Source organism: Stenotrophomonas sp. YJH_SMC_105-26 (genome assembly GCF_059368915.1).
Map to the genome: position 1 here is coordinate 1 of NZ_JCAFSD010000001.1, position 56,861 is coordinate 56,861.

The 56,861-nt window shown below is 63.5% G+C and carries 52 protein-coding genes and 2 pseudogenes (1 of these 54 running past the window's edge); 19 read left to right on the forward strand and 35 right to left on the reverse strand.

Annotation, left to right across the window (positions count from 1 at the left end; genetic code table 11):
* The 13 genes from AC5P7F_RS00005 to AC5P7F_RS00065 all read right to left on the reverse strand — a co-directional run.
* The coding region (locus AC5P7F_RS00005) for a TrbL/VirB6 family protein (RefSeq protein ID WP_495204142.1) at positions 1-666 on the reverse strand (666 nt) is incomplete at its 3' end.
* Positions 667-749: 83 nt separating this feature from the next.
* Positions 750-1,565 (reverse strand): hypothetical protein, encoded by an 816-nt coding sequence (locus AC5P7F_RS00010; protein ID WP_053495377.1) that lies wholly within the window; start codon positions 1,563-1,565, stop codon positions 750-752.
* Between the two features lie 52 nt (positions 1,566-1,617).
* Positions 1,618-4,065: a VirB4 family type IV secretion/conjugal transfer ATPase gene (locus AC5P7F_RS00015; protein WP_164077063.1), complete on the reverse strand. Its 2,448-nt coding sequence runs from the start codon at positions 4,063-4,065 to the stop codon at positions 1,618-1,620.
* An 81-nt stretch (positions 4,066-4,146) separates the two neighbouring features.
* Positions 4,147-4,455, reverse strand: a complete 309-nt coding sequence (locus AC5P7F_RS00020) for a VirB3 family type IV secretion system protein (protein WP_019660289.1) — start codon at positions 4,453-4,455, stop codon at positions 4,147-4,149.
* Positions 4,448-4,855 carry a TrbC/VirB2 family protein gene (locus tag AC5P7F_RS00025; protein WP_046431329.1) on the reverse strand — a complete coding sequence of 136 codons (408 nt, stop codon included), beginning with the start codon at positions 4,853-4,855 and terminating at the stop codon, positions 4,448-4,450. Before AC5P7F_RS00025 ends, AC5P7F_RS00020 begins: the two co-directional genes overlap by 8 nt.
* Positions 4,856-4,928: 73 nt before the next feature.
* Positions 4,929-5,912 carry a lytic transglycosylase domain-containing protein gene (locus tag AC5P7F_RS00030; RefSeq protein WP_069118279.1) on the reverse strand — a complete coding sequence of 328 codons (984 nt, stop codon included), beginning with the start codon at positions 5,910-5,912 and terminating at the stop codon, positions 4,929-4,931.
* Positions 5,913-5,915: 3 nt separating this feature from the next.
* Positions 5,916-6,959, reverse strand: coding sequence for a P-type DNA transfer ATPase VirB11 (virB11, locus tag AC5P7F_RS00035; RefSeq protein WP_164077064.1), 1,044 nt, complete (start codon positions 6,957-6,959; stop codon positions 5,916-5,918).
* A 14-nt stretch (positions 6,960-6,973) separates the two neighbouring features.
* Positions 6,974-8,245: a TrbI/VirB10 family protein gene (locus AC5P7F_RS00040; RefSeq protein ID WP_049442499.1), complete on the reverse strand. Its 1,272-nt coding sequence runs from the start codon at positions 8,243-8,245 to the stop codon at positions 6,974-6,976.
* Positions 8,242-9,021, reverse strand: coding sequence for a TrbG/VirB9 family P-type conjugative transfer protein (locus tag AC5P7F_RS00045; RefSeq protein WP_014037652.1), 780 nt, complete (start codon positions 9,019-9,021; stop codon positions 8,242-8,244). The genes AC5P7F_RS00040 and AC5P7F_RS00045 overlap by 4 nt, the downstream gene beginning before the upstream one ends.
* The gene (locus AC5P7F_RS00050; RefSeq protein WP_049408147.1) at positions 9,018-10,073 is read right to left on the reverse strand and encodes a VirB8 family type IV secretion system protein; all 1,056 of its coding nucleotides are present in this window, start codon (positions 10,071-10,073) and stop codon (positions 9,018-9,020) included. The genes AC5P7F_RS00045 and AC5P7F_RS00050 overlap by 4 nt, the downstream gene beginning before the upstream one ends.
* 89 nt (positions 10,074-10,162) lie before the next feature.
* On the reverse strand, positions 10,163-10,609 hold the full coding sequence (locus AC5P7F_RS00055) for a hypothetical protein (RefSeq protein ID WP_032957008.1): 447 nt from the start codon (positions 10,607-10,609) through the stop codon (positions 10,163-10,165).
* A 424-nt stretch (positions 10,610-11,033) separates the two neighbouring features.
* A complete protein-coding gene (locus AC5P7F_RS00060; protein WP_164077065.1) occupies positions 11,034-12,713 on the reverse strand; it encodes a type IV secretory system conjugative DNA transfer family protein in 1,680 nt (559 codons plus the stop codon).
* 35 nt (positions 12,714-12,748) lie between these two features.
* The gene (locus tag AC5P7F_RS00065) at positions 12,749-13,006 is read right to left on the reverse strand and encodes a hypothetical protein (protein WP_014647581.1); all 258 of its coding nucleotides are present in this window, start codon (positions 13,004-13,006) and stop codon (positions 12,749-12,751) included.
* 64 nt (positions 13,007-13,070) lie between these two features.
* On the opposite strand from AC5P7F_RS00065, the gene AC5P7F_RS00070 reads away from it, so the two are divergent.
* Together AC5P7F_RS00070 and AC5P7F_RS00075 are read left to right on the forward strand one after the other, a co-directional pair.
* Positions 13,071-13,556, forward strand: coding sequence for a phosphohydrolase (locus AC5P7F_RS00070; protein ID WP_239510477.1), 486 nt, complete (start codon positions 13,071-13,073; stop codon positions 13,554-13,556).
* Between the two features lie 127 nt (positions 13,557-13,683).
* The gene (locus AC5P7F_RS00075) at positions 13,684-14,895 is read left to right on the forward strand and encodes an MFS transporter (protein ID WP_142234929.1); all 1,212 of its coding nucleotides are present in this window, start codon (positions 13,684-13,686) and stop codon (positions 14,893-14,895) included.
* A 16-nt stretch (positions 14,896-14,911) separates the two neighbouring features.
* Here AC5P7F_RS00075 and AC5P7F_RS00080 read toward each other — a convergent pair whose 3' ends face one another.
* Positions 14,912-15,391 carry a MerR family transcriptional regulator gene (locus tag AC5P7F_RS00080; RefSeq protein WP_481462421.1) on the reverse strand — a complete coding sequence of 160 codons (480 nt, stop codon included), beginning with the start codon at positions 15,389-15,391 and terminating at the stop codon, positions 14,912-14,914.
* A gap of 89 nt (positions 15,392-15,480) precedes the next feature.
* Here AC5P7F_RS00080 and AC5P7F_RS00085 point away from each other — a divergent pair, with 89 nt between their 5' ends.
* From AC5P7F_RS00085 to AC5P7F_RS00115, 7 genes are all read left to right on the forward strand, one after another.
* On the forward strand, positions 15,481-16,719 hold the full coding sequence (locus AC5P7F_RS00085; RefSeq protein WP_164077066.1) for an oxidoreductase: 1,239 nt from the start codon (positions 15,481-15,483) through the stop codon (positions 16,717-16,719).
* A gap of 92 nt (positions 16,720-16,811) precedes the next feature.
* On the forward strand, positions 16,812-17,288 hold the full coding sequence (locus AC5P7F_RS00090; RefSeq protein ID WP_014647586.1) for a hypothetical protein: 477 nt from the start codon (positions 16,812-16,814) through the stop codon (positions 17,286-17,288).
* A 103-nt stretch (positions 17,289-17,391) separates the two neighbouring features.
* Positions 17,392-17,661, forward strand: a complete 270-nt coding sequence (locus AC5P7F_RS00095) for a hypothetical protein (RefSeq protein ID WP_014647587.1) — start codon at positions 17,392-17,394, stop codon at positions 17,659-17,661.
* A gap of 126 nt (positions 17,662-17,787) precedes the next feature.
* Positions 17,788-18,033 (forward strand): hypothetical protein, encoded by a 246-nt coding sequence (locus tag AC5P7F_RS00100; protein WP_032957423.1) that lies wholly within the window; start codon positions 17,788-17,790, stop codon positions 18,031-18,033.
* A 114-nt stretch (positions 18,034-18,147) separates the two neighbouring features.
* Positions 18,148-18,396: a hypothetical protein gene (locus AC5P7F_RS00105; RefSeq protein WP_014647589.1), complete on the forward strand. Its 249-nt coding sequence runs from the start codon at positions 18,148-18,150 to the stop codon at positions 18,394-18,396.
* Between the two features lie 16 nt (positions 18,397-18,412).
* Positions 18,413-18,589 carry a hypothetical protein gene (locus AC5P7F_RS00110; protein WP_172980598.1) on the forward strand — a complete coding sequence of 59 codons (177 nt, stop codon included), beginning with the start codon at positions 18,413-18,415 and terminating at the stop codon, positions 18,587-18,589.
* A gap of 185 nt (positions 18,590-18,774) precedes the next feature.
* Positions 18,775-20,478 (forward strand): ATP-binding protein, encoded by a 1,704-nt coding sequence (locus AC5P7F_RS00115; RefSeq protein ID WP_041864224.1) that lies wholly within the window; start codon positions 18,775-18,777, stop codon positions 20,476-20,478.
* A gap of 7 nt (positions 20,479-20,485) precedes the next feature.
* On the opposite strand, the gene AC5P7F_RS00120 is transcribed toward AC5P7F_RS00115, so the two are convergent.
* A complete protein-coding gene (locus AC5P7F_RS00120; RefSeq protein WP_049408532.1) occupies positions 20,486-22,009 on the reverse strand; it encodes an FAD-dependent monooxygenase in 1,524 nt (507 codons plus the stop codon).
* Between the two features lie 82 nt (positions 22,010-22,091).
* On the opposite strand from AC5P7F_RS00120, the gene AC5P7F_RS00125 reads away from it, so the two are divergent.
* Together AC5P7F_RS00125 and AC5P7F_RS00130 are read left to right on the forward strand one after the other, a co-directional pair.
* Positions 22,092-22,736: a TetR/AcrR family transcriptional regulator gene (locus AC5P7F_RS00125; RefSeq protein WP_046431363.1), complete on the forward strand. Its 645-nt coding sequence runs from the start codon at positions 22,092-22,094 to the stop codon at positions 22,734-22,736.
* A 73-nt stretch (positions 22,737-22,809) separates the two neighbouring features.
* On the forward strand, positions 22,810-24,951 hold the full coding sequence (locus AC5P7F_RS00130; protein ID WP_164077067.1) for a TonB-dependent siderophore receptor: 2,142 nt from the start codon (positions 22,810-22,812) through the stop codon (positions 24,949-24,951).
* 49 nt (positions 24,952-25,000) lie between these two features.
* Here AC5P7F_RS00130 and AC5P7F_RS00135 read toward each other — a convergent pair.
* From AC5P7F_RS00135 to AC5P7F_RS00155, 5 genes and pseudogenes are all read right to left on the reverse strand, one after another.
* Positions 25,001-26,323: pseudogene (locus AC5P7F_RS00135) on the reverse strand (Smlt3024 family type IV secretion system effector).
* Between the two features lie 19 nt (positions 26,324-26,342).
* A complete protein-coding gene (locus tag AC5P7F_RS00140) occupies positions 26,343-27,209 on the reverse strand; it encodes a Smlt3025 familytype IV secretion system inhibitor (protein WP_126411108.1) in 867 nt (288 codons plus the stop codon).
* Positions 27,210-27,348: 139 nt separating this feature from the next.
* Positions 27,349-28,673: pseudogene (locus AC5P7F_RS00145) on the reverse strand (Smlt3024 family type IV secretion system effector).
* Between the two features lie 24 nt (positions 28,674-28,697).
* On the reverse strand, positions 28,698-29,561 hold the full coding sequence (locus tag AC5P7F_RS00150) for a Smlt3025 familytype IV secretion system inhibitor (protein ID WP_041863587.1): 864 nt from the start codon (positions 29,559-29,561) through the stop codon (positions 28,698-28,700).
* A 76-nt stretch (positions 29,562-29,637) separates the two neighbouring features.
* Positions 29,638-30,045, reverse strand: coding sequence for a hypothetical protein (locus tag AC5P7F_RS00155; RefSeq protein WP_014647606.1), 408 nt, complete (start codon positions 30,043-30,045; stop codon positions 29,638-29,640).
* Between the two features lie 632 nt (positions 30,046-30,677).
* On the opposite strand from AC5P7F_RS00155, the gene AC5P7F_RS00160 reads away from it, so the two are divergent.
* Positions 30,678-31,133, forward strand: a complete 456-nt coding sequence (locus AC5P7F_RS00160; protein WP_142234936.1) for a DUF3592 domain-containing protein — start codon at positions 30,678-30,680, stop codon at positions 31,131-31,133.
* A 54-nt stretch (positions 31,134-31,187) separates the two neighbouring features.
* Here the strand turns inward: AC5P7F_RS00160 and AC5P7F_RS00165 are convergent, their stop codons facing one another.
* Complete coding sequence (locus tag AC5P7F_RS00165) at positions 31,188-31,541, reverse strand: winged helix-turn-helix transcriptional regulator (RefSeq protein WP_049415019.1); 354 nt, start codon at positions 31,539-31,541, stop codon at positions 31,188-31,190.
* 102 nt (positions 31,542-31,643) lie between these two features.
* On the opposite strand from AC5P7F_RS00165, the gene acuI reads away from it, so the two are divergent.
* Together acuI and AC5P7F_RS00175 are read left to right on the forward strand one after the other, a co-directional pair.
* Entirely contained in the window at positions 31,644-32,633 is a 990-nt protein-coding gene (gene acuI, locus AC5P7F_RS00170; RefSeq protein ID WP_032957399.1) for an acrylyl-CoA reductase (NADPH), read from the forward strand.
* Between the two features lie 150 nt (positions 32,634-32,783).
* On the forward strand, positions 32,784-35,537 hold the full coding sequence (locus tag AC5P7F_RS00175) for a UvrD-helicase domain-containing protein (RefSeq protein WP_197641248.1): 2,754 nt from the start codon (positions 32,784-32,786) through the stop codon (positions 35,535-35,537).
* Between the two features lie 886 nt (positions 35,538-36,423).
* Here the strand turns inward: AC5P7F_RS00175 and AC5P7F_RS00180 are convergent.
* The gene (locus AC5P7F_RS00180; RefSeq protein WP_495204117.1) at positions 36,424-37,218 is read right to left on the reverse strand and encodes a M15 family metallopeptidase; all 795 of its coding nucleotides are present in this window, start codon (positions 37,216-37,218) and stop codon (positions 36,424-36,426) included.
* A 256-nt stretch (positions 37,219-37,474) separates the two neighbouring features.
* On the opposite strand from AC5P7F_RS00180, the gene AC5P7F_RS00185 reads away from it, so the two are divergent.
* Positions 37,475-39,235, forward strand: coding sequence for an adhesin (locus AC5P7F_RS00185; RefSeq protein WP_481462420.1), 1,761 nt, complete (start codon positions 37,475-37,477; stop codon positions 39,233-39,235).
* 176 nt (positions 39,236-39,411) lie between these two features.
* Positions 39,412-39,867 (forward strand): GIY-YIG nuclease family protein, encoded by a 456-nt coding sequence (locus AC5P7F_RS00190; protein WP_481462419.1) that lies wholly within the window; start codon positions 39,412-39,414, stop codon positions 39,865-39,867.
* Here AC5P7F_RS00190 and mobF read toward each other — a convergent pair.
* The 11 genes from mobF to AC5P7F_RS00245 all read right to left on the reverse strand — a co-directional run bounded on the left by mobF (position 39,857) and on the right by AC5P7F_RS00245 (position 52,519).
* Positions 39,857-42,691 (reverse strand): MobF family relaxase, encoded by a 2,835-nt coding sequence (gene mobF / locus AC5P7F_RS00195; RefSeq protein ID WP_481462418.1) that lies wholly within the window; start codon positions 42,689-42,691, stop codon positions 39,857-39,859. The two genes, AC5P7F_RS00190 and mobF, sit on opposite strands and share 11 nt — an antisense overlap.
* Positions 42,692-42,752: 61 nt before the next feature.
* Positions 42,753-44,624, reverse strand: coding sequence for a helicase HerA-like domain-containing protein (locus AC5P7F_RS00200; protein ID WP_481462417.1), 1,872 nt, complete (start codon positions 44,622-44,624; stop codon positions 42,753-42,755).
* Complete coding sequence (locus tag AC5P7F_RS00205; protein WP_481462416.1) at positions 44,602-45,048, reverse strand: ankyrin repeat domain-containing protein; 447 nt, start codon at positions 45,046-45,048, stop codon at positions 44,602-44,604. Before AC5P7F_RS00205 ends, AC5P7F_RS00200 begins: the two co-directional genes overlap by 23 nt.
* 416 nt (positions 45,049-45,464) lie before the next feature.
* Positions 45,465-45,692 carry a hypothetical protein gene (locus AC5P7F_RS00210; RefSeq protein WP_099475959.1) on the reverse strand — a complete coding sequence of 76 codons (228 nt, stop codon included), beginning with the start codon at positions 45,690-45,692 and terminating at the stop codon, positions 45,465-45,467.
* A 227-nt stretch (positions 45,693-45,919) separates the two neighbouring features.
* Entirely contained in the window at positions 45,920-46,123 is a 204-nt protein-coding gene (locus AC5P7F_RS00215; protein WP_012480686.1) for a hypothetical protein, read from the reverse strand.
* A gap of 137 nt (positions 46,124-46,260) precedes the next feature.
* Entirely contained in the window at positions 46,261-46,785 is a 525-nt protein-coding gene (locus AC5P7F_RS00220) for a hypothetical protein (protein ID WP_481462415.1), read from the reverse strand.
* 86 nt (positions 46,786-46,871) lie between these two features.
* Positions 46,872-49,916 (reverse strand): TraM recognition domain-containing protein, encoded by a 3,045-nt coding sequence (locus AC5P7F_RS00225; RefSeq protein WP_481462414.1) that lies wholly within the window; start codon positions 49,914-49,916, stop codon positions 46,872-46,874.
* Between the two features lie 23 nt (positions 49,917-49,939).
* Positions 49,940-50,272, reverse strand: coding sequence for a hypothetical protein (locus AC5P7F_RS00230; protein WP_006375352.1), 333 nt, complete (start codon positions 50,270-50,272; stop codon positions 49,940-49,942).
* Positions 50,273-50,336: 64 nt separating this feature from the next.
* Entirely contained in the window at positions 50,337-51,392 is a 1,056-nt protein-coding gene (locus tag AC5P7F_RS00235; protein WP_049430677.1) for a hypothetical protein, read from the reverse strand.
* 61 nt (positions 51,393-51,453) lie between these two features.
* Positions 51,454-52,089: a hypothetical protein gene (locus tag AC5P7F_RS00240; RefSeq protein WP_049430679.1), complete on the reverse strand. Its 636-nt coding sequence runs from the start codon at positions 52,087-52,089 to the stop codon at positions 51,454-51,456.
* A gap of 28 nt (positions 52,090-52,117) precedes the next feature.
* Entirely contained in the window at positions 52,118-52,519 is a 402-nt protein-coding gene (locus AC5P7F_RS00245; RefSeq protein WP_005410165.1) for a hypothetical protein, read from the reverse strand.
* Positions 52,520-53,284: 765 nt separating this feature from the next.
* On the opposite strand from AC5P7F_RS00245, the gene AC5P7F_RS00250 reads away from it, so the two are divergent.
* From AC5P7F_RS00250 to AC5P7F_RS00260, 3 genes are all read left to right on the forward strand, one after another.
* On the forward strand, positions 53,285-54,376 hold the full coding sequence (locus tag AC5P7F_RS00250) for a hypothetical protein (RefSeq protein ID WP_262098892.1): 1,092 nt from the start codon (positions 53,285-53,287) through the stop codon (positions 54,374-54,376).
* 5 nt (positions 54,377-54,381) lie between these two features.
* Positions 54,382-55,278, forward strand: coding sequence for an HNH endonuclease (locus AC5P7F_RS00255; protein ID WP_262098890.1), 897 nt, complete (start codon positions 54,382-54,384; stop codon positions 55,276-55,278).
* Between the two features lie 119 nt (positions 55,279-55,397).
* Positions 55,398-55,544, forward strand: a complete 147-nt coding sequence (locus AC5P7F_RS00260; protein ID WP_012480696.1) for a hypothetical protein — start codon at positions 55,398-55,400, stop codon at positions 55,542-55,544.
* A 37-nt stretch (positions 55,545-55,581) separates the two neighbouring features.
* Here the strand turns inward: AC5P7F_RS00260 and AC5P7F_RS00265 are convergent, their stop codons facing one another.
* Positions 55,582-56,622 (reverse strand): hypothetical protein, encoded by a 1,041-nt coding sequence (locus tag AC5P7F_RS00265; RefSeq protein ID WP_262098887.1) that lies wholly within the window; start codon positions 56,620-56,622, stop codon positions 55,582-55,584.
* A 71-nt stretch (positions 56,623-56,693) separates the two neighbouring features.
* Positions 56,694-56,861, reverse strand: the final stretch of a protein-coding gene (locus tag AC5P7F_RS00270) for a hypothetical protein (RefSeq protein ID WP_414616358.1). Its footprint extends 417 nt past the window's final position; the window shows 168 of its 585 coding nt (coding positions 418-585); its start codon lies beyond the right edge, outside the window; the stop codon is at positions 56,694-56,696.

Consider the following 56,861-nt stretch of genomic DNA (forward strand, 5'->3'; position numbering starts at 1 on the left):
CAGCTGCTTGGTCTGGTCGAACAGCAGACACAGAATGAACAAGGGACCCAGGCCGATGAACAGCGCCAGCGCGACCTCGTAGAGCAGCAACATCGCACCAGCGGTGACGGCCGGACCGCCCGTGCCCATGCCGATGAACCAAAGCGCCCGCGTCTTGTCCGCCTGCAACCCTGGATCATTCAGGATCTTGATGCCATCAATGCTCGACAGCGCCACCTGCATCCACGCCAGGCTCTTGTCGATCTGGTCTTCCGGCTGCTGGTCCTTGCCGGTCACCACGTGGGTGATCAGGCCTTTGACGTCCTCGTTGAGGAATTTCTGCAGGTTGCTGCCGAACATCGCCATGCTGGTGGCAACACTCACAATCAACGCCGCGCGCGCCATATTGGTCACCAGCACCATCATGGAGTCGCGACTGCGGCCGGTGACGATCCGGAAGCCCTGGATCAGTACCCACAGCGTCATCAGCACCAGGGCAATGCCACCGACCCAGGACATCATGCGCCCCATCAGGTCGATGCCGTAGTCACTGATCCTGTCGCGCAGGTAATCCATGATCAGCTTGAAGAAGACGAAATCGCCGATCGACTGGACACGCACAGCGTAGCCCAGCAGATCCTGCAATCCGCCTGAGAAATCAAAGTTGGCCAGCCACCTGATCGTCATTTCCACAATCCCTTGGTAATTCCGTTACTGCATGAAATGCCGCATTGCTTTGCAGCGCATGTCTACGTATTAGCGGCCTGCGATCACTTGACGCTGAGCGCGGCCTTCAGTGCGGTGGTCTTGACCATGTCGCTGATCAGCTGCTTGGTCGGGTCCCCCTTCAATGCGGCCTGCGCCACCACCTTCTGGTTGGCCTCCATGACCTCGATATAGGCATCATAGGATTTCATCCGTGCTTCCCAGCTCTGGGCAAGTGCGGCAATGTCATTGGCGGTGCGGAGCGATTCGCTGTCGGCACCCTGCACGGTGCCCTGATCGTTGTTGGTCAGGCGGATCTTGAGGATGCGGGTCAAGGAGTTGTTGATGCGCGGAACGGTCTGGGTCAGGAAATCGATCGCGTCGTTGTACTTGCGGTTCTGCATCATCCGGATGTTGACGCAGATCTGCATCTGCTGCTCCTTCACATCCGCCTGCGGATTGAACACGAACACCTTGAAGGCGGACTCCAGGCTGAAGTCCAGCGCCTTGCCGCAGGTTTCGGCAACCAGATAGTTCGGTGCCACCGGCACCAACGGCGCGCTGTCGGGCATGCCGAAGCTGTTCACCGCCGCCTGCACCTGGATCAGCGCCTGGCGATACTGCTCCAGCGTGCGGATCCAGCGGGTGTTCTGCTCGACGTACTCGGCCGCGTCCTGCGCTTTGGCCGCGTAGACGGTCGCCTCGGTCTTGTAGGTGTTGATCTGATTGAGCAGGTGCTGGATGAGGCTGGTACCGGTCTCCTGCACGGGAATCCAGGCGCTGACATTGCCGGTGCCGAGCGCCATCACGGCTGCCACGGTCATCGCTGCAAGACGGGGCGCGCGGCGGCGGGGCGAGGAAGCTTGCTTGGTATTGTTCATATCAGTCTCCATTGATCGGAACTCGTAGTCTTCGGGCAGGCCGTCTCGCGGATCAGGTAACAGTGTCGCGCGCTGCGGCAGCCGCCTTGCCCGAGCCCTTTCGATTCTTGTAGAAATCTTCAAGCCACTGTTCCGGCGTCAGCTCATCCACCGTCACCCGTGCGCGTACCGCAGCTGTCTGCAATACCCGATGCATGATGTCGATGTTGTCAGTGGACGCCGAGATCACCGACAGAATGTCATCCATGCCGCGCAGGTTGAGCTGGCACACACTGGACGCGTGACCCTGCTTGACCAGGAAGCAGCGCGAGCGCTCGTCCAGGGCAGTGACCACCTTGAACTCGGCCTCGGTCAGTTTCAGGCCGTCCATGTAGTCGCTCTTGCTGGCGTTCGGGTTCGGCAGCAGGATCAACGTGGCAGTCTGCTCGATCAGCGCTGCCGAGATGTCGCTCTTCAGCGCGTCCTCCGGGCTCTGCGTCGCGAAGATGCCCAGGCCATTCTGCTTACGAATGGTCTTCTGCTTGTTCTTCGCGAACTCCTTCAGGCCACCTTCGCCATCCAGGATCTTCCAGAATTCGTCCATCACGTAGATCAGAGGACGACCATCGATCAGCGACTCCAGGCGGTGCAGCAGGTAATTGATGACCGGCACGCGCACTTCGGGATTGTCGATGATGTCGGTGTAGTCGAAGCCGATGATATTGGCCTTGCTCAGATCAACGGTGTCGACCGGATTGTCGAATACCCAGCCCAGCGAATTGCCCGAGGTCCAGCGGCGCATGCGCGCGTAGAGCCCATCGTCGCCCATGTTGGGCAGGCTCTTCTGGAAGTTGGTCATGCTGCGCAGGTGCATCGGCGTATCGAGCATGCTTTCCACCGCGCGGTAGATGTCCTCTTCCTCGCGCGCACTGTACTCACGCTTGCCGGCCAGCACCTTGATCAGGTCGGCCAGGAACTGCACGTTGGCTTCGTTGTTCTCGCACTGGAACGGGTTGAAACCGGTCGGCGCGCCGTTCTCCAGGGCCAGATAGTTGCCACCGCAGGCGCGCACGAAGATCTCCGCACCACGATCCTTGTCGAAGAAGAAGATGGTCGGTGACGGCTCGTACTTCTGAACCTGGCTGAGCAGGAAGTTGATCAGCGCGGTCTTACCGGTACCGGACTTACCAATCACCATGGTATTGGCGATCGCCTTCTCCCCCAGCGAGTTTTCCGACGGATGGGTCGCGTGGAAATTGAAGTAGTACGGCTGGCCGTTGGTGGTCTGCAGCGTGGTGACGCAGTCGCCCCACGGGTTGTTGTGCTGCTTGCCGGTGGCGAAGTTGTGCAGCGGCGACAGGCCCAGGAAGTTCAGCGAGCTGACATTGGCCAGGCGGGTACGATAGCGCCAGTTGCCCGGCAGCTGCGAATAGAAGGACGAGGTGACCGCAAGGTCTTCCTTGGTCGACACGAAGCCGGCGTTGGACAGCTCGGCGCGGGTCGATGCGACGTTCTGCGACAGCTTGGCCTGGGTGTCACCGTAGACCGCCATGATGAAGTGGTATTCACCCAGCACGAAGTTGCCGGACGACAGCTGATCCATGGCCTGGTCGAGCTCGACGATCTGGCTGACCGCCTTGTCGCCGGAGGAGATCATCATGCCCTTGGTGCGATCAAGCACCTTCAGCGCGTCCTGCCGCCCCATCGGGCTGAACGAATGGGTGATGACGTACTCGTAGTCGAGGTACTTCAGGCCGTTGAGGATGCCCGGGTAAGTGCCCTCGGCATACTCCTTGATGTTCAGAATGGCGCCGAAGTGGTTGGCACCATTGGGGGTATTGATCGCGAAATCGCCGGTCTTGGCCGAGAACATATGGCGGCTGACAGGCAGGTAGTCCTTGATCGGTGCCGACAGCACCGGCACCGGCTCGTCGATGCGATTGATCAGGTAACCGAACAGCTCCAGCGTTTCCGAGAACACCACGCCGTTCTTGGCCTCGTACATTCCCAAGCGGTATGGCGCATAGTCCCGGATGACGGCCTCGACGTTGCCGGCCAGCTCCATCAGCTTTTCGACCGCCTGCTCCTGCTCGGCGCGCAGCTTGTCCACATTCGCCGACTTCTCTACGAAGCGCTTACCCGCCACCACGGGGCGGTAGATCATGGTCAGGTACAGCTCGTTCTGCATGATGCGCTGTGAGGACAACATGCCCATGTACTGATCGGACACATCCTGGTTGAAGCGCTGCTTGTAGTTGCTCTTGCCCTTCAGGGTGCGGCGACGACGGATGTCGTGCACCCAGAAGGCGACGTTGACGAAATCCGGCGCGCGCAGCGTCTGCAGCAGGCGGTTGAACGTGTTGTGGCGATGTTCGAGCTCCCACTCCTCGCGGCCGACGAACGGCAGCCCTTCCAGATGCCAGGTCAGCAGGTAATCGCCGCCCGTGGTCTTGACCACGTTCGGAGCGACATGCGACGACAACGGAATGAACTCACTGATGGAGGTGTCAGGGCTGAACATACGACTGCTTCCAAAGAGGTAGTGCCAAGGAGTTACAAAAGACCCGGCGGGCGCAGACGCCCGCCAGGCCGGATCCGGACCTCAATCCATTCGGGCCGGCTTGTCGCGGTAATGGTTGGGGTTGAATACCCACATGCCATCGTGTTCCTGCACGTTGCGGACTTTCAGCTTGAACATCAGGCGCAGGCCCAACAGGCGGAAGATCATTTCGTCACGCTTGGCCATCTGCCGCATGATGAAGACCGCCACCGGAATGGTGAGCAGGAACCAGAAGTTCGTGTACATGCTGAGCAGCAGCAACCCACCTGCCACCATGAAAAATGGCAGGTAGGGGACGCCCAGGAACATCGCTGGGCGCGTGCAGCCGCGGAACACGACGTTCTTATGCACTGTAGTACTGGATCACGTGGTTGATCAGGTAGGAGGTGCTGGTGCCACCACCGCACTTGCCGTCGCTGCCCTCGCCCAGCAGCATGCGCGCAATCTGGCCGGCGGCACCGATCAGCACGCCACCGATCAGGATCGGCGCGACGTCACCGATGCGCTTGTGCGCGAAGGCGATCTGGTAGCCGGCGAAGATCACCGCAATGGTCACGACGGCGATCGAGGCCATGTTCAGCAGGCCGTTGATGTTGGAGAAGAAACCGCAGACCTTCTTGTCGGTGCCGCCGAAGTCGGTGCCGGTTGCGAACACCTGCGGGGCGAACAGTGCGCCAACGAAGATCGTGGCCATCAGCAGGGTCTTCAGCGTGCGCTGGGCCTGGACGAGGTCGAGATTGGATCGCTTCATGGATTGATTTCCTTGTTGATGGACTAACACAACTGAATCGGCCAGCCGGGGGACTGGCCGCACCACGACTTCGTCAGAACACGAAGGCCGCATCCCCTGCGGGAATCTGCTGCACCGGTGCGGCCTGCACCGGCGCGTTGTACGAATTGTCGGTACCGGCCACAGGCTGGTTACGCTCGCTCCAGGGGCGCAACATCACCGGCCCTTCGTTGCCGGCGCCAGCCGCGCCCGGCAATTGCTGCGGCATGGCCATCGCCTGTGCGGGGCCCTGCTGTGGCAGCTGCTGCGGCATGCCGCCGGCCTGCTGCTGCGGATAGGCGCCCGCCTGGGCCGGCTGCGCCTGCGGCTGCATCATCCGATCCACCGAACCCAGTACCACCTTGGACAGTGCCTGGTCGGCGATGTTCAGGAGGCTGCCCCGCGCCATCGCCCCGGTGGACGGGTACACGACATAGGCGCGTGCGGGATCTTCCGACGGCACGTACACGGGGCCATTGGATTGAGCAACGATGCGCGCCTGCGCCGGCGAAGCCAGCTGCGGGTGATGCTCGACCTTCACCGCGCGGCGCTCCCCCCGACTGACCACGTCGATCGGTGCGACACCATTACTGGCGACCTGCTGTCCGCGGCGGATCGAGTCGTAGATCTTCTGCACGTAGCCATGACGGAAGCCGGTCTCGAAGTTGCCCGAGTAGTAGCAGCTGAACGACTTGCCCCAGTCACCACCGGAGCGCTTGTAGCACTCGGCGAGGATGCGCGAACCGGCCTGCAGGTTCGGGCACTGCTGGAAGGCCTTCTCGTAGGAATCCAGGCCGTACTTGCCCAGGTTGTAGCGATTGACCTGGGCCAGCCCGATCGAGAAGTTGTAGCCCTTCTCTTCCAGCATGCGCACCGTCGCCAGTGCTTCATCCAAGGCCTTGGGCTGGCGCACCAGTGCACCGCCAACCACGCCGATCGCGTAGGGATTGCGCGACGATTCGACGTTGATGACGTGCTGCATCACATCCATCGACACGGCCATCTCCGGGCACGCCATCATTTCCAGTCCTGGCAGCATCCTTCAGCCCCCCTGCCCCTGGGCACGCCCAGGATTGAAGTCGATGCCGGTGATGTAGCGCGAGCCGGCATGCGCCTTGATATGCACGACGATGTCGATGGTCATCATCAACAGTCGCTTGATCACGTTGAATTCCAGGCCCGAACCTTCGGTCGAGGCCTTCACCATCAGCGCCAACTGGTCCCAGGTCTGCTCCGGGCTGCCCGCATGGCAGCTGGTGATCGAACCCGGATGACCGGACGCGCAGTTGCGGATGAAGTAGAACGCCTCGTCACCGCGCAGCTCGGCCAGGATGATGCGTTCGGGCTTCATGCGCAGGCAGGCTTCCATGCAGCTCTTGGCGCTGACATTGCTGGTGCTTTGTCCACCCTTGGAATACAACAGGTGCACGACGTTGGGCTGGGTCAGAAACAGTTCGCGCGCGTCCTCGATCGTGACCAGGCGCTCGTTGTCCGGGATATGGTTGACCAAGGCCTTCATGAAGGTGGTCTTGCCGCTACCGGTCGCACCGGATACCACGATGTTCTTGCGGTACATCACCGCACGCCGGAAGAACTCGGCGTACTCGCGCGAATGGCGCAGCTCCAGCAGCTCGCGATCCTGTTCGCTGATGCTGCCATCACTCTCCAGGATCTGGTTGAAGAAGCCGTCTTCGTGATACTGGCTGAGCGACTTGGTGTGCTTGGACGGCAGACGGATGGTGATCGACACCTTGCCTGCATCACATGCCGGCGGAATCACGAACTGCGCACGCTGGCCAGTGGGGAACGTGAGCGACACGACCGGATCGGCATCGGTGATGCGCTGGCCGGTGTTGCTCTCGTTCACCACCGCCGTGCAGAACTGCCGGGCCCGCTCGAAGGTCAGGCTCGGCACGTCCACCCGCTGCCACCCCGCCCGGGTTTCCAGGTACAGCTCACCGGGACGGTTGATGCAGATTTCCGTCACTTCCGGAGACGTCATGTACTCGGCGATGCCCAGCACTTCGTACTGATAGCGCAGGAAATCGCTGGAGACGAGGGCGAGGGGTGACACTTCGGCGTCCATGATCGTTCGTTGGGTTACCGGCGGGGGTGCAGCACGTTGGTGAAGTCGACGTCCTTGGCGACGTAGACGTTCACGATCGTGCCCTGGTTGATGGTGACGGTCGGCGGACGACGGTTGCTGCTGAGTGCCTCGTTGGCCAGGCGCTCCATCGTGCGTGCGGTAGCACTCTCATAGGGCGACTGCACCGTCATGCCGTTATTGGCGATGGTGGTGGTCTCCGGACCGTGTTCGGCGGCTGCGTACTTGAAGGCATCGGAAATCAGGCTGATCATCAGCGCCGAGGCGATACGGCTGCCCCAGTGCGCGCTGTACTGGCCCGGATGACCGGCGCCACCCAGCTGATCCACGCCCGGGCTGGACATCGCAACGTCGATGCCATTCGGAGTGGTGATGCGATCCCAGATCACTTCCACGCGCTTGCCCATCGGACCGCCGCCGTAGGCGCCATAGATCTTGGAGCCCTTCGGCAGCAGCAGGTTGCGACCGTTGATCGAGTACACCGGCTCGGTCAGCAGGCACGAGGTATAGCCGGCGAGATCGGTGATGATTCGGGTTTCCAACACGCAACGCAGGTAGGTGCCACGCACCAGCAGCGCGTCGGGGCTCTGGATGTAGGTGGCGCTGGAGACATCCTCGACGTCCGGGCCGCGGCGAACCTTTGCCGGCGCCGCCTGATTGTTGGGCAGCTGGGCCAGCATGGCACGGGTGTACTCATCCATGCCGCGGCCGCCATTGCTCCCGTTGCCATCCTGTCCATCACCACCACCCACCCCGCTCCCGGAGCCGATGCGGCGGTCCAGCAAAGTCGGGCCACGGTCCATCTCGCGCGCCGAATCGGACTGGGGAACGAACAGCGGGGTGGAATCCAGCGGCGGCGGCGGTAGCGGCGGCGTCATCGGAATCGGATCAACCGGTTGCATGGCCTGGGAGGGCACCGGACTCGTCTGCACGGCGTCCGGCAGAGTCGGCGTAGACACGCGCGCAACGTCCGGCACCTTCTGCACAGCGTCCTTGTCATCCTGGCCCTTGCGGAACAGCAGGAAACCCATGGCCACCAGCAGCACCACGATGCCGCCCAGGAACAGCAGCGCCTTGCGGTTCAGCCGCTGCTCTTCGGCCGAGCGCAGCTGCGGCGCGGCCGCATCCAGATCCGGCGCAGGCTCTGCCTGGGTCGTGCCGAAGTACGGGTTCGACTGCGCGTCCGAAGCACCCTGTGCGCCGTACGGGCTCTGGCTCTCGTCGCGTCCGTTGTTCGGGTCGTTTCCGGGAGTGTTCTGCTGGCTCATTTCTTCACGTTCCTTCGCAGGCCGACGACGAAGTCGCCGTGGCGGATGACCAGGTACGGGTGTGTCCCGTGCACGATCAGCGTATTGCCTTCAACCGTGGTGTTGACCACGAAGTCTTCACCGTATTCTGTTTCACGACCAAACACCGCCGGGAAGATGCCGGTCTTGTACTCCGGCGAATTCGGCAGTTTCAGGTAGGTGAAACGACCATCGTCATAGGCGTTGACCGGGATCAGCCACCCCATCTTCTTCGCCTTGCTGGTCGAATAGGAGTAGTTGAAGTTGTACTGGCGGTCCTTGGCCAGTTCCGAGCTCAACAACGGCTTGGCCTCTTCCTCGACCGCTTCCTGGGCGACGCCGAACACGGTGTCGTTCGGATAGACGAAGGCGATCTTGTACTGCACACCGGCACGACGGGCCTGTTCCAGCTGGCGCCAGTCGGTGGCCACCACCTTCAGCTCGAAGATGTAGGAATGGGTCTCGGTGCGCACCATCATGTTGGTGTCGACGTCGACGTTCTTCGGCTTGAGGTAGAACACATTCTCGCGACGGGTCAGTTCCCAGCCGCTGCTGAAGCCGGTGCTGTAGTCGAGGATCTTCTCGTTCGGGCTCAACTCGATCTGGGTGGTCAGGCCCAGGCCGGTGCGAACCGGATAGATACGGTCCTTCTCGTACTCGTAGTGGTCAACCGCCTGCGCCATCGCCGCTGCTGAGAACAGCAACGACAACATCGACAGCAGCGCCAGCGCGCTTCCCCTGATATTTCGACTACTCATCGGTTGCTTGCTCCATCAGCAGTTCCGGTGGAATTGTTCTGCGCCGGCCTCATGGCCGGCTGTCCGGGCATGGCCTGCCCCGGCATTGCTTGCCCCTGCACCGGCTGACCCGGCATGGGTTGGCCCTGTACCGGCTGGCCCGGCATTGCCTGGCCCGGCACCTGGCCGTTGACCGGAGCCGCGACCGGCTGGCCGGTGGCCGGATCGATCATCGTGGCCGCCGCAGGATTATTGGGATCGTAGACACCCTGTGCCTGCTGCGCGGCCTGCGCGGCCTGCTGCGCCTGTGCCTGCATGGCGCCGTCATCCGGCACCGGCACGCCACGCGAGTAGTCGTTGTCGACGCGGTACTCGGTGACCTGGAACGCCAGTGGGTTCAGGATGCGATCCTGTTCGGACAGCGCCAGGTTCTGGTTGTAGCTGAAGCGCATCGTCACCAGCTGGTTGTCCAGGTAGGTAGAGACGCCGGTGCGCTTGTCCAGCAGGCTGCGCTGTATGCGCACCGAAGCGCCGCGGAAGCTGCCGTTCGGCTCGGCCCCCAGTGGCGTGATGCTGAGGATCTTGACCCGGATGGCGCGCTCGCGACCGTACATCACGAACGGGTTCTGCGGATTGTTGCCCGCATAGCGGACACGCATGGACTGCGCCACCGGATCGGTGGACATCACGAACACCAGTTCCCAGTCACGCAGGCCCATCACCGCCGAGTCATACGATTCGCGCGCGAGCACGTACTGGGCGACGTTGCTGCGATTGATCGCTTCGTTGGTGGTGATCGTCTCGCCCTGGAACGTGCCACTCAACCGCGCGACGGTCGCCGTACCCGTGTAGGCATCGGCCATGACCAGGAACGGCACCTTTTCCTTCAGCGGCAGCATGTAGTAGTAGCCGCCCGCCAGTGCGAGCGACATCAGCAACGAGCCTGTGGCGACCCACCACGCACGCCGCTCGCTGCGGCGCGCCATGTCGGCCACGGTGATCTCGTAGCTGACCGCCTTGGCGACCGACTGCTCGACCTTGGGACTATTGCCGGGATCCTTCTTGCGGAACATGGATTCTTCCGTACTGCTGAAACATCAATGGGCGTGGCACCCCTGCGACAGGCGCGGGGAGCAGCACGTTCGATGATTTCGAGGTGGACTCAGGTGCCGCTGTTGGAATCAGCGCCCTGTGCCGACGCGGTCGGCGTCGAGCCAGCGCTCTGCACAACGATCTGGTTGCCAACGATGGAGACGGAGATGCCCTGCGCTGCATAGGCCGCTGTCAGATCGATCACGGCCTGCTGAGCGTTGGTGGTGTCGATGCTGGAGACCGCGCCGTACAGGGTGAAGTCCGAGCTCAGGCGGTAATCCAGCGTACGTCCGGAATCCTTGGCCCAGCGCTCGAGCATGGCTTTGAGCGTGCCATCCATCGGCGAGGCCTGGTAGACGTAGCTGGAGTACAGCGGGATCTCGGTGGGTGCCGCAGCAAAGCGGTTGACCGGCTTCCAGCGGCCTCCGAAATCGGGAGCGGACTTGGTGGCGCAACCGGCCACCATCAACGCCGCCACTGCGGCGATGGACATTTTCGCGATAAACGCCTGATTCATACGGGCTTCACTTTGACGTACGAAAAAGCAGTCCCGAGCATTGGCCCCCTGGTCGTCCGGCGCTGCGTCGCGCACGCCGGAATCGGAGCGACGCACTGACTGGCAGCACACCTGCTCCGGCTCCCCTGCAGCCAACGGCTGCCAACCAAGTCGCGGGGCCGCCAGACACTGCCGACGACACACCCGCATACCTCACCAACGTCGAAACCATCCTTGTTTCATGGCACAAACTCCTGGCCACCCTGCTCTACAACATCTGCCATCCATCACACATTTCTGAACGACATGCACAGGGTCGCACAACCACGCGTCAATTCCATGTCAGACAAGTCGGAAAATCCATGAACAAATGCCAAATTCTTGACCGAAATCACGAATTCACATTCTTAACTACGAATGGTGATCACAAATTCAGCGACGTGAATTAGACGTTCAGCATCGGAACGTCCACCTTCGGCAGCAACCTCGAGGTGAAGTAGCGATCCTTGTAGTACCGGATCTTGTCGCACTTCACCGGGTGAGGTATCCCCTCGTACAGGAACACCTCCATGTCCGGCCCCATCGCCTTCAGCTCCTGCGGCAGCATCAGCGCGCGCCGTTCCTCGGTGAAGTTGTGGGTCTTCTCGCGGGCATGGGTGACGTTCTTCCTGCGCACCGTGGTGTAGCCCAGCATGTCCGAGTAGTCGTTGGCATCCTGCTGTTCGCGCGGCGCGTACAGGATCTGCAGCGCGTGGTTGGTGATGATCGTGCGAGAGACTTCCCGGCCGTAGGTGGCGTCGAGTTGGGACATGCTCTGGATGATCGGCAGCAGGCGGATGTTGTAGCCGGCCATGTAGGAGACCGCCGAGGCGATGATCTCCACTTTGCCGATCGAGGTGAATTCGTCCATCAGCAGCAGGCACTGGTACTTCAGGTCCGGGTTGGACTTGGGCAGTTCCTTGGTGTTGAGGTTGATCAGCTGGCTGAAGAACAGGTTGATGATCAGCCGGCTCTCGGCCAGCTTGTTGGGCTGGATGCCGATGTAGATGGTCATCTTCTTCTTGCGGACGTCGGTCAGCAGGAAGTCGTTGCTGCTGGTGGCCTTGTCCAGCACCGGGTTGATCCAGGGATTGAGCGGCTCCTTGAAGGTGCCCAGGATCGAGGCGAAGGTCTCATCGGCCTGCGACAGCATGTTGGCGAACGCCGAACGGGCATTGGCACTGAGGAACGGTCGCTCCGACAGGGTCTTGAGGTACTTCTTCAGGTCGGTGCCGTCGCCGGAGGACAGACGGTACACCGCACCGAGCGTGGGCGTGCCGGCGCCGCCCGGGAAACCGCTGCTGCGCTCGTCGTCCCAGTTCTCGAACAGGTACAGGGTAAAGGCCATGAACGCGTTGCGTGCCTGGCTGACCCAGAACTTCTGGTCCTCGGCCCCGTCTGGGTACAGCATCGCGGCGATGCTCATCAGGTCCGACACCCGGAAGGCCGGATCGTCGGAGACGTAGCTGAGCGGGTTCCAGCGGTGCGTACGCCGGTCCTCGGCGAAGGGGTTGAACAGGTAGATCTCCTGGCCCTGGCTGGCGCGCCAGCCGCTGGTCAGGTCGAAGTTCTCCTGCTTGATGTCCAGCACCACCAGCGATTCGCCGTACTCCAGCAGGTTCGGGATGACCACGCCCACGCCCTTGCCCGAGCGGGTGGGCGCGGCCAGGATCACGAACTGCTGGCCATCCAGGCGCACCAGCTTGCCGCCATGGCTGCCGACCACGATGCTCTGGCCGGTCTTCTTGAACATGCCGTGCTTGGCCAGGTCGGCACCGGTGGCGAAGCGCGCGTCGCCGTGCAGCGAGAGCTTGTCCTTCTTCAGCAGCAGCACCAGGCCGGCCACCAGCAGCACCAGCAGGGGCAGGCCGAAGCCTACGTAGCCCGCCCATTTGATCTTGCCCACGAAAGGCGCGACCTGCGGTTGGCCGATGGCGTGGACGTACTGGTAGTAGGTGTTCCAGGTGAACAGCTGGGTGTCCAGCCCCAGGAACAGCAAGGTCAAGTAGCCGGAGAACACGAAACCAAGCAACAGGGTCGCCAGCGTGATGATGGCGATGAGCAGATACTTCTTACTGGGCAACACCCGAATCCTCCATGATGCGCACGCGGCGCGACGGCCTAGCGGTGGCGCCAGCGCGACGCCTTCTTCCGCAGGTGGTTCTCGTTTTCCAGCCCGGGCTCCTCGCCCTCTTCACGCACCAGTTGCAGCAAGCGTTGGCGCGCTTCGGCCAGTGATATCAGGTCGGTCAGACGATCCCCATCGTCGGCGACGACCGCATGGCCGACCACATCGCCGGGAGCGTACACCGGCTCGTGGGACACCGCTACCAGCTGGTAGCGGCCACGGGTTTCCAGCACATGCCTGAATTCCTGCATCGCACTCCTCCTAGTCGGGGCAACACTGCGCCCCCTGCCCCGCCATCATGCCGGTGGCAGCGTCATGGGCGCATCCACAACCGCTGCGGCTTCTGCGCGAAACTGTGCGCGGATATCCAAGGAGACCGCAACGGACTGGGTAGCACTTGCCCGCACGCTGGCCACCGAGGCCCACGCGGGGCAGATCGACAAGGCCGGCCAGCCTTACATCGGCCATGTGGCGCGGGTGGCGGCTGCGGTGTGCGGCGACGATGACGCCGAAGTGGTGGCCTGGCTGCATGACGTGGCCGAGGACTGCCCGGCGTTTGCCGCGCGGATCGAGGTATTTCCCGCACCGCTGCGCGAGGCGGTGCAACTGCTCAACCGCGATGCAGCACCCGACGCGGACAGCTACTACGCGCGCATTGCCGCCCACCCGCTGGCACTGAAAGTGAAGCGCGCCGATCTGGATGACAACGCCGATCCGCAGCGGCTGGCGATGCTCGATGCGGCGACGGCCGCGCGCCTGCACGGAAAGTACGCTCATGCCCGGGCGGCGCTGGGCATCTGAGCCGGGCGCGACGAGGCGCGGCGGGCCGGCGTGTCACCGATCAAACGCTGATTTACCCTGAGTGCTGCTGCTCCTGCTGCAGTGCAGCAGTACAATGGGCGGCTCCCGCCCCCCATCGCGCCCCCGCATGAGCCCCAACTCTTCCCTGGCTGCGCGGCTGACGCCCCGCCAGCGCACCCTGATCATCCTCGCCCTTTCACTGGGTGGCTTCGCCATCGGCACCAGCGAGTTCGCCAGCATGGGCCTGATGCTGGAGATCAGCCGCGGCCTGTCGATTTCCGAAACCCAGGTCGGGCATCTGATCAGCGCCTATGCCATCGGCGTGGTGGTCGGCGCCCCGATCCTCGCCTTCGTCGGCGCCAGCTGCCCGCGCCGCAAGCTGCTGCTGGCACTGATGGGCTTCTACGCGGTCGGCAACCTGGCCAGCGCGCTGGCACCGAACTACGGCACGATGCTGGTGGCGCGCTTCGTTGCCGGCCTGCCGCATGGCGCCTACTTCGGCGTGGCGATGCTGGTGGCCGCGGCGATCAGTCCCGCAGGCCAGCGCGGCCAGGCGATGTCACGCGTGCTGCTGGGCCTGTCGATCGCGATCCTGGTCGGCAACCCGCTGACGACCTGGCTGGGTCAGCAGCTGAGCTGGCGCACCGCCTTTGCCCTGGTCAGCGTGCTGGCCATCGCCACCGTGGCGATGATCGCGCGCTTCCTGCTGCCGGACCCGGATGAAGTACGCACCTCGCCGATGCGCGAGCTGCGCGCCTTCAACACGTCCCAGGTGTGGCTGGCGCTGGCGATCGGCGCGGTCGGCTTCGCCGGCATGTTCTGCGTGTTCACCTACCTGGCACCGACCCTGGTGCAGGTCACCGGCGTGGCCGAATCGTGGATGCCGCTGGCGGTGGGCGTGTTCGGCATCGGCGCGATCATCGGCAACATCGCCGGTGGCTGGCTGGTGGACAAGTTCCACTTCAAGGCCGCCGCCGTGGTGCTGCTGTGGTCGATCGTGATGCTGCTGCTGTATCCGCTGGCCGCACAGTCGGTGTGGACCATCGGCCCGATGATCATCACTGTCGGCACCATGGGCGCACTGGCGGCGGTGCTGCAGACCCGCCTGATGGACGTGGCCGGTGAGGCGCAGACGCTGGCGGCGGCCTCCAACCACGCCGCTTTCAATACTGCCAACGCACTCGGCCCGTGGCTGGGCGGCATGGCAATCAGCGCCGGCTTCAGTCCGGCCAGTACCGGCTATGTCGGCGCGGCTACCGCGATCGGCGGCCTGCTGCTGTGGTGCGTGGCGGTGATGCTGGACAAGAAGCGCAGGACCGCCGTCGCCGGCAGTCACTGAACATTGCGCCGGATCGTCAGTCGCTGCCTCTGCGGCGACGGCGATCTGGTCGCAGCAACGCTGTATCGCCGGCCACCAGGGTCGGCCGCGCCAGCTCACCGCGCTTCACACGGTCCAGCACCCGCCGCGAATTGGCTGCACAGTCGATGCCGTCCGGCCGCGCCTGGATGTCCTCGATCAGGGCCAGCAGATGCGCCCGGCTCTCTGCCAGCCGCAGCTGCAACGCTTCGATGTCAGCCACCTTCTGCTGCAGCATCGTGATCAACGCATCATGCTGCCACTGGCCCATGTCCGGTGGCAGCAGGGCGCGGATCTCTTCCAGGCTGAAGCCTGCACGCTGCGCGCCCGTGATCAACTCCAGCAACAGCACCGCCTGTTCCGGATAGTCGCGGTAGCCATTGGCCTGGCGCTGCGCCACCAGCAGCCCCGCGTCTTCATAGAAGCGAATGCGCGACGCCGCGAGGCCCGTGAGGCGGGCCAGCTCACCGATCTTCATCTGCCTGAATCCTCGCCATGGGAGCCTGTTGACCTTCAATAAAACTTGAAGGTTAGCGTAGCGCCATTCCCCTGTCCTGGAGCTGTCCGATGTCGCTGTTCTCGCCCCTGGCACTACCCTCCGGTGCCATCATCCGCAACCGCATTGCCAAGGCCGCGATGGAGGAAAACATGGCCGACGCCGACCACGCGCCGTCCGCTGCACTGCTGCAGCTCTACCAGCGTTGGGCCAATGGCGGCGCAGGACTGATCATCACCGGCAACGTGATGGTCGATGGCCGCGCCATGACCGGCCCCGGCGGCGTGGTGCTGGAAGACGACCGCCACCTTGACCGCTTCATCGCCTGGGCCGAAACGGCACGCTCACGGGGCGCGCAGATGTGGATGCAGATCAACCATCCCGGGCGGCAGATGCCGGCCGCACTTGGCCAACCGGCACTCGCGCCGTCAGCCGTCGCCCTGGAGATGGGCGCGCTGTCCAGGCAGTTCGCACCGCCGCGGGCGATGACCGAGGCGGACATCGAAGAGGTGATCGCCCGCTTCATCCGCAGCGCCGAGCTGGCCGAGCGCGCCGGGTTCAGTGGCGTGCAGATCCATGCCGCGCACGGTTACCTGCTCAGCCAGTTCCTGTCGCCGCTGTCCAATCGCCGCGACGACCGCTGGGGCGGCAGCCTGCACAACCGTGCGCGCCCGCTGCTGGAGATCGTGCAGGGGGTGCGCGCCACCGTGTCGCCCACGTTCGCGGTGGCCGTGAAGCTCAATTCCGCCGATTTCCAGCGCGGTGGCTTCTCGCCCGAGGATGCGCGCGCAGTGGTGGAAATGCTGGCGCCGCTCGGCGTGGACCTGGTCGAACTGTCCGGTGGCAGCTACGAAGCACCGGCCATGACCGGTGCCGCGCGCGACCAGCGCAGCCTGGCCCGCGAGGCCTACTTCCTTGAGTTCGCGCGTGAGATCGCCACGGTGGCAACCATGCCGCTGATGGTCACCGGTGGCATCCGCCGTCGCGCCGTGGCCGATCAGGTACTTGACAGCGGTGTGGCCATGGTCGGCGTCGCCACCGCGCTGGCGATCGAGCCGGATCTGCCCCACCGCTGGCAGCAGGGCCGCGACCCGGCGCCGGCACTGCGCACCATCGACTGGCGCAGCAAACCGTTGGCCGCCAGCGCACACATGGCCGCAGTGAAGTACCAGTTGACGCGGCTGAGCAGGCTCCGGCCCACGGCGCCGGGTGTTTCGCCCGTCTGGGCACTGCTGCTGGCACAGGCGGCCGCAAAGTGCCGGACCCGCCGCTACCGGCGCTGGATCGGTGCACGCGCAGGAGGATACTGAGCGGGCAGGCTTCTCATCACCGAATCGATGCTTCACCATCTGCACGATCGGCGGCAGCCCGTCGCCGGTCGCAACACGCAGAAGGAACCCTCGTGGCAGCAGGACCAACCAGGAACCACGAAAAGCTGCTCGATGACCTGCTCTCACTGGGCCGCAACTGGGCGCTGGCCATTGCCATCGCAGGTGCCGGAGCTGCGGTCCATTACAGCGAGTCGGTCTACGAAGCAGGCATCTGGCGCGACCTGCTGCCCACGCTCTGCTTCCTGGTCGCCATCGTCTGGATCGTGCTCAGCATCATCCGCTTCGACCTGACCATCCAGCAGCACTTCGAGCGGAAATTGTCACGCTGGCTCAGCCGTCTGCTGTATGTCGTGCTGCTTGGCACCGGCATCACTGCCGTGTTCTTCGTCACCGAACTGGCGGACAACAATCACATCGCGCGGATGTGCGACTCGGTGGCCAATGAACCCGGCAGCCGCATCCACAGGTCGGCCGAGTGCCAGCGGCTGTACCAGCATCGCGCGGCGTACCGGCAGCGCCTGGAATCGGCCGAGGGTGAGTTCGACTGAACGGGCTTCATCGCGGTCTTCGCGCGCGATGAACACATTTCGTGGATGTGCATTTGGGCACAGTGCAGCCGACGCCGCGCTCTCGGCCCGTACCGGACCCGCAATGCCCCCCCATCGCGCACCTGCCCGCCATGATGCCATCGCCTTGCAGGCCGGCATGCTGGGCAGCGTGTTGGGCGTGGCGCTGTTCAAGGCCATCGCACTGTCTGCGTTGGCGACGGGTTCGATGATGGGTATCGGGCTATGGGTGATGGCCTGCGCGCTGCTGGCAGCGTGGGCGCTCGCAGCCTATCTGGCCTGCCTGGCACTGAGCCGGCGCGTGTTCGTGCTGATGCTGGTGCTGTGCACGGTACTGGTGATCTGCATCGCCTGACGCCGGCAGGGACCGGACTATCGCGCATCTGTTATAGAATAACAAGTGCGGCTGGTCCGATTGTGCATGCCCGGTGTCACGGATTTGAATTCCATGGCCATCCCGGCATCACCCGAGGCCCCCCACATGAACCTGCAGCCCCCGCTCCGCGTGACCCTCATTGCCATCGCCCTCGCATCGCTCAGCGCCTGCGCCACCTATGACGACAGCAACATGCATCAAGCCTGCCAGGAGTCGCCGCACCTGAAGGACCTGCCGCCCGAGGTCGCTGCCCGCGAGAGCCGCTGCAACAAGGGCATGGAAGTGTGGTCGAGCGAGCGCAAGGGCAGTGACAAGCCGCTGGACCTGAGCGGAAAGAAGAACAATCCCTGACGAAGGTGCGCGCCCGGTTGCCGCGCCTGTCTTGATCGCGCCCATGCATCCGGCTGACTGCTCCATCACAGCCGGCGCGCGACGATGAGGTCTCCCCACCCTGTCGAGACTCAGATGCCGGACACTGCCCACCCTGTCATTCGCGCGTTCGAGGCCGTGTTCGATCTATCAGGCAGCGTGCAGCGCATCACTGCGCTCACGGTCACCTGCCGGCATTGCTCGTCGACCAGCTCTGCCAGCGAAGACAACCTGGTGCAACTTCCTGGCGGGGCGTTGTTCCGTTGTGACGGGTGCGGCTGCCATCAACCGGTCAGCCACGCCCGCCTGTCGGACTGGCAACCGGCGTCGTTGCTGGGTATCTGAGGGCCGCCACGTGGAAATGACTGCGGAACAGCGGAAAATACTCCAGGCAATCGCCGCTGCAGAGCCGGTGCGCGGCGATGCCGCAACGTGGGCGGTGACCGCCGGATGGGCGGTACAGGCGGAAGACGGGGATATCGATCTGACCGAGGCTGGCCGGGATGTGCTCACCGCGCAGGCAGGTCGTAAGGGCTAGACCCGCCGATCAGGCCAGCTTCGCCTCCCTTCGCGCTGCGCCGCGATAGCGGCAACCTGCTGAACAAAGGGTGCATCCCTGCCACGTCAACGGCGAAGTGGCGAGGCCCTTCATGCCGACGGTGTGCAGGGCGTCATGACATGCGCTCGGCTATGCTGCGCCACCTCCCTGCGCCAATGGCGGCCATGCATCCTTTTCCCCTGCCAGTCTCCGCACCTGATCAGCTCGCCTACCGACTGCTGCAGGACAGTGACTGGGCCCGCTCGGCCACTGCCGCAAGCGCACCTGCCGAACTTCGCACCTTGCTGGCGATGATCCTGGATTCGCCGGAACCCCTGTGGCTTGCCTGGGGCAAGGAAGACAAGGCGTTCTTCTTCAATGATGCCTATCTGCCGATGCTGGGGGAAAAGCTGCACGGCGCGATGGGCAACCGTCTGGAGGATGTCTGGGCGGACGTATGGCCGGACGTGGTGCATGCCGTCGACGACGCCTTTGCCGGCACCAGCCGCAGCTTCAAGAACCTGCCATTGATGATGGATCGCGACGGCACGCTGCGCGAAACATTCTGGACGTTTTCCTATTCACCGCTGCGCGTCGGCTGCGGCAGTGTCGCCGGTATCCTGTGCGTGGTCAGCGAGCAGACCGAACGGGTGATCGAGCGCGACCTGCACAGCCGCCAGGTCGCGGCGATCACCGAGCAGGCGCGGGAGGCCCATCTGGAACTGGTGCGCGCCCGCGAGCAGCTGCGCCAGTCGCAGAAGCTGGAGGCGATCGGCCAGCTCACCGGCGGTGTGGCCCACGACTTCAACAACCTGCTGCAGGTCATCACCGGTTCGGTGGACATGCTCCTGCACACGTGGCCGTCAGACGACACCCGGCGCCGCTACATCCAGGCCATTGCCACAGCCTCGGACCGCGCCACCAAGCTGACCGCGCAACTGCTTGCGTTCTCGCGTCGCCAGAGCCTGTCACCGGAGGTCTTCGATCTCTGCGAGAGCGTGCACGCGCTTTCGGACATCATCACCACGGTACTGGGTGCACGCATCCAGGTGTCGTTGACGTTGCCCGGCACGCCGTTGCCGGTGCTGCTGGACCGGACCCAGCTGGACACTGCATTGATCAACATCGCGGTCAACGCGCGCGATGCGATCGAGGGACACGGCAGGGTGACCATCGAGGTGGAGCAGGTAACCGCCGTGCCTTCGGTGCGCTTCGCCGCGCCGATGAAGGGCGACTTCGCCGCGATCAGCGTGACCGACACCGGAGCAGGCATCGACCCCGCCGTCGTCGACCGCATCTTCGAGCCCTTCTTCACCACCAAGAGCGTCGGCGCCGGAACCGGCCTCGGCCTCAGCCAGGTGTTCGGCTTCGTCAAGCAGTCGGAAGGCGAGGTGGACGTGCAGAGCCAGGCGGGCGCCGGTACCCGCTTCACCCTGTACCTGCCGCTGGCGCAGGCGAGAGAAATGACGGAACGGCCGGCGACGCTACCGGGGCTGCAGCATGGTCACGGTGTCTGCGTGCTGGTTGTGGAAGACAACGTCGATGTGGCCGAATTTGCCGTCGGCGCCCTGCGCGAGCTCGATTACAACGTGGTACTTGCGCACAATGCGGACGAGGCCCTGGCGGAGCTCGAACGGGATGCCTCCCGCTTCGATGTAGTGTTCAGCGACGTAGTGATGCCTGGCATGAACGGCCTGGATCTGGCCCGTACCATCCGCAGCCGCCTGCCTGGGCTTCCAGTGATCCTTACCAGCGGCTACAGCGAACTGCTGGCCCGGGACCCTGGCCATGGCTTCACCCTGCTGCGCAAGCCTTACTCATTGAAGCAGCTGGCCTCGGTGATGACCGAAGCCGGGCGCTGCGCGCAGGCCGTGGTGGCGTCGCCCTAGCGGGCGGTCACCGCAGCGAACCGAACCAGCGTTCCAGCGAAGGCTCCAGCCCCGACGTGTCACCGCCAGCATCGCAGGCCCAGGCGACGATACCGTCGGGGCGGACCAGCACGGCGCCCAGTCCCAGCGTGTCGCGCGCCGTGGACATCACGCAGGTGACCGACCGCTGCCAGCGCTCAATGATCGGACCGAGCGAATCGCCGGTATCGAGCCCCAGCAGCACGCCCTGCCCTGCACGCAGCAGCTCTCCCATCCGACGGTCATCAGCCAGTTGAACGTCCGGTGCGCTTCGGCCAACCCGCGGATGGCTGCCGTCGAGCACCGGTGGCGGTGCCACACCCCACAGCCGCTCGGCGAGATAGGTGGCACCGTCGCGGGTCGCGGCTAGGTCGGCGATGACCGCCGCCAGCGCGCGCGACCCGGGGCCTGGCCGCATCAACGCCACCTGCGCACGTGACCAGTCGAGCACCTGGGCGCCGATCGGATGGCGCTCAGCCTGATAGCTGTCCAACAGCGACTCTGCCACATCACCTCGCACCACCGCGGCCAGCTTCCACCCCAGGTTCATCGCATCGCCGATGCCGAGGTTCAGCCCCTGCCCGCCCAACGGCGAATGCATGTGCGCGGCATCACCGGCCAACAGCACGCGGCCGCTGCGATAGGCCGTGGCCTGGCGCGCGGCATCGGTCCATGTGGTGGCCAGATGCAACGCCGTGATCGTTGCCTCTCGCCCGGACACACGCCGCAGCAGCGCCTGGGCGGTGTGCCGGTCCAGCGGCGTGCGATGGCCGGCGCCACCGTCGAAATCGGCCAGCGCCAGCATGCCCGGCGGATTGAAATTGCACATGCCGTGTTCGGTGAACTGACGCCCCGGGACGAGCACCGACGGGTCCGCCAGTTCGACCTGCAGCGTGTGCCCGGTGAACTCCGGCGCCGTCCCTGCGAACACGAACCCCGATTGCTTGCGTACCGTGCTGCGGGCGCCATCGCAACCGACCAGCCAGCGGCCCCGCATCAGCCCGCGACCGGTCTGGACCACCATCTGTGCTTCGCGTGCGTGCACCGCCTGCACCGTGCAGCCACGCTCGATCTGTACACCCAGTGACACCGCACGCTCGGCCAGCACCGCCTCCAGCGACTGCAGCTCGACCGCCATCTGGGTGGGCACCGGCGTCGGCAGGCGATGGCGCCAGCGCGCACTGTCCACGTTGTCCAGCGCAAAAGGAATGCCGGCGAAGTGGCCGCCCAGCGGCCGCGGTTGCGCCAGCCAATGGGCGGTGCCGGGCGGCGGTGCGCCGTTGTCCGGCTTCAGCACCTGACTGGCGGCAACCGCATCCAGCAGGCCACGTCGATCCAGGGCCTCCAGGGTGGGCGCGTTCAAGCCGCGCAAGCCAAAGGGCAGGCGTTTCAAGGGTGTCTCGGGCGACGCTGCCTGCTCCAGCAACAGGACCGAACAGCCGGCCTGGGCCAGCTCGCAGGACAGGAACAGGCCGACCGGGCCGGCCCCGGCGATGACGACGTCGTACAACATGGGATTTCCCTGTGAGCGCCGGGCCTGCGCTCTGGCGACGCCAATGTTACACTCGGTGTACGTTTCCACAAGTGAACCGCCCATGATCCCGCCCCGGGGCCGCCGCGAGCAGCGCAAGACCGAGACCCGACAGACCATTTCGGACGTCGCCACCGAACTGATCATCCGCCGCGGCTTCGAAGCCGTGTCCATGTCCGAGATTGCCAATGCGGCGGGGGTCTCGCGCAAGACGGTCTTCAATTATTTCGCCAGCAAGGAAGACCTGGTGTTCGACCGCGATGAGGAGGCCCGGACCCTGCTTCGCGAAGGCATGGCGGCGCGCCGTGGCATGGCCCCGCTGGCCGCCTTCCAATCGCTGGTGCGGGAGCTGCTGGACAGCGGCCATCCGCTGTTACGGATCAACTCCGGTGCAGCGGCCTTCTGGGCAACCGTGGCCGACAGTCCGGTGCTGGTGGCGCACGCGCGACGGCTGCAGGCACAGCTGGCCGACGACCTGGCCCAGCTGATGGCCGACGCAGCCGGTCGGCCCGCGCAGGACGCGGAGGCACGCCTGGGCGCAGCCATGCTGCTGGCGTCGATGGTGGCCGCCTATGAGAGTGGACTGGCCAGCCAGCAGAGGGGCGAGGATCCGCGCCAAGCGATGCTGCAGCTGATCGTGCGCGGTGGCACCGGCGTGCTGGTGGCCTTGGCCGGCACCCCATATACCGACCCGGGCCTGCGTCCATAGCGCAATCAGGGGATAGGTCACGAAGCGTTGCAAATGCCAATCTTTCTCATTTGCAGCCCATCCCGACCCCCTCATGCCGCTTCCAAGCCCGCTCAAGCACGCCCTCTGCCTGGCGCTGCCCCTTTCCCTGGCTACGCCTGCACTGGCCTCCGAGGCCTCCGCTGACACCCCGAAGGACCTGGACAAGGTCGAAGTCCGCGGCCGCGCGCAGACCCTGTACCGCGCCAACGATGCGGCCGTCGGCACCCGCACCGATACCCCGTTGGAACTGGTGCCGCAGTCGATCCAGGTCGTGCCGCGCGAGCTGATCGACGACCAGGCCGCGCGCCAGGTCACCGATCTGTACCGCAGCATCAGCGGCATCAGCTTCTTCAGCTATGCCGGCGTCACCCTGCGCGGGTTCCGCCAGGAGAACGTTCTCTACGACGGCCTGCGTGGTGATCCCTATGCGGGCTTCTCGGTGCCGCAACTGTTCAACATCGAACGCGTGGAAGTACTGAAAGGTCCGGCCGGTGCGCTGTACGGCGGTGGTGATGCGGGCGGTGTCATCAACTATGTAACGCGCAAGCCCAAGGCGCGCGCCGAACGCCGCATCGAGCTGCAGGCAGGCGACAAGGACTTCCGCGCCGGATCGATCGAAGGCACCGGCCCCTTGAATGCCAGCGGCAGCATTCGCTATCGCGCCGGCCTGTATGCCGACAGCGAGCAGGGCGTGCGCTGGAATGCCGACAGCGAAAGCGTGATCGGCGATGCCTCGCTGGCCTTCGACGTTGGCCAGACCGGCGAGCTGGTGCTGCAGTTCACCGACATCACCCAGAACCTGGGCGGCAACCGCCTGCGCGGCGTGCCGGTGAACGATGCCGGCAGCTTCCTGACCGACCGCCGCTGGAACCACAACGAGGCCAGTGACTTCCTCGACATGCGCGCCAAGGTCGCACTGGCGCAGTATCGCTTCGCACCGCGCGACAACCTGGACGTGGACCTTGCTGCGCGCTGGTTCAGCAACAACGAGCACCAGATGTACCACGAGCCGATGGGGCTGATTGATCGTGACCGCGACGGCCTGGCCGAGTGGATGACGCGCCAGCTGCGCAACCAGATCCGTGACAACACTGCCTTCACCGCCAGCGGCAATGCCATATGGCGGATCAACACCGGCCGTATCGAACACAAGGTGCTGTTCGGCGCCGACGTGTACCAGCTCGACGCCGACTTCACCGCGCAGACCGCCAACAGCGCCGACCTGGCACGCGGCGCCGGCCCGGTGCGGGGCATCGACCTGTTCAACCCGGTCTATGGCGCGAGCATCTGGCATGACTACAACCTGGCCGCTCTGCCCTGGCGCAGCACCGCCACCCGCAGCAAGCGCTACGGCGGCTACCTGCAGGATGAGCTGGCACTGGGCACGCGCTGGCATGTGCTGGCCGGGCTGCGCTGGGATGGCTTCAAGGATCAGGACCGCATGGGTGGCAGCAGCGTGGATGGCAACGATCTCAGCTGGCGCCTGGGCAGTACCTTTACCGTCCGGGACGGCGTGAACCTGTATGCCAACATCGCCAGCGGCTTCGTGCCGCAGAGTGCCACCAACCAGAACCCGGCGGCCGGCGGACCGTTCGACGCGGAGCGCAGCCGGCAATGGGAAGTCGGTCTGAAGTCCCTGCTGGCCGACCGTGTGACCCTGAACATGGCGGCCTACCGCATCGACCGCAGCAACATCGTGCAGGCCACCGGCGAGGTGATCGGCGGGGTAAACCAACTCGCTGCACTGGGCCTGGTACGCAGCACGGGCATGGAACTGGACCTGCTGGCCGACGTGACCGAGCGCTGGGTGGTGAACCTGACCTACGCCTACAACGACGCACGGGTGAAGGATGCCGGACCGAACGGCATCACCAATGCCTCCGGCGACCGCTTCGCCAATGCGCCACGCAACAAGCTCGGCCTGTGGACGCGCTACGACCTGCCGTCGATCAACTCGGCCATCGGCTTCGGCGCCGACCATGTGGGCGAGCGTGTCAGCCTGGATGGGCAGGCGGTCAAGGCATACACGGTATTCGACATGAGCTGGAAGACCACGTGGAAGCAGTGGCAGTTCCAGGCCAACGTCAAGAACCTGTTCGACAAGGTGTACGCGGCCAGCGGCTTCATCGAGCGCAACGGGCATTTCCCGGGCGAGCCGCGGCGGGTGTATGTGCAGGCGGCCTACCGCTTCTGAGAAGGCCTTCCAGCAGAGCCGGGCGCCCGCTCGGCTCTGCTACGTAACCTCAGCCCATCCGCATCGCAGGGTTGTCACGCGCTTGGACGTCGTTGTCCTGCTGGCGCTGCATGGCCGCCTGCTGTCGCTCCAGGCTGGCGGCCTCGATCTGCCGCAGCGAGTGTTCGACCGGCGTCTGCACTGCCGTGTCCGTAGGCATGACCGCTCGCAGATGCGCGGGATCGCTCATCTCGCCCTGCACCACGAACACGTTGCGGCCGGCCGGATGATCGGCGGTCTGCGCGCTCAGCAGGACATGGTCGGCACGTTCAAGCTGGTTGTGACGCGCCAAGGCCATCACGCTCGCTACGAGGCGCTCACTGTTCTCGTCGTGGGTACGCCCGGCGCCGGCATCGATCGCGGCCACGCCTTCGCGCACCTGTTGCATCAGTGCGTAGTCGCGGTGGCCCGGACCAATGTCGGCCAGGCGGGTCGGTGCCTGCGAGAAATCCGGCACGTCGTCCACGGCTGCGGTCAGCGGGCTGCGGGTGATGGTCCGGTACGGGTCGTCCGGGTGGAACTGGGTGCGTTTTTCCTGGCGCTCCAGACGAACCTCGCGCGCGTCGTTGAGCTCGGCGATGCGGGCCGGATCGGTGATCTCACGCATCGACATGTGGCCACCACCCGCGCTGACACTGGCCCATTTCCTGTCCGCTTCGAAGTACATCGCGTAGTAGCTGTTGCCACCGATGACGTTCGGATCGACCGCCGAGCGCCCTTCCAGTGCCTGGGTGGCTTCCAGCACGCTCAACCGGGTCAGGTACTGCCCGCCCTTCGCCCATCCCATCTGGCTGATGGCATCGACGCTGGTGTTGCCTACGCGCGGGCCTCCGGCATAGTCGTTGTTGAGCATGTTGGTCCAGATCTGTTCCAGCTTCTCGGGGCCGCTCTTCTGCTCAGCCGCCTGCAGCAACACGCGCGGCGTCCAGCAGTTGGGATCGAGTTCATGCCGTTCGAATGCCCGGTCGTGTGCCAGCATTACATCCTTGCCGGGAAGATTCAGTGCAAATTCGGGACGCCCCTGCTCCATCCAGAACAGGCGTCGCTCCAGGTCCTGGCGCAGAAGCGTCTGCCCAAACATCTCCCATTGCCGCTCGCTCAGCTACGCATCGGGAAAGCCGGAGCCCTTGCCTTCCTGATCTCGGGCGTAATCCTGTGCGTAGCTGTTTGCAACGCGGCCTGGCAGGCTGTCGTTGCGAACAACACCCAGCGCAAGCGTGCCATAGCCATCCGCATTTGGTAGCTGCGACAGATAGTTCCAGTACAACTCACGGTTTCCGGCCTTGGCATAGCTGGCCAGAATCCTGAGATTCTCTTGCGTCAATCCGCCCATCGCCTGCTCCTGAATGCACTCACTGCCGGACGCGGGAGCGCGCGAGAAGATCCCGCACCGCATCTTCCATCCGCTTCCAGTCCGCCAGGAAGGCCCGCTTGTAGTTCAGCGAGATGGAAAGCTTGTTCTCCACATCCGAGAAATAGTGGAAGCACCCCGCAGCGGCTTGCCCTTGCTCACTGATGACCTGATCGCCCTGCAGGCGAACGCCATCCCCCCGAAACGCCGTGCTTTCGCATTTGATGAATGTGGTCAGGCTGCCGTTGGGAGCGCGCGCGATGTACCAGTCATCTTCATAGGCAGGATTACGGGTGGGCGGTTTTCCATAGCGTGCCTCGTATTCCTTCGAGAAAATCCCCATCCTCGTTTCATCAATGGCGTAAGGCGTCAGTCCCATGACGTCGGGCCGCGCAATACGCAGATCGAGTCGATCCCGAGGATCCCCTCGCTCCACGGATCCTTCCTCGGTGGATGCCTGGTTGGAGGACAATCGCTCCAATGATGTTTCGATTGGCGCACGATCGATGTAGTCGATCGCCACAGCAATTTCCTTCCGGAAATCATTCGTACGCGGATTCGCCCGGGCACCCGGCGGCGTCGGCGTCATGTTCGGCCACTCGATGACCAGCGTCACGCCCTCGCCCGGCCACGGTGCGATCTGGCTGTCCAGGTAGTTGGCCGGAATGCGGAAGGTGTTCGGCCCGAGCTTCACGTCCACGGGGGCATCGGTATAGGTGTGGCCGTTGATCGTGCGGCCGGTCTGCGCTGCGCCGGACATGGCGGGATTCCTTTCGTGTTCGGTGGACGGCGGCCGCGCACACGCGCCGGCACTCACCGCGACGGCAAGTGCAAGCGTCAGGCAACGGCCGGGGGACATCACGTGCATGGGCATTCCATTGCAGAGTTCCCAATCGATTATAGGTAAAACTGCGGAGGCGAACGAAGGGTCCGCGCCCCAAGGCTTAAAGGCCTAGGCGAAAACCACTTTAGACCCGAGCCCGTGACCGGCTCACCCGGGGGGCCGGTCAGGCCATCCGCATGGCCGGGGTGTCGCGCGCCCGCGCATCGACCTCCTGCTGCTGGCGCTGCGCGTGTGCCTGTTCACGTTCCGCACCCACTGCCTGCAGGGCCTGCAGTGACTGCTCGACCGGCGTCTGCACCGCCCGGTCCGTGGGCATGGAGGCCCGCAGATGCGCCGGATCATTCAACTCGCCCTGCACCACGAACACGTTGCGGCCGGCCGGATGATCGGCGGTCTGCGCGCTCAGCAGGACATGGTCGGCACGTTCAAGCTGGTTGTGACGCGCCAAGGCCATCACGCTCGCCACCAGGCGCTCGCTGTTCTCATCATGGGTACGTCCCGCGCTGGCATCGATCGCGGCCACGCCTTCGCGCACCTGCTGCATCAAGGCGTACTCACGGTGGCCAGGACCAATGTCGGCCAGACGGGTCGGGGCCTGCGCGGGATCCGGCACGTCGTCCACGGCTGCGGTAAGCGGACTGCGGGTGATGGTCCGGTACGGGTCGTCCGGGTGGAACTGGGTTCGCTTTTCCTGCCGTTCCAGACGAACCTCGCGCGCGTCGTTGAGTTCGGCGATACGGGCGGGGTCAGTGATCTCCCGCATCGACATATGGCCGCCACCCGCGCTGACACTGGCCCACTTCCTGTCCGCTTCGAAGTACATCGCGTAGTAGCTGATGCCACCGATGACGTTCGGATCGACCGCCGAGCGTCCTTCCAATGCCTGGGAGCTTCCAGCACGCTCAACCGGGTCAGGTACTGCCCGCCCTTCGCCCATCCCATCTGGCTAATGGCATCGACGCTGGTGTTGCCTACGCGCGGGCCCCCGGCGTAGTCATTGTTGAGCATGTTGGTCCAGATCTGTTCCAGCTTCTCGGGGCCGCTCTTGTCCGAGGCGGCTTGCAGGAGCACTCGAGGAGTCCAGCAATTGGGGTCCAGTCTGTGCTGCTCGAAAGCGCGGTCATGAGCCAGCATGACGTCAGCGCCAGGCAGATTCAGCGCGAGATCCGCACGTCCGTTTCCCATCCACGCCTGTCGAAGCTCCAGATCTTCCCGCAGCAGTGTCCGCCCGAATGCTTCCCACTGGCGCTCGCTCAGCTCGGCATTTGGAAAGCGCGAACCTTCGTCATTCTGAGATCTGGCATGGCTTTGCGCGTAGGCATTGGCCACGCGTCCAGGCAAACTGTCATTACGTACCACACCTAGCGCCAGCGTACCGTAGCCGTCCGAACCCGGCAGTTGCGACAGGTAGTTCCAGTACAGCTCACGATTACCGGCATCTGCATAATCGATGAGGATTCTGATGTCCTTCTGGGTCAGGCCGCTCATTGCTTTCTCCTTGAGCCTCGTCGTTTAGCGCGTCCGTGCTGCAGCAAGAACATCGCGAACAGCATCTTCCATGCGTTTCCAGTCTTTCAAGAAAGCTCTCTTGTAATGCAGGGAGATGGATAGGCTGTCAGAGATATCGACAAAGTAGTGAACGCATCCGGCAGCCACAGGATCGTCCAGATCAATGACCTCGTCCTGCGTCAGGCGCACTCCGTCCCCCAGGAACGTTGCGCTATCGCACTTGATGAAGCTTGTCAGTCCCCCAGCACCGTCCCGTGCAACATACCAGTCGCGCTCGAATGCCGGATTGCGGACAGGCGGCTTCCCATACCGGGCCTCGTACTTCTTCGCGTACAACACCATCTTCGCTTCATCGATTGCATAGGGCGTCAGGCCCAAGGTCTCCGGCTGTGCAACGCGTTGATCGAGACGGTCCCTGGGATCCTCCCTTTCCACAGAACCCTCCTCCGTGATGGCTTCATTTGAGGAAAGCCTTGAAAGCGAAGTCTCAATTGGAATGCGATCGATGTAGTTGATACGAACAGCAATCTCCTTCCGGAAATCATTCGTACGCGGATTGGCCCGGGCACCCGGCGGCGTCGGCTTCATGTCCGGCCACTCGATGACCAGCGTCACGCCCTCGCCGGGCCACGGTGCGATCTGGCTGTCCAGGTAGTTGGCCGGAATGCGGAAAGTGTTCGGCCCGAGCTTCACGTCCACGGGCGCATCGGTATAGGTGTGGCCGTTGATCGTGCGGCCGGTCTGGGGTGCGCCGGACATGGCGGGATTCCTTTCGTGTTCGGTGGACGGCGGCCGTGCACACGCGCTGGCACTCGTTGCGACGGCGAGTGCAAGCGTCAGGCAACGGCCGGGGGACATCACGTGCATGGGCATTCCATTGCAGGGTTCCAGCGCCACTATAGGGAACCGGGCGTCAACGGAACAGGAACCGCGTCGCAGCCCTTCACGGCACCAGGCAGCGTTCCACCTGCAGCGACAGCGCCTGGCAGGCGTTGAACAGACCTTCGACCACGGCGGCGGAGGGACAGCAGGCAGGATCGTCGTTCTCCCGTGCCACATGCGCGGCATGCAGCACCGCGGTCAACGCCGTGATGCCCGAAACGCTGCGGGTCGCCAGGGCCATGTCGAAGGCGCGGCCGGGGCTCAGGCACATTTCACTCCAGGCCTCGCCATCAGCGCGCAGGTTCCTGCCGTGGCCTTTCAGGTGTGCAAAGAATGCCGATGGGGTGACGAACTCGGCTGATTCGCGGAGCGCGTCCTCCAGCGTTTCGGCCAAGGCAGCGGGAAGATCAAGTACAGCGGCACCCAGCAGCGCGTGCAGGCGGGGATGGTCGGGAAGACGTTCGGGCATGACGGCAACCTCACGATGTGGCCACCTGCAGATGCAAGGTGGCGGACGGTGCGGGTTGGCGTGCCGGATACGTACCGCTAAAGCCGGCGGATCGGAAGATCCCCACGCACCGTCCACCATGAGCCGGTAGGCGGTGCATTGTCGCGGTTGCAGCTTCGGCTGCAATCGCGACCGGTAGCGGTACGTAAGTTCGGGACGCCAATCCCGGCCAGGGCGAGTGCCTTGGCGCGGCGATGATGGGCGCACTCCATCGCCGAAGCAAAGTAGGAAAAGTCCGCGCTGACGCGTTCCTACGCTGGTTGCGTCACAGGATGGCGAACCGTCCACCGACTGACGTGCTTCGTTGATACATCGCGCCTGCCTGCGCGTACTACCCAACGATCACATCGAGCCGAACGCGACACGCCGACCATGGCGATCGCGCAGAAATTCGCAATACGCACGGCCTCCGCCTTCAGCTGGAGCACAGACGTTCCGCGCTGGATGCACACCGGGAACGCTTGCATGGAGGAGCCCACAGGCACATTCGAGCGCGATCTGATCACAACGAAATGTCTGCGCCACGCCATTTTCGTACGAGATCCGCGAGGTGAGGACTATAGTCGCCGACCTCAATGGATCAAGAGCTCATTATGGAATTCACTTCCTGGCGCAACATTCTTGTTGCCGCTGGCGTGGCGGTCGCACTTTCCGTGGCCGCCTACAACGACCATCACCGTCATGCCCTCACTGACGGTGCCGAAGGGCGCGATGCAGTGGGCCTCGTCACCGAGGTGCATTGGGATGAGAAAAGGGGCAGAAAGAGCAACTTCGTCCTGAATGTCGAGTTCAAAACCGAAGACGGCCAATCACGCGTCGAGAAGATCGCGGTCTCCAACGACCTTGGCAATCGGATGCGTGCCACCGACGAGGCGGAAGAGATTGATATCCGCTACAACGCCGAGGATCCATCGGTGGCTGTGGCTGTGGCCGCGGGCGAAGCGGACAACTCCCTGCTGTTGTTGTGGCTGGCAATCGCCTCCGCGCTGGTCACCTTGGCACTGCTGGCCACCCGGGTGGTGCAGGGCCGGAAAGCGCAGCCGGCCTGAGCCATCCAGGCGCGGGCGCATCCAGAATGCGCTCGCGCAGAGCCAAAAGTGTCTTCAACTCTGGCAATCGCCTTCCGTGCTTCCATGGCCGCGATAGGTCTCGCCCCACTCGCGCATGGCCAGCAGCACCGGTACCAGCGTGCGCCCGAACTCGGACAGCTCGTATTCCACTTTCGGCGGCACTTCCGGGTACACGTGGCGGATCACCACGCCATCGGCTTCCAGTTCACGCAGCTGGCTGGTGAGCATGGACTGGGTGGCATTGGGCACCCGTCGCGTCAATTCCATGAAACGCCGCTTGCCGGTCATCAGGTGAAACAAAATGATCGGCTTCCACACGCCGCCGATCACCGACAGCGTGACTTCCACCGCGCAACCGCTCTTGCCATCCCAACGCTTGCTACGCATGCATACTCCGGAAAACCATAGTACCTACGGGAAATCGTCGTTCTTGTTGCGATAACGGTGCGAGCCTAGCATGGGGCCATCCACTGAACGTGAGCCCCCACCATGAGTTTCAAGGCACTGCTGACCCGCAAGACGAACGACGGCGTATCCACGGAACTGGTCGATTTCAATGAAGCCGACCTGGTGGACGGCGACGTCCTGGTACAGGTCGAGTACTCCACGCTCAACTACAAGGATGCGCTTGCCCTCACCGGCAAGAGTCCGGTCATCCGGACGTTCCCGCTCATTCCCGGCATCGATCTGGCAGGCGTGGTGCTGGAATCCAGCACGCCCGACTTCAAGCCAGGCGACCGCGTTGTGCTCAATGGCTGGGACCTGAGCATGGGCCACCACGGCGGCCTGGCACAGCGCGCCCGCGTACGCGGCGAATGGCTCAACCGGATTCCCGGCAACCTGAGCACCCGCGACGCCATGGCCATCGGCACCGCTGGCTATACCGCGATGCTGTGCGTGCTGGCCCTGGAGCATGCAGGGGTGACGCCTGCACAGGGCGATGTGCTGGTTACCGGTGCCAACGGCGGCGTCGGCTCGATTGCGGTGGCGATCCTTTCAAAGCTGGGTTATCGCGTGGTGGCCGCCACCGGGCGGCCGGAGCACGCCGAGTATCTGCACAACCTGGGTGCGGCCGAGATCATCGATCGTGCGCAGCTCTCGGAGCCGCGCGAGCGGCCGGTGAGTGCCGAGCGATGGGCCGGCGTGGTGGATGTGGCCGGCGGCCCAACGCTGGTCAATGCCATCGCCGAAACGAAGTACCGCGGTGCCGTGGCCGCCTGTGGCCTGGCCCAGAGCGATGCACTGCACGGCTCGGTGCTGCCCTTCATCCTGCGCAATGTGACCCTTGCGGGCGTGGATTCGGTGAATGCCCCACAAGAGGTTCGCCAGCGCGCCTGGGATCGGCTCGCGACCGACCTGGACCCGCAGAAGCTGGAAAGCACCGTGCAGCAGATCGGCCTCGCCGAGGTGCTGGATGTCTATGAGCAGATCATCCCCGGCAAGGTGCGTGGCCGCATTGTCGTGGATGTGAACGCCTGACGCCTGCCGCGCCGGCGAGGGTGCAATGCCATCGCTGGCGCGCGTGCGCGAGTGACCGGAATCCCAGCGCGCCATGCCAAGCCGCCTTATCATGGGGCGGCAAGGGCACTTTACGCCCGGTGACGTACGCAAGGCAGTATCTGGATGTCTATGGAATGGCGCCCCTCGGGCTGGGGCCAGCGTGTGACCCGCTCGCCGGACTGGCAGTTGCAGCTGGATGGCGAACAGCTCGCGCTTTTGATCGACGGCAGGCAGTACCGCCAGCATGTGGCGAACGAACACAGCGTGCGGGTCGTTCGCGGCGTGCTCTGGTCCAGGGTCGAACTGACGACCGAGCGCGGTGAAGCACTGTCCGTGGATGGGCTGCCCAACAGCCAGGGCTCCCGGCTTGCGGCGGCGCTGCAGCAGGTGCACTTTGCGCGCACCACACGGGGACGCAAGGCCCTGTTTGACACGATCCTGGAGCAGATCCAGGCGTGGCTGGCCGAAGCAGACGCGCTTACCGACCGAGGCACCACCGGACGCCGCTGGATCACCCACGAACAGCAGCAGGCGTTGCTGGCCGACCGCCCCGCCCTGCCCCTGCCGCCCGCCGAGCTGGAGCAGCTGTTCCTCGACGAGGAGGTGCACGACGACCTGCACGCGCCCGGCCACCGCATGGCGCTGGACGCCCTGCACGACTGGCAGCTGGATTGGCCCGCCGTCTGGGCCGAGGCCAACGCGACCATGGCAGAGCGCGAGCGGGTGCTGGCCAAGGACTTCCTGGACCGGGTCGAGAGCAAGCCCCTGACCGAGGAACAAGCCCACGCCGTCATCTGCTTCGACAACCGGGTACAGGTCGTGGCCGCGGCCGGCTCTGGGAAAACCTCCACAATGGTCGCCAAGGCCGCTTATGCCATCGACCGCGGCTTTGTCGAACCCGAACGGATCGTGATGCTCGCCTTCAACAAGGACGCCGCCCAGGAGCTGGAGGAGCGCGCGCAGCGATGCTTCGACCGGCTCGGCATGGGCGACACCGTGGTGGAAGCCCGGACTTTCCACGCCCTGGGCCTGTCCATCATCGCCAAAGCCACAGGGCGCAAGCCGGATATCCCGAAATGGGCGGTCGACGCGACGCTGGGCTTCAACAAGCTGGCCGAACTGGTGGACGACCTGAAGGACCGCTCGACCCATTTCCGCACCCAGTGGGACATGTTCCGCCTGGTGTTCGGGCGCGACCTGCCGCCGTTCGGTGCCGACATGATGGCCGATGGTTACGACCGCGATGGCACGCCCTACATCCGCACCCTGAAGGGTGAGCGGGTGAAGAGCCTGGAGGAGTGCGTCATCGCCGACTGGCTGTTCTACAACGGCGTGGCGTACGACTACGAGCGGCGCTACGAATTCGATACCGCGACAGACACCCATCGCCAGTATCGCCCGGACTTCTACTATCCGGACGCCCAGCTGTATCACGAGCACTTTGCGCTGGATGCCGATGGCCAGCCGCCGAAGCACTTTGCCAACTACAGCGAAGGGATGCACTGGAAGCGCCAGCAGCATGTGGCGCGCGGCACCGCTCTGGTCGAGACGACGTCGTTTGGCCTGCGCAGTGGACAGGCCCTGCAGCATCTTGCCGAGCGGCTTGGCGCGTCTGATGTCGAGCTCGACCCGAACCCGGACCGCGAGCTACCTGATCAAGGCGCCAAGCCGATGCCGGACGCAGACCTGATTGGCCTGATGCGCACCTTCATTGCCCATGCCAAGAGCAACTGCCTGACACTGGACGATATGGCGGCGCGCCTGCGGCAGATGCCCGAGGATCAGTTCAAGGAACGCTACCGGCGCTTCCTGGAGATCGCCGGGCCGGTTTTCCAGGCCTGGGACAACGCACTGGCTGACGAGCGCAGCATCGATTTCGAGGACATGCTCAACATGGCGGCCGGGCTGCTGGAACAGGGCCACTATGAATCGCCCTACGAACTGGTGATGGCCGACGAATTCCAGGACGCATCGCGCGCCCGCGCGCGGCTCTGCCGTGCCCTGGTCAGCCAACCGGGCCGCCATCTGTTTGCGGTGGGCGATGACTGGCAATCGATCAATCGCTTCGCCGGTGCCGACGTTGCGGTGATGACTGGATTCCGCGAATGGATGGGCCATGCCCAGGTGCTGAAACTGGAGCAGACGTTCCGCTGCCCACAGGCACTGTGTGATGTGTCCAGCCGCTTCATCAGCCGCAACCCCGCGCAGATCGCCAAAAACGTTCGCTCTGCTGCGCCGGCAATGGGCCCGGTGCTGCAGGCGTTCCAGATGAACCGGCGCGAGGAGGTGCAGGATGGCGTTCGCCAGTACCTTGCGAAGCTGCACCAGCAACTGTTGTCAGGTGCAGTGCCGCAGGGCCGCACCGGGCGCGTGACGGTCTTTGTTCTGGGGCGGTATCGCGCGGATCGCGGTGCGATGCCTTCGGATTGGAAGACGGCCTTCGGCAGCACGATGGACGTCGAGTTCCTTACCGCACATCGATCGAAGGGGCGCGAGGCGGACTACGTGATCCTGCCGGGCATGATCAACCGCAGCTTCCCGAGCCTGCGCGCGGATGACCCGGTGCTTTCGCTGGCAATGCCGGACGGCGATACCTATCCGCTGAGCGAAGAACGGCGCCTGTTCTATGTCGCGCTGACGCGTGCGCGACGGTCGGTCGCGATGTTCACCCTGCAGGGCAAGCACCCGCCATTCCTGGATGAGCTGGTGAAGGACGGGGCAGTGGAAGTAACCGCGATTTCAGGCGCGGCCATCCACGATGAGCGCTGCCCGGTGTGCAGGGTGGGCGTATTCGTGGACCGGAATGGGCCACATGGGGCTTTCCGGTCGTGCTCGAGTTACCCGTTGTGCCACAACAAGCCAACAGGTGGGCGTCGGGGCTGAATGCCGCTCCCTCCACATATGCCTGCCTGCATCAGGGCACATAGGCACCGTCTCGGTTTCGCCCCCGGCACGATCCGCGCCATGGCGTTTCCGGAAGCGAAAAAGCCCCGGCAGGACCGAGGCTTTTGTCTGGAGGGTGGCAAGGTTGCAGGGTATCGCAAGGTCCCCACACGTCCCCGCCGCGCCCTGCTACGGGATAATGCAGCCGTTCAGACGCAGGCATTGCATATAGTTCCGGGTGCAGATACTCAAGTTTGTACCTGACGCCTCGCATGCAATGTATTGAACCTCGCAGACGGAACAAGGGCCGGGGGCTTTCGCCGTGGCGCTACCGATTCCAAAGGTCAACGCACAGGCCGCAACAGCAACAGAAAGCTTGAATCCAATCTTCATGCCATGACTCCGTTGGTCGCCCTCCTTGGGCATCCGAAGCCTAGCGCGGGTGCCGGGTGCATTCAAATTTCCCGGCGCGAACGTTTGTGCACTTGAAATGATTACCGCCCTTGAATGAAGCAGTTCCCTGTTGTCAGAGGAATGCACCGGTTTATTCGTTCAACTGACCCTCGCGACCGGATGGCTGGCCAGCAAGGGCCGTAGCAACAAAAAAGCCCCTGTTCCCAGGGGCTCTTTGAAACAACTGGCGGAGAGAGTGGGACTTCCTTGAGAAGTGCCCTTCCCCCCTGGGCGGCTTGGGTTTCACCCATCTGGGAGGTGCCCTGGAATGTGCCCGCGATGAGCATACCCCTTGCGGTGCAACGGATCCAGCCGTTTTTGCCGCCCTTGGGATCGCCAATCTCGATCTTCTCCAAACCGGCGCGATCAGGGCAGATGACCCGCTCGCCCCCACTCTCCGCCGAAAAGGGAAGCAATCCGGTGGACCGCTTCCTCATGTGTGCCTCAGGGCAATTGGGGCCATGGGACAGGACGCCTCAGCAAACGGTTCTGGACGGAGTCCTTTCAACGGCGGCCTTACGCCATAGCTCCATGGCCGGCTCACCGTCGCCCACGACACACTGCAAAGCACGGATTCGCGCGCCCAGTCCGGCGCCAGCTCGGAATCGACGCTCCAGGCCCAACGGGGTGCTTTCGGTGCGTCAGACACTGACTCGGCCTTGGCAATCACTGTTTGCAGCGATCGGCGGGGGGCAGATCCGCCACGAATGGCTACCAGGCACTCGCTGCGCATCTCGACGTGGGGCATGTCCTTGAAGCTCTTCCAAGCCCCGCCCCACCTCAATCCCGCCTGCTGGGCGAGCTCACCGAAGCGTTGGTAGCCCTGCCGCACCTGCTCGTCCTTCAGGTCCCAAGAAGGGCGCCCGCGCTTGTAGATGACCATGTCCGCGGCCCAACCGTGGTTGTGGCAGCTGCTGCCTGGCCCCACCTGGGTCACGCCCTTTTGGCTGGCGAGCAGCTCGGCCTGGCGCTGTTTAGAACGGTAGCCCTCCATCAGCCGCAGGTCGTAGCCCTCGTCCTTCATCTGCAAGGCGATGCGTTCCAGCGCTGAGCGAAGCTCGGGCTGGACACCGTCCCACTGCGGGGCGTCTTTGTGGCGGTGGAACAGGCGTTTGAAAAACCCAGGCTTCTTCCCGTGGACCTCAACGGAATCGGTGGCTGGCGCGTGCGCGTGGACCAAGACGGGTGCGCTGGCCAGTGCGAGCGCGAGCAACAAGCGTTGAAACATGAGTAGGCCTCCTTACTCACATGAGCGATACACCCATGCAAGCGGAGAATCGAAAACGCGCAAGGGGGCTTGCGGAATTTTTTCCCTGTCGTAGAAGAACAGGGGTGGGGAAAAGTCGGCCCCACCGCTTCCTGGCGCAACGGCCCCTCCTGCCGTTGCGCCGGGAAGTTTCGTTGGGGGGGGGCTTGCGCATTCCAGGATCTGATCTATTTGTGAGTGCACACGCTCACTCATTTCAGACCCAGGAGGCCACCCCATGAAACGCTCCCTCATCCACTGCGCTTTGCTGGCAGGCCTTGTTGCTGGCACGGCGCAAGCCCAGGTTCAAGTGGGCAACGGTGCCGTTGCCACCAAACCCGAGACCACTGCGGTAGGCGACCGCGCCCAATCGTTGACCGTTGGGGCCACGACCATCGGGGCGGACGCCCTCGCCGACGGCGGGATAATGGTGGATGAAAATGGCGTTCCGGGAGAGTGCGTGGGAGCCACCGCGTTGGGCAATCGCGCCACCGCACGCGGATGCCACACCACCGCTCTGGGTTTCTTGAGCGAAGCGCAGGGCTCAAATGCGCTCGCCATTGGCTCGCGCGCAAAGGCGTTCGCGGTTTACGCCGTCGCTGTCGGCCCCCAAGCGCAAGCCACCGGCGACTTTGCGGTGGCCATCGGCGGGCACAGCCTAGCCAGCGGAATCTCCAGTGTGGCCATCGGCTCTAATGCCCGTTCGCCTGGAGCTAGTGGGACCGCTGTAGGCCCAACCGCAAGAGCCGATGAAAACGGTGGAGCGGCTTTCGGCAGCGGGGCGACTGCGCAAGGCGTTAACAACCTGGCGCTGGGCGCCGCATCCCAGACCGAGGGCGAAGGCGCATCCGCCGTGGGGCCCGGTGCCAACGCGACCGCCGACTTCGCGGGCGCCTACGGTTACGGCGCTGGCGCTGCCGGCGAGGCCGGCACCGCCGTGGGCCCATGGGCGCAGGTGTTTGCGCCCTACTCTGCTGCCCTCGGCGCGTTGGCCACGGCCAACGCCACGGAAAGCGTGGCGTTGGGGCCACGGGCCGTGGCCAACGCAAGGGGATGCGTGGCCGTGGGCGCCAACACCACGTGCGATGAAGAAGAGACCGCAGCGTTCGGCAACCGTCGTTTGACCCAGGTTGCCTTGGGCAAAGCGGACAACGACGCCGTGACCGTCAGCCAACTGCGCACCGCCGTGGAAACCCTGGGCGCTGGCGCTACCGTGGTGAACGGTGTGATCGTGGCACCGAACTACCAGCTGAGCAGCGGGAACAACTACACCACTGTGGCCGGCGCCATCTACGATCTCGATGGGCGCGTTCACCAACTGGAGCAGAACCCTGGCAGCGGTGGTGGCGCCACCGGTCCACAGGGACCCGCCGGTCCGCAAGGCCCAGCAGGCCAGGACGGTAAGGACGGAGGAAGCAGCACCACGGTGGCCGGGGCAAACATCGAGGTCACGGACAACGGGGACGGCACCCAAACCGTTGCCTTGAAAGACACCATTGAGCTTTCCGAGCAGGGCTCGGTCCAAGTGGCCAAGGCCATCCACAACAGCGACGGCTTCACCGTCCAGGGCGGCCCATCGGTCACCCGATCCGGGATCAACGCCGGCAACCAGCGGGTAACCGGGGTGGCTGCAGGAGCGATCGCTCCAGGGTCCACGGACGCGATCAACGGTGGTCAGCTGTGGGACTACCAGCGGGAGCAAGACGACCGCTGGAACCTGACGGACCGCCGTTTCCGCCAGCTCGACAAGCGGGTGAGCGGTGTGTGCGCCATGGCCCAAGCCAACGCCCAGATGGCCACCTCGACGTCGGCTATCCACGGAGAGAACCGAAACCGCCTGGCCGTGGGCGTCGGTGGCTGCAGCGGCCAAGCCGCCATTTCCATTGGCTACACCCGTGACGTAACCACCCCACGCGGATCCCCATCGGCTTTCTCAATCGGGGTTTCCCGCAGCGGGCAGGACACGGCCATGGGCGCAGCCTGGGCCATCGGCTGGTAACGAATGTCAGCAGCGAAAAGGAGGTGATCGTGTCTCGGCAAGGGCCCTTCGGGGCCCATGTTCGTTGCCAAGTGCTTACATGAATGCCTATAGGCGTCTCGGACCCTTCGCAGCAGGCTTGCCAACTCAAAATTCTGATCTATTCGTGAGTGGGTCGTTTTACTCACGGAGAGACCATGCCCCACCGCCACAACCTCGGACGCAGTGAGAAGTATCACGCACTGCCCCGCACCCTTTACGCCCTGTTGTTCGACGACGGGGGATGCTACGTTGGTCAAAGCTCAAACCCGCAGCAGCGGGAGAAGCAGCACCGCTCCCCCAAAGGCGGCTGGCACCGTCCCTTCCGGTTCCATGCGCTGGAAGTGGTGACCGCCACCAGGGCGGAAGCCGAAGCGTATGAGCAGGCGTGGCGGGTGAAGGCCTCCCGAGAGGGGTGGCGCATCTACGCCAAGCCACCGGGGATCGTGGTCAACCCGCACCGGCGGGCAACGCCGCACGTGCGATGGCTGGCCCACCAACGGCGGTGGCAGCTGGGAACACAGGTGAAAGCCCCCTCCGAACGCGTGGGGTGGTGGCCATGGGCAGTGGTGGTGATCAGCGTATTGACACTGGCCCGATGCGTCACCGGGTAAGCCTCATCTCGCGCCGTTCCGCGTTTGTGGTTGGCACCTGGGTTTGCGGTTTCAATCCTGCCAACAGCTCTTCCACGTCCTGGACCAGGTTGCGCACCGGAGCAGCCTGGGTCTCGGACAAGCCGACGCTCAGCGCCATTTCCTTGTGCCGCTCGGTTCCCAGCCGTTCGGCCATGCGCTCCATCATCTCGTCGGTCGTAAACATGCGGTAGCTGCCCTTGGTGAGGCGGGTGAACGCCACCAAGGCCGACTGCTGGTCGAGCATGCCCATGTTCGTGGCCAAGTGATAAACCTCGGATTTCCCCTGCCCCTGCGCCTTGTGAACGGTCATGGCATACCGGTGGGCCAAGGCGTTGTGCTCGCTGGTGTTGAACTCCAAAATGCGCCCGTCCTCTTTCGGGTTCGAGGAGTCGATGCGCACCACCAGGTCGTAGCCACCGGACTTGTCCTTTCGAATGCTCTCCACCGTGCCCTCGGTGCCGTTGATGACACCCAAGTCGTTGTTGGTCGCGGTGAACATCACCCGGTCCCGGCGGGAGAGCGTCAGGTCCTCCCACTGCCCTTTCACGATCGAGCGGAAGGTGAATTCCTCCGTGTCCAGCACGCCTTGCTCCTGTAGCCCCTTTCGGATGCCCGTGGTAAGGGCTTTGACTTCAGAGCGCGTGTGGGCCAAGACCAGCTTCTCGTCCATGGGCGTCTTGTCTTTCAAGTAATCCTCCACCAACGCTTTGATGGCCTGGCTTTCCGTGCCGAAGTCGTCGATGCAGTTGCGTTGCTTGAGGTTGTTCAGGATATCTTCGCCCATATCGAATGTGCCTTTGCGGCTGCGGTGTCCGCGGCGGATGTCCTTGACCTCTCCCTCGTCATCCCGCTCGTAGAAGCTGTTGGCGGTGACCAGGTCATCAGCGTTCTTCTGCCGGCGGATTTCGGTCAGTTTCTTGTCCCCCAACGCCATCTTCGCCAGCTCAAAGCCGTTGCCCGCAGCGATGGGCTGAAGCTGGTCACTGTCTCCCTGCATGACAAGCTTGGCGCCCACCCCCTGGCAGTAGGTCATGAGCTTCAAGGTGTCATCGGTGGCCACCATGCCGGCTTCATCGAGCACCACCACAACGTTCTTCGTCAGAGCAACCTTGCCCTGCCGGAGCTGGGAAAAGAACTTTGCAACCGACATGCAGGGCATTCCGGACTCTTCTTCTAGCTTGGTCGCGGCTTTACCCGACACGGCCAAGCCCATCAACTGCTTTCCTTCGGCTTCGAAGCACTGTTTGTAGACCTCGGCCACGGTGGTCTTGCCGGTGCCGGCCAACCCCGACATGACCCCCACACCGGCCGTGCCGTAGGTGAGGTGACCGATGGCGGCTTTCTGCTCCTCTGTGAGGGTAAAGCCCTTGCGCTTCTCGTAAGCGGCGATCTCCCGATCCACGCTGGAGCGGAACAGCTTGAGGTCCGTCTCGTTCTCCCGCTCTTTCGAGCGGCGGATGATCTCGGCCTCCCATTCGACCATCCAGGTGGCGCAGAAGCGATCCTCCCGGTGCTTGCGCGCCAACCGAACGCCCCGGTCGTCTTCGTGGAGGTATTCGGCTTTCACGCGCACCAGATCGTCCTGCTCGGTGAACTCATTCACCATCCTGAGGATTTCTTCTGAATTTTTTTGTCCTGCGAACTCCATCCCCAACTCCCGGACCAGGTCATGCTCGCAGAACATCGCCTCGTTTTCGTGCATGCGCTGCAAAACCTCGTCAAACGTATGCGGATCCAGGTGCTGGCCTTCCGTCTGCTTGAGCGACTGGATGGTGGGAACCAGCTCCGGGTGCTCTTTAGCGATGTTGGCGAAGGTTTGCTGCCAGTCCTTGACCACCTGCTCGAAGGGCGGTTCTTCCTTTTTTTTGCGGGTGGCCTTGCAGGCCTCGTCGTGGCTGGCGTTGGGGTGTTCCTTGACGTAGTCCAGGATTTCTTGGCGGCGGGTCTTCGTCTGAAGCACCAGCTCCCGGTCGATGCCGGCAATCGTGGTGAGAGTCTGGCCCGTTTCGTGCCCCATCACGTCCACCTCGCGTTCCCGCTGAATCCCATAGCCCAGCGCTTTCATCGCGGCGTAGAGCTCGACTTTGTAAAGGTGATCCGCGGCGTGCCGGTGACGGTAGATTTCGATGGCGTCGAAGGTGCCCCACTGACCGTCCTCGCCCATCGAGATCCCGTAGACCAGGTGATGGGTGTGCAGGTCGGGTTCCACGTTCCGGTTGCTGACATGATCGGCGGCTGTCCATACCAATCCCGCCGTGCCTATAACGTCTACGCCTCCTTGTCCGCGCCGGGTCTCCACTTTGCTTTCGATGTAGCGCATGGCCACGGCGCAGGCCTGGCGGTGGGCCTCCAGGATGGCCAGCTTCTCGCGATCATCCGCCAGCGCAAACGCCACGCTCACGTCCCCCGGGGCGGAGATGGTCAGATCAAACCCGACCCGATGGCCGCCCTCCCACTTCTCCATTGGCTTGCCATCGTCGTCCAGTCGCACGTTGCCCATGCGATCCGTCTTGATGACCAATTGGGGCTCCTCTCCCGCGTTTTTGCACAACGGCCTTCCGGTGGGTGAAAAGCCCTTGCCCAGCAACTCCATCACCCTTTGGGTGACCGGTTGATCTTCCAAGTCGAGTTCGGCGGCGAGCTTGCCGCCCCAATTGAGCGTCTGCCGCGGATCGGGACCGCTGCCGGCGTAATAGGCCACGGCGCTGTCGATGGACAGGCGCTCGGTGGCCAGCATGTAGTCGAACATGTTGCCGTTGCGCTTGTTGTGGCCGCGGGCGTCGATTCGCGTGCAATTGATCATGTGGCTCTCCGAAACGTTGACTGATCCAAGGTCCCAGAAAACGGAGAGTTGGCAAGGCCGATCACCGCTTGAAAAGCGCGTCGATTTCCTCGGGTGTCATGGTCAGCACACGCTGGACCGTGTCGATGCCTTCTGCGGTGGTTGGGAAGGCCAACGCGTCACCGGTCAAAGGGGGCAATTCAGCTTCTCCCACCACACCGGCCGGCTTGGTGGTCCACGCAGCGGCCACCTGCCCCTCGCGAACCGTTTGATGGCTCTTCCCGGGCCATGTCAGCAACAGCACGTCCCCGCCCATCTGCACGATCGCCTCGATGCCCCACCTCTCGGGACCGTAGCGCTTGCCTTTGCGGAACCCCAGCCGGTCGGTGAGCTCACCGCTGGAAACCAAGGCGCGGCTTTCTTCGTGGACCTGGGCTTTGTCGTCGTGCCCACGCCAGGCGATTTTTCGCTTGCCGAGCTGGCTGGCCAGCTTGTCCCGGGTAGCCCCCATCTGCACTTGGCACACCACGTGGGTTCCCACCAGCGACGAGAAGGCCTGCGCAGTCTTGTCCCCGTATACGAGCTCAATCTGGGAGTGATCCTGGACGGCCATGACGGCCACCACGCCTTTGCTGCGCCCCAATGCTAGCAACGGATCGATGTTCAAGCGCCCGGCGCTGGTCAGCTCATCGAACACGAAGTAGAGCCCACGCCCGCCCTCGTTGTCCGGCAAGCCCGGCCCAATGAGATCCGGCACGGCCACGTTGATCATGGCGGCGATGTGGGCCTTCGTCAGGGTTGGGTCCGGTCCGGATTGAACAATGACCTGCTTGCGCCCGTTGTAGTCGTCGCGTATCCACTCGGTCATCGAGAAACGGCGCTTGCCAACCTTGGGCCATGCGGTGGCCAGATCGTCGATGAGGCGGGTGAAGCCCCCCAAGGAAGACAGCACGCTGGACGTGGTTTGACTCTCCGGGTCACGCACCAGTGCGGCGCCTCGGGGGTAATGCGGGCGCATGCCTGCGGCCATCTCCGCGGCCGGGCGGCGCACCAAGGCCGCCAGATCGGGCCATTCCCACTCGCCAGGCCGGGTGTTTTGGAGCTCGCGCACGCACCCAATCAACAAGTCCTGGGCAGCCATGCTCCAAAATTTGGCGTTCCCGTCGCCCTCTGGGATGAGAGAGGCGGCGAACGCCGCCGCTTGGGTCGGGGTCCGCACGTCGGCGGCGACGTCCCACACGTGGGAGCGCGCATCGAAGGGCGACACGATGATGGGCCTTTTGAAAATCGACGTGAAATCACCCTTGATGTCGTAAAGGAACAGCTTTGCGTCCCTCTTTCGCGTCAGTTGTTCCAGGATGTGCTTGAGGATGACGCTCTTGCCCGACCCCACCGAGCCGGTGATCAGGACGTGGCGCGCCCAATGCTTTTTAGACAGCAACAGATCGGGGTGGAGGGACAGGGCGAAGGGATCCGCCTCGGCGTCTTTAGGGGTTACCGAGCGGTGCCGGGCTTCGTCCACGGCCTCCTTTCCTTCCAACAACCGCGGTCCGGACAGGTGCCAGGTGTTGCTCACCGGCTCGGTCGCCTTGAGGAACACCCGCAGACCGAGGCCCGCCGCCAGCAGAAGCGACACCCCGATCCGGGACCACGTCGCCACTGGGTGATGGTAGGACACCAGTTCGATGAACTCCCGTGCCGGGGCGCGAGCCGAGATGCCGACGGTCAGGAAGTGGTAGGCGGTCACCAGACCGCCTTTCAAAGCATCGGCGAAGCGGATGAGCGAGCCATCGGGATTCGGGATGAGCCAGGCAACGCCCATGCTCCCCACGTAGGCCAAGCCAAAAACGAATGCACCGGCAAGAACGGCGCGGTGCCAGTATCGGACCGGCTGGGAAGGCGCAACGCTGCCGGGCACGTCGCCCAGCGCGTCAAAGGGCTTGGGTTTGCTCATGTCGGTGCATGCGCGTTGGGGTCCGCCCCCGCCACCCTGGCTGCTCAGGATTGGCGCCGTGGGCCATCAGGTGGAGGCAGGCCCGGGCGTGCTTGTGGAGGGCGGCAAGGTGGAGCGGCGCCCACCCGTGGGCGTTGAGGGCCGCCACGTCGGCGCCGGCTTCGACCAGAGGCGTGACCAGCGAGAAGTGACCAAACCGGGCCGCATGATGCAGTGGTGTGTTGCCGCTGGCATCGGGCAGCCGGGCGTCTGCGCCCATGCCGATGCAGGCCAGCAGTGCTGCTTCGTGGCCCGCCCGGGACGCCCCCACGAGCCAGCCCTGCCCCGGTGCGTTCTCCCGCAACCGGTTTGCATCCGACCGCCGAGCCCGCGCCTCCTCTACCGCCATCGCCATGCCTTGGAAGAGCGAGGTGTGCTCAGCCATGGACCCAGCCACCCTCTCTGCCAGGGTGCTGTAAACCATCGGTTCGTTACGGTCTGCCAAGCGCCTCTCGTAAGCACGCACCAGGTCCCGGGTGGAGGCCCGTGAGGGTGCGTCCAACCCCAGCCGATGCAAGCCCCAACGCAGGTCCACTTGCGGTGCCCCATCGTGCTCCCGCTGGCGCACCTGCCAAACCAGATCGCCCAATCGACCCTCGACAGGGGCAACGCTCAGGGCGTGGGCACGCGCCAACACTTGCGAATCGTGAAGGCCTTTGGACGCGCCGGCTTCGCGCGCGAGCGCGCCCGCCAAGGCCTCCGCTCGTTGGAGGCCCAGGGGACGCAAGAGGCGCAACAGAGATTCTTGGATGTCCATCTCCATTGTTGTAAAGCCGAATCCGCGACCGTCAAGAGAACGTGTTAGCTGTTGAGGCGAGTAGCCACCGCAACACTGAAATGCCGAAGAATCTCTGTGTCATGCCAGAGCTTCTGCCCTGGGCTACTGCTGTCCAGTTCCTGAAGCACACCGTCCAAGCTCCTTCCAGCCAGAACCTGGGAATCCACATACCCGCCGACCAAGGCGAAAGAACTCAAATGCTCGGGAGCAACGTCGGGAAAACGGTGGAAGTTGGTGTTGTTGATATTCATCGGGTCCTCCTGCAGTGGTAAGCCGATGTGCCTCATCGGAAAGGTCCAGCTCGATCGCTGGTGAATTAGTGGGCTAACGGGTTAAACGCTGTCGGGCGGGCCAAAGACGACCCAACCCAACATGTAGAAAATCAGCGCGGGATAGAACCAGAGATCAAACCCCTCCCAGTCAAACCGGCGCCAACGCTTCCTGCACCGCGCGCGCAGCTTGAGCCAGCGCCGCCTGCTCACCGGAAGGAACTCTGGACCACCACCCCGATGGTCACAAAGCCCACCGCCGCTATGGCCATTACCTTGAGCAGAACCGGAACGGCCGGAGGGTAGGCGAGGACAGCCGTTGCGAAGGCCGCGATCAGCAGGAACAAGCCGGTCAGCAGTGGGACCGCGTTCTCGAAAGCGAAGTCTTTGAGGGCATTGAACAACGTGGACATGGTGGCTCTCCCTGGGGTTTTTATGAGTAGGTCTACCTACTCGTTACATAACCAGTAAAGCACCATAAAACTGGACGTCAAGACGCAAAAATGCCCGATTCTGCGAAGAACCGGGCAGATCTGAACATCGGTAAAGATTACTGTCGGAAGACGTTCGGCTGGGCCTGCTTTTGGTGCTTCTCCCAATCGTAATTGGCAGCGTAGTCCTTCATGAAAGCCGCCTCCTTCAACGAACTGCGGGCGTAATCGGCGTATCCCAGGCGCCCAGGTCCGTTCTCCATCCGCTGCTCACGGGTCAACATGGGAGGGCTCTCCTCCCGCTGGGCCCCGCGTTGCTGCCGCCACTGCGCAACGGTCGCATGAACCACCTGCTCGCGCTTGTCGTCCGGCTTTGCATCACGAACGGCTTTGTCGGCCTCCTGGATCTTTGCCTGGAGCGCGGCGATCTGATCGGGCGAGGCCTTCTCTGCCCAATCCAGAACGCGCTGTCGGCGTTGCTCGATGGCGTCTTGGTCTTGGGCCACGTTCTGCTCGAAGTCCGCCCGCGCCGCGCTGTCCTTCTTGGACGGTGGGCGATCGCCCAGAAGCCGCTCGTTGCGCTGCGCCTGGAGTGCTCGCAGCTCGGTCATTTCTTCGATGGGTTGGGAAAGGGTGTCGCTCATGTTTGTTTCCTCCGCTGGGGTGAATAGGTTCATCGTTGATCAATCCGCAGGTTTGGCAAGGGGGCGAACCCCCTCGCCTATCCGCATCAATCCGCGTCGGGCAGCAGCTCCGCCAGGTCGAATCGCTTGATGCCGGCACGGCTCAGTGCCACGATGGCGTGACCGCGGGGCTCAAGAAGAGCGGTGTATTCTTCTTGCAGGAAGAGCGGCTGCACCTCGCGCTTGCCCCCGGTGGGCATGTCGATGTCGCGCGCGATCTCGTCCTGGCCCAGCGTGTCCTCCGATCCAATCCGCCAGCGGCAGCCCGTCACGGCGTCGATGCGCGAGGCCGTCAACCGCCCCGCCCCTTCCATGCGCATCTTGTCGTAGGCGGACGCGTAGGCATGATCTGGGTCGTTGAGCACGGAGTGGCGCCAGTTGTTCATGCCCCCCTGGTAGTCGATGCCCCGGGTGCGCTGCTTGAACGTGGTCAACGTGGCCTGCCCGAAACGCCTTTCCAGGTATTCGTGGGTGTTGTGCGAGCACCTCAACGCAATCACCGACTGCATCGTGTTGGCCATCAGGTCCGCCTCGTTGACCGAACCAAAGGCGTTGACCAAGCTCTCAAAGCCTTGCGTTGCCAGCACGGGCATCAACCCCAGCGAGCGAGAGATCGAGAACAGGTTGATGTCATCGGCCGTCAGCAGCAGGTGGGCTTCGTCCATCATCAACATCACTTCAGTTTGCCCAGGCAACGCTTCGCGCCACTTGTTGTCACCGAATGCACCACGCGCTTTGATTCCGTTCATGACCCGCTGTTTGAGCAGACGCATCATCATTTCACCTGCCTCACCAAACTGCGTCGGCGGCAGGAAGAGGCCTACCATGGAACCGTAGAGCGCATCGGACACGTCCACCTCGCCCGTCTCAATCGAGTGCCAAGGCATGTCAGTCTTGCCGTCACGCAGCTTTTCGCCGCGCAAGAGCTTCTCCAGCAGCCCTCGCGAGTTGAGCGTGAACGATTGCCGCTGTTCCGGATGCATCGCGGGAATCTCCTGGAACGCCCATTCCAGCGAGCTCTGCAGCTGAGACATGGGACGGAAGAGGTCTGGATGGATGGTTTCGGGAGCGTTGTCCTGACGGTGCCGGTGCTGCTGCAGGTAAGCCGCATAGGCCAGCCGCCCCTCTTCGTCATGGCTCGTGTCCAACTCTTCCAGGCCCAGGTATTTCACCACCTCCATCAGTTTTGCATTGGCACGAGGCGCGGGGCTGGCGGGAATCACGCGCTCAACAATAGACAACAACTTGGTGTGGTGGAAAGGCGTGTATTGCCACTGCCTGTCGTCGCTCACCGGGATTCGATAGATGGCGATCTGCTCAGTGATCTGCTCGAGCAATGCCTCAGTCTCGGCCACGTCCTCGCCCAGCTTGCGCTGTTTGACCAGCTCAAGCTCCGCGTCCATCTGTGCACGCTCCAACCCTTCCAGCTTAGCTGAGCACCAGGATCTGTAAGCCAGCTCGTGATCCACGAGCGCACGAAGGATGATGCCGGTGTGGTAGAGAAACGCATCGCCACCATCCGTCCATAGCTTGGAACTCTCGTCCACTCGCCCACCGGATGCGCCGCGCAATGCCCGCACGATCTGATCCGGCGCCAACCCTTCGTATGGCGCCACCCGAAGCCCAGGTTTGACGACGATATCGAACAACCCTTCCAAGTCCGAGATGATCGCCCCGTCTTTGCCATCGGCGATGAGCGCGCCACCGCCTGCAAGCTTCTGCTGCTTCAAGCGCTCCCTTGCATCTGCGTGGCCTGGCGCCACACATGCCATTGCCAAGGCGGCTTTACGGAACCGACGAGCGATGGGTCGCAGCGCGGCATAGGATTTGCCCGAACCGATGGCCCCGAACACGAGCAGGCCCGTCTTGCAATCGTGCCACGAGAGCCTCATCACGGTGCCCAAGTCAGGCGAGTAGCCATAACCTTTATCCGACAAGTGCCCCGTGGCGCGCCCGATGGTGATCAGCGGGGTTTTGTCCCGCAGGGCCGCCTCGGCTTGCTGTTCACGTGCCTTGACGTGTGAGTTGATCAACGCCCCCTGGGTGGCCAGGTTGTTGTCGTTGTTCTGTAGGTAGAGCCGGGCGGCGTTTTGGACAAAGTTGCCTTCGGCGTATTGCATCGCATACATGCAGGCCAACACGTAAGGTGCCGCCTCGCCCAAGCCAAACGGCAGGACCTTGGCGACAACCAAGGCGGCAAAGATGAGGCCCACCCACTTCATCGCTTGAATGAAGCGCGCGGCCGTCCCGCCAATGACGCCCCGGTGCGGGCGCGAGGCTGCCGCCACAAAGCAAACAACAAACAGGATGCCGACCAAGCCAAAGGCCCACCACAGGTAGGTCTTGGCCATCTGGGCATACACAGCCATGCCGCCGGCTTGCATTGCCACCTCGGTGCCGCCCTTGCTGTCGCCGACCATGAACTGAAGCGCCATCGGAACCCACTGCAACAGCACCAATGCCTTCAGCGCCTCCTTCATGCCCTCGCCTTGCTTGAGGGCAATGAAATAAGGAATGGTCAGCATGAGAGCTATCACGCTTGCCCCACCAATCCGGACGAAGCTTTCCAGCGTCGAGGCGGCCTCTAGCTTGGTCCAACCCATAGATACGATCAGGCTCACCAGGAAGGTTGCCAGAACGCCGATCACGGGGAAGGCGAGATACATCAAGGGAGTGGCCAGGCTGTCGCCGCCCTGCCCCATGTCGTTGCCCTGCAAGAAGCCCTCGGCACGCCGCCCACGCTTCGTCGTGATGATCCGCGATTGGGTGTCGCGCAAATCCTCCGGAACCTTCGGCCACCACTCCTGGAACTCGTCCTCGCTGCGTCCTTCGGGCACTTTGAACACCTGGGCGTTGTCGTCCCAGACTGCGCCGCATTCCTTCGCGAAATCCCGATCAGCCTCCGGCACATCGAGCTCTCGGCTGCGAACGCGATCGGTCACGTCAAAGCGCCCCACGAGGTTTTCATACTCCTCGTTGGACTTGACGATGATTTCTTCCTTCACGCTCGAAGGCTCGCCGCTCTTCCGTCGGAACTTGCGGCCCAAGCCGCTCGTCCAGTCCAGCACGTTGAATAAACTGATTGCTGCCATCTCTGTTTCCCTCCCCTGTCAAATCAACGAAGCCAATGCGCCAAGACGGCAAGCACCAAGCAAAGCGGCGCGCACGCCAGGAAGCCCGCTTTGGCCACCCAGCGCTCTGCGACCTGCTCAACCTTGCTTGCGTAGAGCCGATCCTTGGTCCATGCCTCATACGCGGCGTCGTCTCTGACCGGAGGCCTGCGATCGGCGCGCAAGTAGTAGAAAGTGCGGCGGACGCCTTCGCTCAGGTGGCCCATGCCAAACGATTCAGGGCTGCCGAGGAACAAGCGCCCGTGCAGGTTCAGCCACTTTGAGCCGAAGTGAAGTTTTCCGGGTTCCCGGTATTGCGTGAACAGCCACTTGAACATGTCTCTCCTCTATTCGTGAGTAGGTCACTTCTTTCTAGATCGAATCCGCGGATGCGCAAGGGGATCAGTCGATCCCCGACTTCTTTGCCCAAGCGTCCAGGTCTGCGTTGGCTTTTTGCTGCCAGTCGTTCCGCGGTTCGGCGGCGGGTGCGGGGGCCTTCCTCGGCAACGGGGCAGTCGCACGTTTCGGCGAAGGCATTGGCTGGGGCGCAATTGGCGCTGTCGTCGTTACCGGGGGAGTGGCGACCGGCTCTGGCTTCTCGATCGCAGGCTCTGGCTCGGCCTGCTCTGGAAGCACTGCTGGAGCAGGCACAACCACGGGGGCTTCCACCACCTCGGGCAACCGCTCTGGAACAGCCGGAGTAGCAACCGGTGCCACGGGAGCCGGTGTGCTTGGAGGCACCTGGTTGTTCTTCCCAAGCAAGAAGTAGATCGCGCCCGCGACCAATGCCACCGCCACCACACCGGCCAAGACCCAAGGCAAACGAGAGCGGGGGCTGGGTTGGATTGGAGTTACTGGCTGCTCTGGTGACGCGGCCTCCGGGAGCCGGTTGGACCCTTCAGGCACCGCGGAAACGGACAGGACTTCCACTGCGTCCTGCTGAGACAGATTGACCAAGGCTGCCGTATCTTCATTGCTCAACGCCTTGGCGTCCACCGAAGGGCCACCCAATCCATCTGCAACCTGTGCGCCGGGCTCTCCAAATTCATCAACCAGCTCCCAAACGGTGCACATTCCCTTATCACCCGCTCCTACGAGAACCGGTGCAGCTGCATCGGACGTCAGTTGCCTGACCAACATTTCCTGCTCCACGGTGAGCGGAGCGTCTTGAGGCTTCTCTTCGACAACACGATGTTCCTGGGCTTCTCGGGTGCGCTTTGCGTCCAGTTGCGCCTTGGCTTGCTTCGCCTTCTCTGCAGCGGCAACAACGCCCTTCTGGGTCAACTCGGCAGTGCGCTTGCTGATCACCCCGGCCCAGTGACTGGCAGCTTTCAGGTTTTCTTTCACGCCATCGGAAACCAGCCGCTCTTCCTGCGTGGGCGAAGCGGTTGGGGTTGCGTTGGCACGCTTCAGCAATTCTTCGCGCTTGCGCTGCAGGATTCTTTCTTCTGGGGTCATGTGGGCTCCTGGGAATGGGGGAAGGAAGCCCGGGCATCGCAAGACACCCGGGCAATTGGCGTCAGCGGACGTCAGGCACCGGGGTAACGACGATCACGGGCTCACCGCTGCCGCAGCGGTCGTCCACCGTGACCTTGGACAGCGCGCCACGCTTGGCCAGCTCCACGATGGGCACTTGGCAGGCGGCCTTGTCAGCTCCCTGGAACACCACCGTCAAACCGTTGCTGGACTTGTTCAAAAGACCCGCGAACTTGTCGAGGAAGGCCCGTGTGTCGCCGTCCAACCTCTTCATGTCGGCGGGGCTGTAGTTCAAGCGCAACGAATCCAGGACTGCTTCCTGCTTGCCCTCCACGGTTTCGGTCTTGGTGACCACTTCGGCCTCCATGCCAGCCGCACGGGCGGCGTCGGCGGCCTGCTCGGCGTGTTCCCGCTGCTGCTTCACGTAGGACGCCGAAGCACCCACGGCAGCACCGGCGGCGCAAGCGCCCAAGGCCTTGTCTTTCTTGCCCGTGAGCAAGGCGATGGCTCCGCCGGCCACACAACCGATGCCACCGGCTTTGAACAGACGCTTCTTGTCGGCCTTGGGCTTGCCATCGTCCTCCGCGGCATGGACCGCATCAGGGGCGGCCTGGGCGGAAACCTGAAGCGGCATGAACGCCGCCAGGCAGAGAGTGAGAGGAAGGGAAAAACGTTTCATGGGATGGATCTCCTGCTGTGGGGGAAAGTTAGGTGCGTGGAGCAGTCATGGGTCCGGTTGCGGGCACCTTGGCCGCACCAGGACCTTTTGGAGAGGGTTGCGAGAGGGCCGCCGTCACGACCTTGCGAAGCGCTTCTTCGTAGCGCTGAATGGCGCTGTCCTGCTCCGCCTTCGTTTCGTCTCGCAACCGCCGCAGGTCTTCTTGGAGCGCACTCCGGAACAGCGCGTTCTCTTCCCGCAGATCGTCAATGAGGCGCTCCAGCTGAGCGTTGGCGTTCTCCAGCACGCTCACCACGGACGTGGCGGTGTTGTGTCGCTCCAGCGCCTCTCGCATGTAAGCGCTGAACCCACTGCCCGATTCACGAGCAAGCCGCTGAGCAAGTTTCAGTTGCCCGCGGTCGAGGTTTACGTTGTGACGAACGAACGCCATTGGTTGAGTAACTCCGTTTCGGGATTACTCCACCGATACCGCGAATCTCGGAGTTGGCAAGGCCCCACCGCAGGAGCCTGAAAAACAAAGGCCAAACGAGCTAACAAGCACCGACACTGTCTCCATTCGCTGGAGACACGGTCAGGCCTTGATTGGATTGGGATTTCGGCAGACGTGACGCCGATTCTTGGGCGAAAAACGCACTCCCACTTCAGTGCGTCATGTGTATGACGACTCTGGGGAACCGTCCGGGCTCTTGCTTCTCTGCCACTGCTGACATTGCCTCCACCCACGTTGGGCTCTTGCAGTTGCTTTTCGGCGGCCCCTTGCGTGTTGCCCCAGCTGCGCTATTGGTGGTCTACGCCCCCTCGCCCCACAGGACCACCGCCCACGCCATGCCCACGCAGCGCTCCCGCTCTTCCACCCCTCACGCCCACCGATGCCCCACCACGGGAATCCGTGCGGAGCGTTTCAGCCCACCGTTTCGCATTGCCCCGGATCCCCAGGACAGGTTGCCCTCGCCCACCCGCTGCACTGCCCCACGACACCCAAGCCACGTTGGTTTTAGTCAAACGCGTGCGGTGCCATTGGATACACCGACACCGTGTTTTCCGAATCATCCGTGGGCAGCCAAAGAACCACTGGAAGGAAGCCGCAAATCCCTCGCACCAATTCGTTTTAGTCAAACGAGGGTGCGCGCCATGGCCTCCATTCACCGCCATTGGCCATCAACGATCCGCCTGCTGTCGTTTCAGGAGTGCTCACATGAACACCGCTGACCTGGACGCGTTTGCCCGTCGCGTGCTGGCCTTCCATGGCGTCCGTGCGCCTGCCACTCCCCGTTGGGCGCTGGACGTGGCCCGCCGTTCCGAACGCCCTGTGTGCGCTTTCTGCACCGCCCCCCTGGACTTGGACCGTCGCCATTCATGGGGGCTCTCACCGCTCGTTCCGTTGAGCCTAGCCGGCCCAAGGGACACCGAGAACCTGCGCATGGCTTGCAAGCGCTGCATCACCGAGCGGAGCGGCCGTGACCTGTTGGCCTGGCCGGAGTTGAGCCAGCGGCTGCCACCAGAACCCTTGGACGCCCTGCTGGCCGACCGGCTGTTTGTCCTGCAGCGCTCCGACAACCACCTTGTCGAGGTGGGGCGCTTTGCCAAGCCAGCCACCGTCCTTGCCCAGCTCCAAGAGCGCTGGATGCACCCCCGGTTCGTCGTTCACGTCCAGAGGCATTCGGACGGCTGGATGCTGGGGTGGCCACTGGCCCACCGTGCCGATCTGACGCGAAACGACTTGGCCGCGCTCTTGCGCAACATGCACCAGGGCCAACGGCTGGAACATCCCGATGTGGTGGCCTTCCGGTTAATCGAGGATGTTTTTCAATCGGCGGTGTGGCAACTGATCGCCCTCCACGCCTTGGTCACCCCCCTGCCCCAAGTGGAAGCGCCCCCTCCCGACCGCACCTTTGAGAACCGGTGGATGGTCCGATATCCAAGCCTGAGCCAGATCCGCTCGCGGCGACAGGGCGCGCACGAAACCCCTTGGCCCAGCCAGGGCAAAGACCATGTCCCGGCTTACAGCGACAAGCCCAACGCGGTTCGCATGCGGACCCAGCGCCAAGCCACACGAGAGCAGGAAACGAAATCCCAGTGGTTGGAAGCAAGGCGGCGTTTGACGAAGCGCGACGCGGGCGTGGCCAGTGGCAAGTTGAGGGCATGGCTGCCTGGGGAACGGGCCGCGCTGCAGGCCGACGTGGACGATCTGGCGGCGGCGTGGTTGAAAGCCCGCAAGCGCCAGTCGAAAGGGCGCCCGGACACCAGGGATCCCTTACCATTGAGGCAAGCTCAGACAATCAATTGACCGACATGGACGAAAAGGATCAGGACAAGGGAAGCGACAATAAGGCTAACCGGAGCCCGTCGAAGCCTCAGCGGCGAAAGAAGAAGTGGAAGGAGCAATTCAACAAGCCCTTCAGCAGCCTGTTCACCATTCGCGATAACGAAGATGGAAACCCACCGGAGCTGGAGGAATACCTGGTTCGTCAACACCTGCAAAAAGGGCTGAGCCACCTCCGGATGAGCAGCCGCGATGTTAGGTCAGCGCTGAAGGTCTTGAGCTTGGGCGAGCTGAACCAACTTTGGAGCATGCGCGAAAAGAAACTCAAGTATGTGGAGGACGCCGCACTTCTGTTGGCGCACATCCGGCACCGGTCCGGGATTGACCTTCAGTTGCGCCCTGCATCAGAGCTTTTCAGTCACGATGTGATCCAAGCCCTCCAGGGCGTCCTTGAGGAGAGCGGGCGATTAAGGGTGGAAAAGCCACTGCCCCCCGCTCCTGACGCTGCCGCAGTAGAGGGGAAGCGAATGGAGCAGGTCCTCCGGGTGATCCGAGAGGGCCAGGCTGAGTTTCGCAAGCGCCTAGTCGCTCACTACGGAGCGGTGTGCATGGTCACCGGGACCGCCCTGGCCAGCGTCATCGACGCCGCTCACATCGTCCCTTACAACGGAGCTTCCACCAACGCTCTGAACAACGGCCTATTGCTACGAAAGGACATCCACGCGCTGTTCGATGCAGGCCTGTTGACCATCGGGCCGGACCTGATCGTTTACGTCAGCGCGGGGGTGGACGATCCGTTCTACCGTTCGTTGGACGGAAAGGAGCTCACGCTGGACGCCCCAGCCAAGATGTCCAAGGAGGCGTTGCGAAGGAGGGTGACTGAACAGGAGTCATCCAAGTTGAGCAACACGCCCCTGCCGATGTGAGCGCCGGACTGGCCCCGGCTGTCTCAGGAGCTCATCAAATTCCCAAGATTTCTAACCACCTTCCCCGCTTCTCACTTCTAGGCTGACCGCTCACCCCGATCTCTTGGAAGGACAACACGATGAGCAACAGCAAGAAGACCCCAATGACCCATGCTGCCCAGCGACGTATCCAAAGCGCGGTGGATCGCCAACCCAGCCCCTCCCCTCAACAACGGGCGTTCAAGGCCAAAGCAGCCTCGGTGGTTGCAAAGCGGAACGGCAAGTGAGCCATGGCGGCTCCGCCTCGAAGTGAGGGGAGCCGCTTCATCTTTTGCCTGTCGAAAACTGGGACCAGTAGGGCTGGACCCATGGGGTCTTCACCCGCCCCTGGTTGCACAGAGCGTTCCACCACTGGAAGTAGCGCTCGCCGGCCAGCTTAACCGCCTCCGCCCCCTGCTCTTCCACCCTCCCCCACACTTGGGCGGCGACATAGAGACGTCGCATGGTCCATGACACGTCTTTCCCCGAAACGTGTCCGACGTGCGCGATCACCGATGCCACGTCCTCTTCTCGAAGCGCTTTGGTTCCATTGCGCCAACGCACCACCCAGGACTGGCCACCGGATTCGGGCGGGCCGCCCATGAGCACGTCCTCAATCTCACGGACCTTCGGCAAGCTCTCCGGCAGGTCACGCCCGGCCGCGGCTGTAGCCAAGGCAAAATAGATGTCCAACAGTCGGTGCTGAACCCGCTTTCTCGCCCCACTTCTGGGCGCATCAATCAAAAGTGCCACCAAGCTGTTGATCTCACCCGCGTTGGCCATCAGAGGAGTGGTGAGGTCGTGATCCATCTGAGCCAGCAGCAGAAGCAACGCATCCAAGCCTGGATCCAGCCGGCTATCCGGCTGCATAACACCCGCGGGTAGTCCAACCACTTCTGCTGCCGCTTTGACCACCGCCGCTGACAGACTGTCCCTGGACAACCGCCCATGCAGGACGTCGGCGGAAACCTGGTCGAATGCAACCGCCAGTGCTTCCAGCCTATCTCCGCCTGCGATACCAAGCGTGTGGTGGAAGAAGTTACACGGGGGGAGCGTTGGATGTTCGGACAGAGCGCGTGCACCTCGCTCCATCGCACGGGCTTGGCGCTCCGCACACTCCGGCATCAGCTCAGCATGGCTTTGCCGGGCGTAAGCAACCAGGCCATCGCAGACCTGCTGACGCTTCTTAGGCCTGCGTGGAATCCCAGCCTCCCAAGTCTTGGCGGAGACCTTAAAAATCTTGAGCAACCGATCGGAAAGCGTGCGCTTGTCTGCCCAGATTCCCATCGAGTGAAGGAACCAACCGGTCAACGGCTGTGCCGTCATGCTTGGGACACGCCAAGTCGTGGCCCAGATCGCGTTTTCTTGATCAGCGGTCAGAGGGCAAAGTGCCACGCTCAGTAAATCTTCCCGTTCTTGCTCATCCCCAAGTTCCGCACCGCCACTCGGGCTGCCTTGCGGTCCTCCGCGTGCTCGTCCACCGGCGAGCTCACGATCAACAGCGTCTTATCCTGGATGAGCGACGCCGCGGCGTAGTCGGCCAACGCCACCATGGCGGTCGTCAA

Coding starts and splice junctions, on each gene's coding strand:
- AC5P7F_RS00010 (WP_053495377.1), bottom strand. CDS start 1,565: ATGAACAATACCAAGCAAGCTTCCTCGCCCCGCCGCCGCGCGCCCCGT.
- AC5P7F_RS00015 (WP_164077063.1), bottom strand. CDS start 4,065: ATGTTCAGCCCTGACACCTCCATCAGTGAGTTCATTCCGTTGTCGTCG.
- AC5P7F_RS00025 (WP_046431329.1), bottom strand. CDS start 4,855: ATGAAGCGATCCAATCTCGACCTCGTCCAGGCCCAGCGCACGCTGAAG.
- AC5P7F_RS00030 (WP_069118279.1), bottom strand. CDS start 5,912: ATGCTGCCAGGACTGGAAATGATGGCGTGCCCGGAGATGGCCGTGTCG.
- virB11 (WP_164077064.1), bottom strand. CDS start 6,959: ATGGACGCCGAAGTGTCACCCCTCGCCCTCGTCTCCAGCGATTTCCTG.
- AC5P7F_RS00040 (WP_049442499.1), bottom strand. CDS start 8,245: ATGAGCCAGCAGAACACTCCCGGAAACGACCCGAACAACGGACGCGAC.
- AC5P7F_RS00045 (WP_014037652.1), bottom strand. CDS start 9,021: ATGAGTAGTCGAAATATCAGGGGAAGCGCGCTGGCGCTGCTGTCGATG.
- AC5P7F_RS00050 (WP_049408147.1), bottom strand. CDS start 10,073: ATGTTCCGCAAGAAGGATCCCGGCAATAGTCCCAAGGTCGAGCAGTCG.
- AC5P7F_RS00055 (WP_032957008.1), bottom strand. CDS start 10,609: ATGAATCAGGCGTTTATCGCGAAAATGTCCATCGCCGCAGTGGCGGCG.
- AC5P7F_RS00065 (WP_014647581.1), bottom strand. CDS start 13,006: ATGCAGGAATTCAGGCATGTGCTGGAAACCCGTGGCCGCTACCAGCTG.
- AC5P7F_RS00070 (WP_239510477.1), top strand. CDS start 13,071: ATGGGCGCATCCACAACCGCTGCGGCTTCTGCGCGAAACTGTGCGCGG.
- AC5P7F_RS00075 (WP_142234929.1), top strand. CDS start 13,684: ATGAGCCCCAACTCTTCCCTGGCTGCGCGGCTGACGCCCCGCCAGCGC.
- AC5P7F_RS00080 (WP_481462421.1), bottom strand. CDS start 15,391: ATGAAGATCGGTGAGCTGGCCCGCCTCACGGGCCTCGCGGCGTCGCGC.
- AC5P7F_RS00085 (WP_164077066.1), top strand. CDS start 15,481: ATGTCGCTGTTCTCGCCCCTGGCACTACCCTCCGGTGCCATCATCCGC.
- AC5P7F_RS00095 (WP_014647587.1), top strand. CDS start 17,392: ATGCCCCCCCATCGCGCACCTGCCCGCCATGATGCCATCGCCTTGCAG.
- AC5P7F_RS00100 (WP_032957423.1), top strand. CDS start 17,788: ATGAACCTGCAGCCCCCGCTCCGCGTGACCCTCATTGCCATCGCCCTC.
- AC5P7F_RS00105 (WP_014647589.1), top strand. CDS start 18,148: ATGCCGGACACTGCCCACCCTGTCATTCGCGCGTTCGAGGCCGTGTTC.
- AC5P7F_RS00110 (WP_172980598.1), top strand. CDS start 18,413: ATGACTGCGGAACAGCGGAAAATACTCCAGGCAATCGCCGCTGCAGAG.
- AC5P7F_RS00115 (WP_041864224.1), top strand. CDS start 18,775: ATGCATCCTTTTCCCCTGCCAGTCTCCGCACCTGATCAGCTCGCCTAC.
- AC5P7F_RS00120 (WP_049408532.1), bottom strand. CDS start 22,009: ATGTTGTACGACGTCGTCATCGCCGGGGCCGGCCCGGTCGGCCTGTTC.
- AC5P7F_RS00125 (WP_046431363.1), top strand. CDS start 22,092: ATGATCCCGCCCCGGGGCCGCCGCGAGCAGCGCAAGACCGAGACCCGA.
- AC5P7F_RS00130 (WP_164077067.1), top strand. CDS start 22,810: ATGCCGCTTCCAAGCCCGCTCAAGCACGCCCTCTGCCTGGCGCTGCCC.
- AC5P7F_RS00140 (WP_126411108.1), bottom strand. CDS start 27,209: ATGCACGTGATGTCCCCCGGCCGTTGCCTGACGCTTGCACTTGCCGTC.
- AC5P7F_RS00150 (WP_041863587.1), bottom strand. CDS start 29,561: ATGCACGTGATGTCCCCCGGCCGTTGCCTGACGCTTGCACTCGCCGTC.
- AC5P7F_RS00155 (WP_014647606.1), bottom strand. CDS start 30,045: ATGCCCGAACGTCTTCCCGACCATCCCCGCCTGCACGCGCTGCTGGGT.
- AC5P7F_RS00160 (WP_142234936.1), top strand. CDS start 30,678: ATGGAATTCACTTCCTGGCGCAACATTCTTGTTGCCGCTGGCGTGGCG.
- AC5P7F_RS00165 (WP_049415019.1), bottom strand. CDS start 31,541: ATGCGTAGCAAGCGTTGGGATGGCAAGAGCGGTTGCGCGGTGGAAGTC.
- acuI (WP_032957399.1), top strand. CDS start 31,644: ATGAGTTTCAAGGCACTGCTGACCCGCAAGACGAACGACGGCGTATCC.
- AC5P7F_RS00175 (WP_197641248.1), top strand. CDS start 32,784: ATGGAATGGCGCCCCTCGGGCTGGGGCCAGCGTGTGACCCGCTCGCCG.
- AC5P7F_RS00180 (WP_495204117.1), bottom strand. CDS start 37,218: ATGTTTCAACGCTTGTTGCTCGCGCTCGCACTGGCCAGCGCACCCGTC.
- AC5P7F_RS00185 (WP_481462420.1), top strand. CDS start 37,475: ATGAAACGCTCCCTCATCCACTGCGCTTTGCTGGCAGGCCTTGTTGCT.
- AC5P7F_RS00190 (WP_481462419.1), top strand. CDS start 39,412: ATGCCCCACCGCCACAACCTCGGACGCAGTGAGAAGTATCACGCACTG.
- mobF (WP_481462418.1), bottom strand. CDS start 42,691: ATGATCAATTGCACGCGAATCGACGCCCGCGGCCACAACAAGCGCAAC.
- AC5P7F_RS00200 (WP_481462417.1), bottom strand. CDS start 44,624: ATGAGCAAACCCAAGCCCTTTGACGCGCTGGGCGACGTGCCCGGCAGC.
- AC5P7F_RS00205 (WP_481462416.1), bottom strand. CDS start 45,048: ATGGCTGAGCACACCTCGCTCTTCCAAGGCATGGCGATGGCGGTAGAG.
- AC5P7F_RS00210 (WP_099475959.1), bottom strand. CDS start 45,692: ATGAATATCAACAACACCAACTTCCACCGTTTTCCCGACGTTGCTCCC.
- AC5P7F_RS00215 (WP_012480686.1), bottom strand. CDS start 46,123: ATGTCCACGTTGTTCAATGCCCTCAAAGACTTCGCTTTCGAGAACGCG.
- AC5P7F_RS00220 (WP_481462415.1), bottom strand. CDS start 46,785: ATGAGCGACACCCTTTCCCAACCCATCGAAGAAATGACCGAGCTGCGA.
- AC5P7F_RS00225 (WP_481462414.1), bottom strand. CDS start 49,916: ATGGCAGCAATCAGTTTATTCAACGTGCTGGACTGGACGAGCGGCTTG.
- AC5P7F_RS00230 (WP_006375352.1), bottom strand. CDS start 50,272: ATGTTCAAGTGGCTGTTCACGCAATACCGGGAACCCGGAAAACTTCAC.
- AC5P7F_RS00235 (WP_049430677.1), bottom strand. CDS start 51,392: ATGACCCCAGAAGAAAGAATCCTGCAGCGCAAGCGCGAAGAATTGCTG.
- AC5P7F_RS00240 (WP_049430679.1), bottom strand. CDS start 52,089: ATGAAACGTTTTTCCCTTCCTCTCACTCTCTGCCTGGCGGCGTTCATG.
- AC5P7F_RS00245 (WP_005410165.1), bottom strand. CDS start 52,519: ATGGCGTTCGTTCGTCACAACGTAAACCTCGACCGCGGGCAACTGAAA.
- AC5P7F_RS00250 (WP_262098892.1), top strand. CDS start 53,285: ATGAACACCGCTGACCTGGACGCGTTTGCCCGTCGCGTGCTGGCCTTC.
- AC5P7F_RS00255 (WP_262098890.1), top strand. CDS start 54,382: ATGGACGAAAAGGATCAGGACAAGGGAAGCGACAATAAGGCTAACCGG.
- AC5P7F_RS00260 (WP_012480696.1), top strand. CDS start 55,398: ATGAGCAACAGCAAGAAGACCCCAATGACCCATGCTGCCCAGCGACGT.
- AC5P7F_RS00265 (WP_262098887.1), bottom strand. CDS start 56,622: ATGACGGCACAGCCGTTGACCGGTTGGTTCCTTCACTCGATGGGAATC.